We start from the raw sequence: 56900 nt of genomic DNA on the forward strand, positions 1-56900 counted from the left end.
CGGGGATTGACAAGGGGAGCGCGGCCGCTTCCCTTGTCCCGTTCACCGCACATGAGATTAATGGAACTCCAGAACCCGTAGTGAACGGAATAATTCCACCAATCCAACATGCCATGCACATTGCCGGATGGCGCTGGCGCTTATCCGGCCTACGCCGTTCCAGCGGGCTTCGTTTTGGTAGGCCGGATAAGGCATCGCCGCCATCCGGCAATCGGTGATAATGCCGGATGACGCCTACCGCTTATCCGGACTGGGTGATTGGCGCGTTTTTGTAATTTACCGCGCGAAGGTCTCCACCTTCTCAAACGCCGCATAGAGTTTGTCGGCGGTGACTGCCACCGGCAGCGCATGGATCGACTCCACCGGGCGCAGGGTATGGGCGATCACCTTATCCAGCTCGGCGCGGTTATGAATATCCACCTCCAGCTCCGCAAGCGTAGTCGGCAGGTTGAAACGCTGATAGGCAGCCACAAGCTGCGCCAGCACGTCGTCCTGGCCGAGCAGGGCGCTCTGCACCAGAATGCCGTAGGCGACTTTCGTGCCGTGCAGGAACTTCTCCGTTTGCGGCAGCACCGTCAGTCCGTTATGCACCGCATGCGCTGCCGCCACGCGGGTATAGCGCTCGCCAAGCCCGCCGACCATGCCGCCACCAGCGATAATCGCATCCACCACATCGCGAAACGCCTGCGTTACTTCCCCGCGCTGTTGATCGGCCAGCGCCGCTTCACTGCTCTCCAGCAACACATCGCGGATCGCCAGTGCGTTGTTAATGCCAAGACGCACCGTCAGGGGTAAGTTTTCCGGCTGCGGTGCCAGCACGACCGCTTCATACCACTTCGCCAGCGTATCGCCGATGCCTGCCAGCAGGTACTCCACCGGGGCATCAAGGATAATTTGCGGCTCGACCAGCACCAGAAAGTTAGCGTCATCAAAGATCTCAAAATGGAGCGCCTGACCGGCGTCGTTATACCAGACCGACAGCGGCGTCCACGCCGCGCAGGTAGCGGCAATGGTCGGGATCGCCACCACCGGCAAGCCGAGACGGCGCGCGACCGCTTTTGCCGTATCCAGCAGTGCGCCGCCGCCAACGCCGATTACCACGCTGCGATCCGTGCCCGCCTGCTGAACCAGCTCTGTCACATCATGCTCGCTACAGTGGCCTTTAAACAGCAGATTTGTGGCGCCAGGCGCGTTAAATACTTGTGGCAGAAACGGTTTTGCGGCGGCAAAGGCGCGCTCACCGTAGATCCACACCGCGCGGGAAAGCTGTTCGGCAGAGTAAAAATCCTCCAGCCGCGCAAGGCTGCCTGCGTGGGAGTAGTAGTTGGCGGGGCCGGGTACAACGCGGATATCGGTGCTGCTCATATGAGGTGTCCTTAAAGGTGATCGCTAACCCGATGTTATGTCTGGACATCCGGATGGCTAATATTATTTCGCTTTAACTTATGCCTTTTCTGTCGTTGCCAGTCAAGCGAGGCTGTGAAAAATTCGCTAAATCAATCTATTAATCGCAGGTATTCACGCGCTATGGGAAGCAACCTCCTCGAAATGCGTGGCATGCGCCTCGCCTTTGGCGGCTTCAACGCACTGTCGAATGTCGACTTCACCTTGCGGGGCGGTTCAGTCCATGCCTTAACCGGCGCAAATGGCGCAGGCAAATCGACCCTGATGGCGGTGCTGTGCGGCACTTATGACCATTACGAAGGGGAGATCGCCATTAACCATCAGGTGGTGCCGATCCGCTCCCCGCGCGATGCGAAACAGCTTGGCATTCACCTGGTGCAGCAGGAGGTAGACGTTGCGCTGGTGCCGGGGCTAAGCATCGCCGAGAACATCATGCTGGATAAGCTGGCAGAGGGCGGGCACCGCTTTCGCTGGAGTGAGATCCGCCGCCAGGCGCGCGACGCGCTGGCACAGCTCGATGTAGCGTTTGACGTCACCCGCGCCATCGACAGCTGCACGCTGGCGGAAAAACAGCACATCTTACTGGCTCGGGCGCTGTCCCATCACTGCCGCTTTTTGATCCTCGACGAGCCAACCGCGCCGCTCGATCAGCACGAGAGCGAGCGCCTGTTTACGGTGGTCAGACGCCTGCAACAGCAGGGGATCGGCGTGGTGTTTATCTCCCATCGCATTCATGAGGTGAAGGCGATTTGCGACACCCTGACGGTGCTGCGCGACGGCAGGCTGGTGGAGTCCGGGCCGATGACGGCGCTCAGCGGCGACGAGATTGTTGAGAAGATGCTTGGTCATGAACTGAGCGATATCTACCCGCCCGCGCGGCCGCCGCACAGCGACGAACTGCTGCTCAGCATTGATGGCCTGCACGACGAAGGGCTGCTGAAAGATATCTCGCTGCGGCTGCGTAAAGGCGAAATCCTTGGCATCGCTGGCCTGGCAGGCGCGGGCAAAACCGAGCTGTGTAAAGCCCTGTTTGGCGCGAGCAAAAGCCGCGTTACGCGCGGTGAACTGAACCATCAGCCGTGGCGCCCGCGCGATCCGGCCGATTCGGTGACGCGCGGTATGGCGCTGGTGCCGGAAGAGCGGCGCAAAGAGGGGATCTTTATCGATGAACCGATCAGCATGAACCTCGCCGTCAGCGCCGATCGCACCTTTTCGCGCTGGGGGATCTTTGCCCATCACCAGGCGTGGCGCTGGGCGCAAGAGGTGATTGCCCGCGTCGGCGTGCGCGCCACTGGCCCAGGCCAGATGCTGCGCCGTCTCTCCGGCGGCAATCAGCAGAAGGTGGCGATTGGCAAGTGGCTGCGCGGCCAGGCGAACGTGGTGATTTTTGACGAGCCGACCAAAGGCGTCGATGTGAAGGCGAAAACCGACCTCTTCCAGCTGATCGACGGGCTGGCGCGCGAGGGCAAAGGCGTGATTTACGCGTCGGGTGAATTCGCCGAGCTGGTGGGTTTGTGCGACCGGATTTGTGTGCTGTGGGATGGGCGCATTGTGGCAGAAGTGCAGGGCGAGGATGCCCGCGAAGAGACACTCCTTTACTATTCCACCGGAGGAACGGCCCGTGAGTAAGGCCCTTTCAGTCAGTGCGGCGGCATCCCCGCGGCAGCAATTTTTCGATTTTCTTTATAAGTGGGGCATGTTGCTCACCGTGGTGGCGCTGGTAGCCATTTTTGGCATCGCCTCGGACAACTTCCTCGATCCCAATAACATCATCAATATCCTGCGCTCGATCGCTATCGTCACGGTGATTGCCGTTGGCGTCTCGATCTCGCTGACCATTGGCGGGTTTGATCTCTCCGTCGGTTCCACCGCCTCATTGGCCAACGCGCTGGTGATCTCACTCTTTGTCTGGCACGGCTTCGATACGACGGAGGCGATCCTCGTGACGCTGGCGCTCTGTACGCTGGTCGGCCTGTTTAACGCTTTTCTCATCGTCGTGCTGCGCATTCCCGACATGCTGGCGACGCTCGGCAGCCTGTTTGTTATTCAGGGTGTGGCGATGACCTACAGCTATGGCGGATCGATTACCGAAAACATGGTGCTGCCGAGCGGCGATATGGCGGAAGGGACCATTCCGGCAGCGTTTTCGATGCTCGGCCAGGTGCCGACCATTGTCATCATTATGCTGGTGGTCACCGTGGTGGCGCAGCTTGGCCTCTCACTGACCACCCACGGCCGCCGGATGTACGCCATTGGCGGCAACCCGGAAGCGGCGCGCCTCTCCGGCATTCGCACCACGCGCTACAAAGTGGCGGCGTATGTGATTGCCTCGCTGCTGGCCGGGCTTGGCGGGATTCTGCTCGCCTCGCGCATCGGCTCCTCGCAGGTGAATGCGGGCGGCGGGTATTTGATGGATGCGGTTGCCGCGGCGTGGATCGGCTTCTCGCTGGCGGGCTCGGGAAAACCGAACGCGCTCGGCACGCTGGTCGGGGCGGTTATTCTCGGCGTGCTCTCTAACGGGCTGGTGATGCTGTCGGTGCCCTATTACGCGATGGACATTATTAAGGGGCTGGTGCTGGCCGGTGCTCTTGCGTTGACTTACTTCCAGCGTCGTTAACTTTCAGGGGAAACAGAGATGAAAAAAATTGCACTTTCACTGCTGGCGCTGGGATTACTGAATGCGCTGCCGGGCCACGCCGCCACGCCTGCGCCGGTCCCGGAGGCCATCGCCAACCATAACGGCCCGGTGCGCATTGCGCTGATCCGCAACCTCGGCTCTGATGACAACACCACCCAGTTTGTCGCCGGTGCTTTGCAGCAGGGTAAAAAACTTGGCTTTAAAATCAGCACCTTTTTAAGCAACGGCGATGACGCCAAATTCCAGGACTTCGTTAACCAGGCGATCAGCCAGAAGTATGACGGCATTATTCTCTCGCAGGGGCGCGATCCCTACTCGACGGATCTGATCAAAAAAGCGGTCGCTGCCGGGATCAAAGTGGCGGTGTTTGATACCGCCGTTAAGGGCGAAATTCCCGGCGTTACCGTGACGCAGCAGGATGACGCCTCGCTGACCAAACTCTCCTTCGGCGAGCTGGTGAAAGATTTCAACGGCAAAGCCAACATTATCAAACTGTGGGTCGCCGGTTTCCCGCCGATGGAGCGCCGCCAGGCGGCCTATGCCGAGCTGCTGAAAGCGAACCCGGGGATTAAAGAGCTGGAGTCGATTGGTGCTGTTTCTTCCGATGTGCAGGGCGACACGGCTAATAAAGTGGGCGCGGTGCTGGCGAAATACCCGAAAGGGCAGATTGATGCCATCTGGGGCACCTGGGATGCCTTTAGCCAGGGGGCCTATAAAGCGCTGAAAGAGAATGGCCGCACCGAGATCAAGCTCTATAGCATTGATGTCTCGAACCAGGATCTGCAACTGATGCGCGAAGCGGGCAGCCCGTGGAAGGTGAGCGTAGCGGTGGATCCGAAGCTGATTGGTGCCACCAACGTGCGCCTGATCGCCAATAAGATTGCCGGTGAACCGACGCCTGCGACCTACGATTTTAAAGCTGCCGCCATTCCGCAGGCACTGCTCGCCAGCCAGCCTGGCGCGGTGAATGTGGCGTCGCTCGGCAAAATCATTCCGGGCTGGGGCCAGACGCAGGACTTTATTGCGCCGTGGTTTGCGACGCTGGAAGCGAAGAATAAATAGTTTGCAACACGAGCCGATTTTGTAGGCCGGTGCTGCATTGATTGCCGGATGGCGCTGACGCTTATCCGGCCTACAAGGGCGTATTGCAATAAGCAATCGCTGCGAACCCGTAGGCCGGATAAGGCAACGCCGCCATCCGGCGGTGCGCTGGTGCGGCATTGATTGCCGGATGGCGCTTCGCTTATCCGGCCTACAAGGGCGTATCGCAACAAGCAATCGCACCGGCCTTTAACAAGGATATATCATGGCAACTGAACTTCCACGCCCGGACTACAGCCGCAATATGCGCTTGATTGGCCACAGCGACCAGGGCGGTCGCCCGGACGGTGTCCAGCTGATGGTGCACCGCGGCTTTGCCTATATCGGCCATATGGTGTCGCAGGGCTTCTCAATTGTGGATGTCCGCGACCCGAATAACCCGAAACCCGCAGGCTATATCGCCGCACCGCCCGGCACCTGGAATGTGCATCTGCAAGCTCACGACGATCTGCTGCTGGTGATCAACGCCCGCGATCTCTTTGCCGATGCCCGCTTTGCCGATGAAAAGGTTTACTACACCCGCTCGGTTGGCGAGACCGTAAGCGATGTGCAGGATAAAGGCTGGAGCGCCGGGCTGCGCATTTTCGATATCTCCACCCCGGACAAGCCGCGCGAAATCAGCTTTCTCTCGCTTGAGGGTATCGGCATTCACCGCATCTGGTACGTCGGCGGGCGCTGGGCTTATGTCTCGGCGCTGATCGACGGCTTTACCGACTACATCTTCCTGACCATCGATCTCAAAGACCCGCGCAAACCTGAGGTGGCCGGGCGTTGGTGGCTGCCGGGCATGAACCAGGCCGCAGGCGAAACGCCGGGCTGGGAAGAGGGCAAACGCTACGCGCTGCACCACGCGATTATTGCCGGTGATACCGCTTACGGCAGCTGGCGCGACGGCGGCCTGACGCTGCTGGATGTGAAAGATCGCACCCAACCGAAGCTTATCAGCCACCGCAACTGGAGCCCGCCGTTTGGCGGCGGCACCCATACCGCGCTGCCGCTGCCGGATCGCGATCTGCTGGTGGTGCTGGATGAAGCGGTACTCGACAATCAGGAGGATGGCGAGAAGCTGATCTGGCTGTTCGATATTCGCGAGCCCGCTAACCCGGTCAGCATCGCCACCTTCCCGCAGCCGGATGAGATCGATTATGTGGCGAAAGGGGCGCACTTCGGGCCGCACAACCTGCATGAGAATCGCCCCGGCAGCTTTATCAGCTCAACGCTGATTTTCGCCACCTACCAGAATGCCGGCGTGCGCGCCTACGATATCTCCAACCCCTATCGCCCGGTGGAGACCGGCGCGCTGGTGCCAGCGGCACCGGAAAAAATGATGGATACCCGCCCCGGTCGCCCGCGCGTGATCCAGTCCTGCGATGTGTTTGTTGATGCGCAGGGGATCATCTACAGCACCGACTACAACGGCGGCTTGTCGATTATTGAGTATCTGGGGTGAGCGAAGCGCCGGAGGGGCGCTTCGTTATCGGGATTACGAATATTGCCGCACGCGGGCAATTAACTCATCGACGCTATCAATGCGATCGGCAATCACAATCAGCGCTTTGCCAAGGGAGAGGGCATGGCGCAGGCAGGCGTGGCGCATCTCCTCATCTTTGATGGTGTCGATATCCGCCACGTGCGACAGCCCAACGCTGCGGCGGATAAGCTCAGTGCCGCAAAAACCAATCGCATCGGTCCACACTTTTTTCAGAAATGCCGAGGCGTAGCCCGGCTGCGCCAGCGCCGCGTCCTGCGTTTTCTCGGTTGCTAACGCCTGGAAGCGCTCGGCAAAGGTTGCCCACAGGGTCTGAATATCGATCAGCCGCTGCTCGCGCGCCGCCGCCGCATCGCGAATACCGAGATGGCCCGGCAGACCACAGTAGTTGAGCAGCAGGTTGCCGATGGCGGTACCGATATCAAAGCCAACCGGGCCGAAATAGCCGAACTCGGCGTCAATCGCCTTCAGGCTACCGTCGGCAACAAAAATAGAGCCGCTGTGAATATCGCCGTGCAGCAAGGCTTCAGCGTGAGAGAAGAAGCGGTGCTTGAGCGAGGCGACGGCTAATTTCAGCTGCGCGTCATCGCGCAGGGCGGCGACGTCCGCTTCCAGCTCGGCCGGGTAGTTATTGCGCTCGTGGATCTGGTAGGGATCGTTGAAGAAGAGATCTTCGGTGATCTCGCACATCGCCGGGTTAATAAATTTCGCCACCTGCGCTTTTTTCACGTGCGGGTGGAGGTAAAAATCGCTGGTGTGAAACAGCGTCTGCGCCAGGTATTCACCTAACTGCGTCGCTGCCTGCGGATAATAGACATTACGAATCAGTTCGCCGCGCCAGATGTGGTGATCGGAGAGATCTTCCATCACCATCACCGCCAGCTCCGGGTCGAAATGAAGAATATTGACCGTGTGCTGCGGGCAGTGCTTGTAGTGTTCGACCAGCGTTTGCGCTTCGAGACGCGCGCGATCGAGCGTTAGCGGCCAGGATTCACCGACGCAGCGCACATAGGGCAGCGCCTGTTTGACGATGACACGGCTTGTGCCATTGCGGTCGAAAATTTTGAATACCAGATTGAGGTTACCGTCGCCCACTTCCTGCGCGTCAACCAGTTCGGAGGGATCGCGAAGGCCGCCAAATTGTTGTGCATATGCCACGGCATCACGGGCGGAAAAGGTATGGTATTGCGACATTGCCTCGATCCTCTTTTTGCGATTTAAGCCATTTAGACGTCTATACATCCGCTTTGCATCCTGACACAATACGCCACATTAACGCAACAGGGATTTAACGATATGCCGTCATTACAGACCACCAGCCTGCGCATCGCCGAAAATCGTTTATTTATTCTCGACCAACAGGCGTTACCGCAGGAGAAACGCTGGCTCGCCGCCGATTCGGTAGATGACCTTGTCGGCCATATTCACGCGCTGCGCGTGCGCGGTGCGCCGCTGATTGGCCTCTCTGCCAGCCTGCTGCTGGCGCTGCTGGCCGCGCGCGGTGAGAGCCGTGAACAGCTGGCGCAGGCGCTGGAAACCCTGCGCGCAGCGCGCCCGACGGCGGTGAATCTGATGAACAATCTCGACCGCGTGAAGCAGGCGCTGGCGCAGGAGAACTGTGCCGATGCGCTGATGACGGAAGCGCTGCGGCTGGTGGAAGAGGATAAACAGCTCTGCGACAACATCGCCCAGGCGGGTGCTGCGCTGATTACACCCGGCAGCCGCATTTTGACCCACTGCAACACCGGCGGGCTGGCGACGGCGGGCGTTGGCACGGCGCTCGGCGTGATTGCGCTGGCGCATCAGCAGGGCAATATCAGCAATGTGTGGGTGGACGAGACGCGCCCGCTGTTGCAGGGCGGGCGGCTTACCGCCTGGGAGCTGGGCGAGCTGGGCGTGCCGTATCAATTGATTACCGATTCGATGGCCGCCAGCCTGATGGCGAAAGGTGAGGTGGATGCGGTGTGGGTCGGCGCGGACAGGATTGCCGCCAATGGCGATGTGGCGAACAAGATTGGCACCTATTCGCTGGCGGTGCTGGCGACGTTCCACAACGTGCCGTTTTATGTCGCCGCGCCGCAAACCACTCTCGATCCCCATTGCCCGAACGGCGAGGCGATCCCGATTGAGCAGCGCGCCGCCACGGAAGTGACCGGTGTGGCGGGGAGTTTTGGCGCGGTGCAGTGGGCGCCGGAAGATGCGCAGGTGTACAACCCGGCGTTTGATGTCACCCCCGCCGCGCTTATCAGCGGTTGGGTGCTCGACAGCGGCGTGGTAACGAAGGCCACGGATCTTTTTGTGTAGTGCATAAAACGTTGCCGGATGGCGCGTAAACGCTTATCCGGCCTACGCCGTTTCAGTGCATCCTCACCCGTAGGCCGGATAAGGCGCAGCCGCCATCCGGCAATGGGGTTTCAGCGGCTCCGCACCCGTAGGCCGGATAAGCGCCAGCGCCATCCGGCAATATCAAACCGCTGCATCACGCAAACGGATGCTGCAAAACCACTTCACTCTCTCTTCTGTTGGCCTGCGCCTGCGTGGCGGTGTCATCCTGCCCTTTTTCATACCGCGGTGGGGTGATCGCCGGGTAAACAAAGCTGCCCACTTCGCTGCACTGCTCCGGATCTTCATCCCCCGCATAAAAGAGATAATACTGATTCGAATCCGGGAAGAACGCCAGGCTGTCGCCGTTGCGAAAGGTGGTGCTCCAGAAGGGCACGCCCGCTTTGGTATGCGCCTTCTCTTTGCCCGCCGCGATTTGAAAATGGTCGCCCCACTTCATGGTCGTCAGGCTGTAATCAAAAAAGGAGATGGTCAGCGCGCCGCGCGTCGGGCAGTTCAGCCTCACCGCATCGTCGGCGCGGGCGGTGGCAATAAACATCAACAGCAGGAAGAGGGTGTATTTCATGGCAGCGGGTCCGGCAAAAGCAAAGCATGAGGGTAAAGCATTGCCGCGTATAAACCCGTAAGAAAATATGTCAGAAAAAGAGAAAGAGAATCAGGATGTTAAGAAAGGGGTGTATTTGTTGAAACCGTATAGGTTTTGTTGAGCTAAACATGATAATAATTATCAAAAGTATAAAATTCTCATTACCATCAGGACACCTTTTTCTATGCATGGAAAAATCCGCACTACGCTGCTTCTCGGCGCGCTGCTCACGCTGCCCGTTCTCGCGCAGGCCACGCAATATCCCCTTACGGTGACCGATTTTAGCGGTCGAAAAGTGACGCTGGATCACGAGCCGCAGCGCGTGATTTTGCAGGATGGCCGCGACATCATGACCCTCGCGCTGCTCGATCGCGATAACCCGTTTAAGCGGCTGGTGGCGTGGAACAACCTGGCGAAAAAGCAGGATATCGAAAGCTGGAAGATGCTGAAAACCCGCTGGCCGGAAGCGGCCAACATTCTCGATATGGGCTTTAGCGATAAAGGGAATGTTGAACTCGAAAGCGTGCTGGCAAAGCAGCCGGACCTGATGATTGCCCAGCTGCGCGCGAAACCATCGCTGACGGACAGCGGCGTGCTCGACAAGCTGACGGCACTGAAAATCCCGGTGGTGTTTGTCGATTACAATGTGAACCCGGCGAAAGATACCGCGCCAAGCGTCGATCTGCTGGGCAAAGTGCTTAACCGCGAAAGCAATGCTGAAGCTTACACCACCTACTACCGCCAGCATCAGCAGGCGATCACGCAGAAAACCGCCGCCATTACGCCGAAGCCGAAGGTGTTTGTCGAAGCGCTGGCGGGCAGAGCCGACAGCTGCTGCTTTACCCACGGGCACAGCGGCTGGGGTGGGCTGGTTGAAGCGGTAGGCGCAACCAACCTCGGCTCCGAGCTGCTGCCGGGCGCCACCGGTTTTATCTCCCTTGAGAAGCTCATCAGCGTCAACCCGGATGTCTACATCATGACCGGCTCCAAACGCGGCAACGGCCAGGTGCTGCCGCTCGGCCTGAATGCCTCGCCGGACGAGGTGAACAAGCAGGCGCAGGTGCTGCTGAGCCGCACCGGCATCAACCAGATCCCGGCGGTGGCGCAGAAGCACGTGTATGGTGTCTATCACCACTTCTACAACCACCCGTATAACATCGTGGGCATGGAGTATCTGGCGAAGGATATCTACCCGCAGGCGTTTGCCGATCTCAACCCGGATGCGACTTATCATCACATCATCAAAAACTTCACCAAATTGCCGGATGACGGCTTTGTTTACAGCTGGCAGCAGGGCAAATAACCAGAATGAGTACCACTCTTGACGCGGGCGCGTTGATGGATAACTACCGCGCGATAATTCGTCGTCGCGTCGGCCTGCTGGCACTGCTGGTGGGGTTGATTATCGCCTCGATGCTGCTCGATTTTACCCTCGGCCCCTCTGGCCTGTCGCTGGATGTGCTGGGGCAAACGCTGCTGCATCCGCAGAGCGTCGATGCCGGAACACGGGTGATTGTCTGGGATATCCGCATGCCCTATGCGCTGATGGCGATTGTCGTCGGCTTAACGCTGGGGCTGGCGGGGGCTGAGATGCAGACCATCCTCAATAACCCGCTCGCCAGCCCGTTTACCCTCGGCGTTTCGTCGGCGGCGGCTTTTGGCGCGGCGCTGGCGATTGTGCTTGGCATCGGCATTCCCGGCATCCCCGCCCAGTGGTTTATCTCGGCTAACGCCTTTATCTTCGCGCTGCTGGCGGCGCTGCTGCTCGATGGCATTACCCGCTGGACACAGGTGGCGACCTCCGGCGTGGTGCTGTTTGGTATTGCGCTGGTCTTTACCTTTAACGCGCTGGTGTCGATGCTGCAATTTATCGCCAATGAGGACACCTTGCAGGGGCTGGTCTTCTGGACGATGGGCAGCATTGCCCGCGCCTCGTGGGAGAAGCTCGGCATTCTGCTGCTGGCGCTGGCGGTGATTATGCCGCTGTCGATGCTCAGCTCCTGGAAGCTCACTTCCCTGCGGTTAGGCGAAGATCGCGCCATCAGCTTTGGTATCAACGTGCGCCGCCTGCGGCTGACAACGCTGCTGCGCATCAGTATTTTGTCGGCGCTGTCGGTGGCATTCGTCGGGCCGATTGGCTTTATCGGCCTCGTAGCACCGCACATTGCCCGCATACTGTTTGGCGAGGATCACCGCTTCTATCTTCCGGGCAGTGCGCTGATCGGCGCTCTGGTGCTGTCACTGGCGTCGATTGTCTCTAAAAACCTGATTGATGGCGTCATCATCCCGGTCGGCATCGTCACCTCGCTGGTCGGCGTGCCGTTCTTTATCACCATTATTGTGCGCCACCGGGGGAGTGTATGAGCCCGCAGTCCGGTTTATCCCTGCGCGGCTTCAGCGCGGGCTACCACAAACAGCCGATTATTCAGGATCTGGCGATTGACCATCTGCCGCGCGGCAAAGTGACGATCCTGCTCGGGCCGAACGGCAGCGGTAAATCGACGCTGCTGCGCGCCATGGCCGGGCTGAACAGAGCCCAGGGTGAACTGCGCCTTGATGGCGAGGATCTGCTGACGCAGCCCTTTGCCAGACGTGCCGAGCAGGTGGTTTACCTGCCGCAGTCGCTGCCAGCGGGCGTGCATCTGCATGTGCTGGAGTCGATTATCGTCGCGCAGCGCGCGTCCGGCGGCCTGCACAGCGCCGAACAGCAGGCGCAGGTGATGACACTTTTGCGCCAACTGGGCATTGAGCACCTGGCGCTGCACTATCTCGATCAGCTCTCCGGCGGGCAGAAACAGCTGGTCGGTCTGGCGCAGTCGCTGATCCGCCAGCCCGCTTTGCTGCTGCTCGATGAGCCGCTCAGCGCGCTGGATCTTAATTATCAGTTCCACGTAATGGATCTGGTGAAGCGCGAAACCCAGCGCCGCAATATCGTTACCGTAGTGGTGGTTCACGATATCAATATCGCGTTGCGCCACGGCGACCATGTGCTGATCCTGAAGAAGGGTCAACTGGTGGCCGACGGCGATCCGGGTGAGGTGATCACCCCACACACGCTGGCGGAGGTGTACGGCGTGCGCGGGCGGGTCGAGCCCTGCTCGCAGGGGATGAAACAGGTGATTATCGACGGTTTAAGCTGAGCGTAAGCCGCCGCTGCGCGATCACCAGCGCTGATGCGGGTTCTGTGCGTAGTTGCGCAGCACCTCTGCGTAGGGTGCCGTGCGGGTATCGGCATTTCGCACAATAGACTCCAGCAGCACGGCAAGCGCGGCGTCGTGCTCGCCCAGGTTATGCAGGCAGAGGGCATAGAAGGGCGGCACTTCGCTTGCCTGCGGCCAGCGGGCGATAATCTCCTCAAATTGCGCTTTCGCCTGCGAGTATTTCCCCAGACAGCGCCAGGTTGAGGCAAGGCCAAAGCGCGCTTCAAACTCATCCTCATCGCTAAGGCCAGCCTCAATCGCCGCCAGGTAATACCCTTCGGCATCGCGCTCATGGCCCTGGTTATCAAACGACCAGGCGATATTGAGCAACGCCTGCGCGCGCAGCGCCGGTTCATCGGCAAGGGCCTTTAACGCCTCGCGGCTCTGCTCATGCTCACCCGCTTTTCGCAGCGCAATCGCTGCCTGCAACCTGCTCTCCATTCGCCTCTCCTTAAAAATGTTGAGGCTATGTTATAAGCGAGGCGGCAGGCAGCCACAAGGTTAGCGCGCGCTGACCCGCCAGATGGTGTTGCCCGCATCGTCGGCAATCAGGACGCCGCCCTGCTTATCCATCGCCAGGCCGACCGGCAGACCGCGTACCTGCTTCTCGTCATCGGTAAGAAAACCGCTCACCACCGGCTGCGGTTGCCCGACCGGTTTGCCGTTTTCAAACTTCACCCACACCACCTGGTAACCGTTGAGCGGCTTGCGGTTCCAGCTGCCGTGCTCGCTGACAAACGCGCCGCCGCGGTATTGCGGCATATTCTCGCCGGTGTAGAAGAGCAGGCCGAGCGGGGCGACGTGGGAGCTGAGCGCATAGTCAGGCTTAATCGCCTGCTTCACCAGATCCGGGCGCGGCGGCTGGACGCGCTCATCCACATGCTGACCGAAGTAGCTATAGGGCCAGCCGTAGAAGCCTTTATCCTGCACCGAAGTCATGTAATCCGGCACCAGATCGGAGCCAATCTCATCACGTTCGTTGACGATCGCCCACAGCACGCCGCTTTCCGGTTCCCACTGCAACCCAGTCGGGTTACGCAGGCCGCTGGCGAAAATGCGGCTCGCTCCGGTTGCGGCATCCACCTCCAGCACCGCCGCACGGCGGTATTCCGCGCCGATACCGTTCTCAGTAATGTTGCTGTTGGAGCCAACGCCGACATAGAGCTTGCTGCCATCAGGGCTGGCGAGCAGGGATTTGGTCCAGTGGTGGTTAATCGGCCCGCCCGGCAGTTCCGTTACCACTTCGCCCGGCGCGGTGATGGTGGTTTGCCCCTCCTGATAGGGGAATTTCACCAGGCTATCAGCATTCGCCACCCACAGGGTGTTGCCAATCAGCTGGATACCGAACGGCGAGTGCAGGTTTTCAATAAAGGTGTGCTTCTGCCATTTGCCGTCGACATTGCGCAGCAGGGTAATGCGATTGCCGCCGGGGCCACCTTTGCCGGAGGCTTTTTGCACGATGCCCATAATCAGCTGTTTCGGACGCGTGGTTGGCTTGGCCGGGCCGTTAGCTTCCGCCACCAGCACGTCGTTATTTGGCAGCACATAGACCTGGCGCGGGTGTTGCAGCCCATCGGCAACTTTCTCAATCTTCAGCCCCTGCGCCACTTTTGGCATCTCACCCTCTTTCCACGCCACCCCTTCCGGCACCTGCATCGGCGGCATCAGGAAGTTTTGCGCTTTCGGCAGTTCAGGGTTTGGCCCCACTTGTTTAGCCGGATCGAGGCTGGCGCCCTGATCGCAGCCGGCCAGCAGGGCGGTGAGCGTAAAGGCGAGGAGTGTTTTGCGGTGGATTCTCATGCGATCACTCCTTTGCGGGTACGAAGGGCAAGCTGGACGTTAGCAATCAGCAGCAGCGCCACCACGGCGGTGGAGAGGATCACTCCCAGCGGCACCACGGCGTAGGCGTCGCGGCTGTGGACAAAGGCGTTAAAAATCGCCAGCACAATGGCCAGCAGCCAGAGCCAGAAGTGGATTTTTACCGCCGCCGTCGCCAGCGGGCGTTGGGTGAACCACACCTGCACCAGGTTGATTAGCCGCGGCACAATCGCCAGCACCAGCCCGATGGCGATAAGCCAGCTTGCTGCGTCGGTCCACATAATTTGAAAAGATTTGAGATAGAGAATATCGAAGATCCACGCGGCGGTGAAAAAGCCGAGCGGCAGGGGGTTTAACAGTTCATAGAGCGCAATGGCGACCCGCGATGGTCCGGAGGTAGTTTGCATTGGTCTTCCTTAGTGAACGGGGGATCGGGAAGTGACCACGACTCAAGCCACAGAACGTGCCTGATAAAGGGTAGACAAAATAATGTGAAACGGCGGTTTGTTAGCAGCGTTGTGCGCCATAACGCATTCTGCATAGTTATAAGTTTCGAGACGGGAATATTCACTTTACATTGAGTTATTGATAATGATAATCGGTCTCAAATTGTTTCTTATTGTTCTTATTTGATGTTGTTACGGATGATCTTCGCCGGTGCGGCGAGATATTACATTGAGGGTTGTTTGCATGCGATTTTCCCCTTTATACGGCGCGCTTACTCTGGTCATCGCGTCGCCGCTTTATGCGCAGGATGCGACAAGCAGTGAAGAAGACGTGGTTGTAACGGCTACGCGTACCGACGGCTCGCGCAATGACTCCCCGCAGGTGATCAAAGTGATCACTGAAAAGGAGATTGCCCAACAGCGCCAGCTCACCTCCGATACCTCGCAGATCTTAAGCAACCTGCTGCCGTCGTTTTCGCCGTCGCGGCAGAAGATGTCCGGCAGCGGTGAGACGCTGCGCGGGCGTACGCCGCTGGTGATGATTGACGGTATTCCGCAATCCAACCCGCTGCGCCCGACCGGGCGTGAAATGCACACCGTCGATGCCTCGATGATTGAGCGCATTGAGGTGATCAAAGGGGCCAACACCAGTAACGGCGTGGGCGCGACCGGCGGGGTGATTAACATCATCACCAAACGGGCGAAACCGGGCACCGCCAACCAGCACTTCAGCATCGAAACCACCACGCCGACCTCTGAACTTAATCACGATACGCTGGCCTACAAAACCAACTACAGCATCAATGGCAGCGAGGAGTATCTCGACTACCTCTTTGCCCTCAGCTATGAGGATCAGGGGTTGTTCAAAGATGCGAATAATCACGCCATTGGCGTCGATAACACCCAGGGTGATTTGATGGACTCCCGCGCGTGGGATCTGCTGGCGAAAGTGGGTTACTGGCTCGATAACGACCAGCGCGTGCAGTTGAGCCTTAACCGCTACCGGCTAAAAAATAAAGATAACTATGTCAGCGTCACCGGCGATCGCGACGCGGGCAGGTTGACCACCTCACGCAAAGGCACGCCGGAAGGCACCGCGCCGCATAACGATGTCTGGACCGTGGGCACCACCTACGACAACTACAATCTCGCCGGGATGAAGCTGACCGCGCTGGCCTACTATCAGCGCTACGAAGCGCTGTTCGGTGCCACCAACTCCTCCTCCTTCCAGGATCCGCAGATTGCGCCAATTGGCACGCTCTATGATCAGAGCCGCGCTTACACCGATAAGTACGGCAGCAAAATCGCCCTGACGAAAGATGATATCTGGGACGATCGCATTAAGGCGACGGTGGGCTTCGACACGCTGTTTGATAACTCGAAACAGGATCTGTGGAGCACCGGGCGCACATACGTGCCGGAGATCAACTACACCGATCTCTCGCCTTTCCTGCAACTGGAGTACGCGCCGGTGGAGTCGGTCAAACTGAGCGGCGGCATCCGCTACGAATATGCACGCCTGAAGATCGACAGCTACCAGACGGTGTGGGCCAACGATCGCGTCACGGTCGAAGGGGGCACACCATCGTTTGATGAAACCCTCTACAACGCCGGGGTTGTCTGGACGCCAGTCACCCCGCTGAGCCTGTTTGCCAGCTACAGCGAAGGCTTTACCGTGCCGGATGTCGGTCGCGTGCTGCGCGGCATCGACACACCGGGGGTGAAGCTGAGTGATTACAACAGCCTGCAACCAATCATTACCAAAAACAGCGAAGTGGGCTTCCGCGTCCAGCAGGCACCGTTCGATTTTGAGGCCAGCTACTACAAATCCACCTCCAAGCTGGGCAGCCGCGTCGAGTTGCAAAACGACGCCTTTGTCGCGCGACGTGAAAAGACCGAGATCGATGGCGTTGAAGTGAGCGCGGGCTACGCGCCGAACGCTGACCACAAGCTGAACCTTGCGTGGTCGCATATGCGCGGCCGCTACGACAGCGATGATAACGGCAGCCTTGATGCCAAACTCGACGGGCTTAATATCGCCCCGGATCGCATCATCGCCAGCTGGTCGGCGAACTGGAACACCGAACTGAGCACCTTCTTGCAGGCTAACTGGGCGCTGAGTAAGAAGTTCGACGACGAAGAGAAGGATTTCTCCGGCTATGCGATTGTCGATGCGGCGGTGGGCTACAAGCTGCCTTACGGCCAGCTGAGCCTTGGCATCTCTAACCTGCTTAACAAGCAGTATGTCACCTACTATTCGCAAAGCGCCTCGGTCGATCCGGATCGCTACTTCGCCGGGCGAGGCCGCACGGCCACACTCGGTTACAGCCTTAACTTCTGATGGTCACCGCTCCCCTCGCGGGAGCGGCAACGTAACGGATGAATAGCCTGAATATCTCACTTTCCCGACGGCGCGGCCTGCAAGCGATGCTGCTTTATGGCATCGCCCGCGGCCTGTTTGCTGCGCCGCCCGCCTTGCCGCGCGCCATCTCACTCTTTCAGGGGGCGACGGACAGCCTGGCCGCGCTCGGCGTGACGCCCTGCGGCATGGTGGAGTCCTGGGCGGAAAAGCCGGTCTACCGCTACCTGCGCCCGCGCTTCTTAAACGTGCCGCAGCTCGGGCTGGAGACGCAGCCGCAACTGGAAAAGATGGTGCTGCTGAAGCCCGATATCATCTTCGCCTCGCGTTTTCGCCACCAGGATGTCGCGCCGCTGATGGCAAAAATCGCCCCGGTGGCGCTGCTCGATGATGTGTTTGAGTTTAAAAAAACGCTCAGCGTGGTTGGTAACAGGCTTGGCCTTGAACAGCGCGCCAGCGCGCTGCTGCACCAGTGGCGGCGCCGGGTGGCAACCCTGCGCGGGCGCATTGCGCAGCATTTTGCCGCACCGCCGACGGTGTCGGTTATCGAAGTGCGCCCCGATCATATTCGCAGCTATGTCGCCGCCAGTTTCCCCGGCTCGGTGATGAGCGAACTGGGTTTTGGCTGGAACAGCGCCGCGCAACAGGCGCGCAGCACCTCGCTGCGCTTCTCCGGCTTCGAGAATATCCCGCTGCTCGATGCCGATCTCTTCTTCATTTTGCTGCGCACAGAGAGCGCGGCGATTATGCGCCACTATCAGGCGCTGACCGCGCATCCGCTCTGGCAACAGCTGCGGGCGGTGAAGGCGCAGCGGTTGTGGACGGTAGACAGCGTGCCGTGGAGTTTGTCCGGCGGCATTCTTGGCGCCAATCACATGCTTGATGATGTCGACGCCGCGCTGCGAGGGGAGGGGGCATGAAGGGGCGCTTTCTGCTCTGCTTTCTGTTGCTGCTGGTGATGGCGGCACTCAGCGTAATGGTTGGTACGCAAATTTATACGCCGGGCGAGATTGCGCGCGCGCTGTGGCAGCCGGATGCCACCCTCGCGCGGGATGTGATTATTCACACCTCGCGTTTACCGCGCACGCTGCTGGCGGCGGGCGTCGGTGCCTTCCTCGCGGTGGCGGGGGCGTTAATGCAGGCACTAACACGTAATCCACTCGCCTCGCCGGGGCTGTTTGGCGTCAATGCGGGCGCGGCGCTGTTGATTGTGCTGGCGGGCGCGCTGTTCAGCATTGGCGAGGCGTGGATCACGCTGCTGCTCGCTTTTACAGGCGCGTGCCTCACCGGGTCGCTGGTGTGGTTTGCCAGCCAGAGAAGCAGCGGTCAGCTTAACCCGCTGCGGCTGGTGCTGGCGGGCGTGGCGATCACCGCCCTGTGCAACGCGTTTACCCAGGCGATTCTGGTGATGGATCAGGAGAGCCTCGACACCATGCTCTTCTGGCTGGCAGGGAGCCTTGCGGGCAACGATCTCGCGCATCTCTACCCGATGCTGCTGCCGGGTGGGCTGCTGCTGATTGTCGCTATGCTCTGCGGCGGGCAGATGGGGGTACTCAATGCGGGTGAAGAGATTGCCCGCGGGCTGGGGCAGAACATCGCCCGCGTGAGGTTGCTGGCGAGCGTGCTGGTGGTCGGGCTGGCGGGCTGCGCGGTGGCGCTGGCGGGCAATATCGGCTTTGTCGGGCTGATTGTGCCGCACATCGCCCGGCAACTTTTCGGCAGCGATGTGCGCACCCTGCTTCCCGCCTGTGCGCTGCTGGGGGCGTTACTGCTGCTGGCGGCGGATATCGCCGCGCGGGTGGTGATCCTGCCGCAGGAAGTGCCGGTCGGCGTGATGACCGCACTGCTCGGCGCACCCTTCTTTATTCTGCTGGCGCAGCGCCGGGGGCAGCATGCCGGATAGCCAACTCTTTCGCTGCGGCGCGTTTGCCCGGCTCTACTCGCGCCGCCAGTTGCTGATGCTTATGAGCTGCACGCTGATCGCCGCGCTGATTGTACTTATTGCACTGAGCGTCGGCGATGTGCCGATCCCGCTGCTGAATACCCTTCGCTTACTGGTGCTGACAGATAACAGCGCAGAGCATTTTATTCTGCATGAGCTGCGTCTGCCGCGCGTGGCGCTGGCGCTGCTGGCGGGCGGCGGGCTGGGGCTTGCCGGGTTGATTTTGCAAACCCTCGTGCGCAACCCGCTCGCCTCGCCGGACACCCTTGGCGTCACCGCCGGTGCCAGTGCTGGTGCGCTGCTGTGGCTCACCTTTTTTAGCCTGCGCTACGGCAGCGCGGGCATGCCGTATGCGGCGATGGGCGGCGCGGCCTGCGCCGTCGGGCTGATCTTTCTGTTGAGCGCGCGGCGCGGGTTAACGCCGCTGCGCATGATTTTGACCGGGGTTGGCGTCTCGGCGCTGGCGGGGGCGGTGGTGACGCTGATCCTCGTCTTCAGCCCGCTGACCACCACCTTTTCTGCGTGGGTGTGGCTGAGCGGCAGCGTCTATGCCGCCAGCTGGCCGAAGGTGCTGCACTTGCTTCTCTTCTACCTGTGGGCGATCCCGCTGTTGATTGTTCTGCTGCGCTACCTGAAGGCGCTACAACTTGAGGATGCGCTGGCAACCGGGCTGGGCGTGCGGGTGAATGCCATTCGCCTCCTGCTGTTGCTGGCCTGCGTGGCGCTCTCCGGCAGCGCGGTGGCGCAGGTCGGGGCGATGGCCTTTGTCGGGCTGGTGGCACCGCATCTTGCCCGCCTGGTGGTGGCGCAGGGGATCTTCAGCCAGGCGTATGTCGCGGTGTGCAGCGGCGGCAGTATGGTGGTGGCCGCCGATCTTCTGGCGCGCACGCTGTTTCGCCCCGCCGATCTGCCCGCCGGGATCTTTGTCGCGCTGGCCGGTGCGCCGCTCTTTCTTTGGCTGCTGATAAGGCAGCGTTCGTAAGCAATGGGGAAATTGTGTCTCTGATAACGGAAAAACTGCGCGTCAGCTACGCGCAGCGGCAGGTGATCGACGGGCTCGATTTAACCCTGCCGACGGGCAAGGTTTCGGTGCTGATTGGCAGCAACGGCTGCGGGAAAAGCACGCTGTTAAAAGCGATGGCGCGCCTGCTCACGCCGCAATCCGGTGCGGTCACTCTCGACGGAATGGATATTCACGCCAGCGCCAGCGCAAAAGTGGCGCGCAAGCTGTCGATTTTGCCGCAAACGCCGGTGGCACCGGAAGGCATCACCGTGCGCCAGCTGGTGAGCCTTGGACGCTTCCCCTATCAAAACTGGCTGCGGCAGTGGTCAACGGAGGACGATCGTCATGTCGATGAGGCGCTGCGCTTAACCGCGACCACGGCGTTGCAGCACCGCCCGGTGGAAGCCCTTTCCGGCGGCCAACGCCAGCGGGTGTGGATTGCAATGACTTTAGCGCAGGCCACCGACACGCTGCTGCTCGATGAGCCGACCACCTGGCTCGATCTGGCGCACCAGGTAGAGATCCTCGAACTGCTGCGCGATCTCAACCGGCGGCAGGGCAAAACCATCATTATGGTGCTGCACGATCTCAATCTCGCCTGCCGCTACGCCGATCACCTGGTCGCCATCCGCGAAGGGCAGGTCGTTGCCGAGGGGGCGCCGCAGCAGATCATGACTGAAGCCCTGGTGAGCCACGTCTTTAACCTGCGCTGTCGCATCATTGACGATCCCTTTTTCCATACGCCGATGTGCATTCCGTTTCCGGGCGATCACCATGCTCAACCCTGACGAACTGGCCTACCTGCGTAAGGCGTTTCGCCTGCGCGCGCTGGACGAAGCCGATACGCGCAGCGTGATAAGCGGCGAGATGCTTAACGCCGACATTTGTGCTGACGTGCTCGATAAGATCATGCCGCTGATTGGCGCACCGGATCGCGCTATCGCCGCGTCGCTGCTGACCAAGCGGCTCTCCTTTCTGCTAACCGGAAATGTGCTCTATGGGATGAGCGTGTTTGATAAAGGGCTGCATCTCTCCCTTAACGCCAGCCGCCTGGAGTATGCCCATGACAACGGTTTGTGGACCTCGTCACTCCCCGCGACGCTTACCGTTACCGGCTATGCGCCCGGCGCGCGGGACGCGTGGCGCGAAAAGGTGGTCGGCGGGCTGTTTCGTGATTTTATCGCCCCGATCTGGCACGCGCTTTCAGCGGTGAGCGGCCTGCCTGCGCAAATCCTCTGGGAGAACTGCGCGGTGCGCGTCTACTCGCTCTATGAAGGGCGCATGGAGGGGCTGAACGAAGCGCAGGCCGCGCGTCAGCAGGCGGATTTCGCCTGGCTGATTGCTGAGGCCGACCCGGCGCTGTTTGGCCTGAACTGGAACCCGCTTAAGCGTTTTCGCCGCCCGGCGCAGCGCAATGGCGCAGGCGAGGCGGTGCGTTTTCGCCGCACCTGCTGTTTTTACTACAAAGCCTCAACGCCGGTGGAGTATTGCCTCAACTGCCCGCTCTGCCGGGTTAAGTAGGTGACAGCGTGGGCGGCGGTGATTATGGTAAAGCCTCCTGATCAATCGCCAACGGTCACGCCGTGAAACAGACATTTGTACTCGATTTCTCCCACCGCGCGTTGATTCCTTACGCCCATGACTACCGGCACGGGGAGCATGAGCCGTGGCATTCGCACCCCTGCGACCAGCTGATCCACACCCTGAGCGGTGTGATCCGCGTGGAGACGGAGCAGGGGATCTGGATCGTGCCGCCAGGGCGCGGGGTGTGGATCCCGGCGCAGGTGGTGCACACGCTCTTTATTGAGGGCGATGTGCAGGCGCGCGGGGTGTTTGTCGAGCCGCTGGCGAGGGCCGATTTACCGATGGTATGCCAGGTAGTGCGCGTCAACGATCTGCTGCGCGCCCTGATGGTCGAGGCGCTGCGGCTGGATGAGCGTTACCAGCCCGGCAGCCGTACCGAGCGCATCTATGAGCTGATTCTGGATGAGATCCGGCTGATGAATACGCTGCCGTTTTGCCTGCCGGAGCCGACGTCGGCGCGCTTAAAACCGCTGTGTGACGCGATACGGCAAACGCCGACGCAGGCGTGGACGCTGGAGCACGCCGCGCGGCAGGTAAACATGAGCGGGCGTACGCTCGCGCGCCACTTCTACCAGCAGACCGGGTTGCAGTTTAGCGAGTGGGTGCGCCGCGCGCGGTTGCTGATCGCCCTGACGCGGCTGGCGAACGGCGAGCCGGTGACACAGGTGGCGCTGGAGTGCGGCTATGCCACCCCCAGCGCCTTTAGCGCCATGTTTCGCCGGGTGATGGGCGTGCCGCCCGGTGACTACTTTACCCAGTGATAAAGGGCTGCGCGGCGTTAAGCACCGCCTGCAGTGAGGCGCGGGTGATATCGCTGTCGATACTGACGCCCCATGCGCGCTCGCCCCGCGCGTTGGCGCAGCAGACATAGGCCACCGAGCGGCTGTCGCTGTGCTTGCCAAGCGTGTGTTCGTGGTAGCTCTCAATATTGATCTCAACGCGCAGGCTGCGGCAGAGTGCGGTTAACGCTGCCGAGAGAAAACCGTTGCCCGTTGCATCTAGCTTCAGCGTCTCGTTATGCCAGCGGATCTCCGCGTGCAGAGTGGTGCGCTGCCCCGGCTGGTTGGTGCAGACATACTCAATCAACGCCAGCGGTGGTTGCTCCACCAGGCCGTAGGTCTGGCGAAACAGATTCCAGATCGCCATTTGCGACATCTCTTTGCCTGCGCTGTCCGCCGCCTGCTGCACATGCCCGCTGAACGCCTGCTGAAGCTTACGCGGCAAGGTCAGGCCATGGTTCTGCTCCAGCAGCCAGGCCGCGCCGCTCTTGCCCGACTGGCTGTTGACGCGAATAACTGCTTCGTAGCTACAGCCGATATCCGCCGGGTCGAGCGGCAGATAGGGCACCTGCCAGACGTCCGCCGGGCTGTTTTGCCGCGCGGCAAATCCTTTCTTAATCGCGTCCTGATGCGAGCCGGAAAAGGCGGTAAAGACCAGCTCACCAGCGTACGGGTGGCGTGGCGCAACCGGCAACTGATTACACTCCTCGACTACCTCCACCACCTTTTTCATCTGGCTAAACGCAAGGCCCGGCGCGATGCCCTGGGTGTAGAGATTGAGCGCCAGCGTCACCAGATCGGCATTGCCGGTGCGCTCGCCGTTGCCAAACAGGCAGCCTTCAACCCGCTCTGCGCCTGCCAGCAGCGCCAGCTCGGCGCTGGCAATGCCGGTGCCGCGATCGTTATGGGTATGCACGCTGATGCACACCTGCTCACGGCGCGAGAAGTGGCGACAGAAGTGCTCAATCTGGTCGGCATAGACATTGGGCATGCTCACTTCAACGGTGGCTGGCAGGTTGATGATCATCGGCCGCGTGGCGTCCGGTTGCCAGACATCGGCCACCGCTTCGCAAATCGCCAGCGCGAACTCCGCTTCGGTAAAGCAGAAGGTCTCCGGTGAATACTGGAACACCCACTGCGTTTCGGGTGCGGCTTCGCACTGCGTGCGGATTTGCCGCGCCGCGTTGACCGCCAGCGCGACAATCTCCTCTTTGCTCTGGCGGAAAACCTGCTCGCGGAACACCGGCGCGGTGGCGTTATAGAGGTGCACCGTCGCGCGGCGCGCGCCCTGCAAGGATTCAAAGGTGCGGCGAATCAGATCCTCACGCGCCTGGGTTAACACCTGAATGGTGACATCTTCAGGGATGCGCTGCTCCTCGATCAGCTGGCGCACAAAGTTAAAGTCCGTTTGCGACGCGGAAGGGAAGGCGACCTCAATCTCCTTAAAGCCGCACTCCAGCAGTAACTCCCAGAATTTCAGTTTGCGTGCCGCGTCCATCGGCTCGGCGAGGGCCTGGTTGCCGTCGCGTAAATCCGTCGACAGCCAGCGCGGCGCGTGAGTCAGGACGTTATCCGGCCAGCGGCGATCGCTAAGCGGCAGCGGGGCATGGGGATGATATTTTTCAGCAGGTGTCGTTAACATTTTCGGCTCTCCACAGGGTGTGGTTTTAGTTTCCACACCGCAGCGGCTGCGTGCGCCCGCGCAACTGACAACCTGTTGCGTAAAAGTGACAACCCGCAGGGAAGTGATGACCGGATAAGGCCCTGTGCATTGCCCGATGGCGCTGCGCTTACCGGGCCTACGGGAGCGTTGGTCGGATAAGATCCGGCGCATTGCCCGATGGCGCTGCGCTTATCGGGCCTACGGAAGGCGTATGTCGGATAAGTGCGTAGGCCGGATAAGGCGTTAGCCGCCATCCGGCAATCACGCGCACTTACGCCTGCACCCGGTCGCCCACTACCGGCGGCGTCTGCGGTGCATTGGCATTGCCGACGTGGCGATACTTATCCAGCAGATGGATTTGAATGCGGCGCAGCATATCGCCATTGAGTTTGTAGAAACGGAAGTAGACCAGCAGCGAGATGACGAAGAAGCAGGCGGGGAGCGCCAGCATAATCAGCTGCATGCCCATTAAGGTGCTGGCGGACTGCGCCACGTTCGGCACATACCCAATCACCCCGAGCACTACGGCGATAAAGTAGGCCGCAAAGGCCGCGCCCGCTTTCACCACCAGCGTCTGCACCGAGTAGGCGATGCTCTCGCAGCGCACATTGAGTTTGTATTCGCCGTAATCGACGGTGTCGGCAACCATAATCACCTGTAACACCCAGAAGAAGGCTTTGCCGATGCTGAACAGCACGCCCGCCATCAAAATCACCCACGCATGGGTCTGGCCGAGCAGCGCCATCCACAGCAGCACGCCGCCGCTGATAATCGGCAGCACCGACGCCCCCGCCCACAGTACGCGGCGCGAGAAGAGTTTCACCAGCTTCGGGAAGAGCATCAGGATCAGCAGGTTCGCGACGCCCGCATAGGACATGTAGTAGGGGAAGAGGTCGACATCGCCAATCACATAGGTGAAGTAGTAGATCGCAAAGCCTTCGATGACGTTAGCGGCGGTGTTGTAGGCCAGCGCCATCACCAGCAGGCAGGCGAGCTGATCGTTCTTAATAATCAGTTGCAGCATCGCTTTCAGGTTCATTGGCGCGCTCTGTTCGCCGCCCTGTTTATCAGAGGAGTAGACCTCATGCACGTTGCGAAGAGTGACGATGGTCGAGAGGATAAAAAAGGCGATCAGCACCAGCGTCAGCATCTGGAAGCCAAACCCGCGCTCCGCTCCGCCAACGGCGTTCACAAATGGCAGCGCGATCCCTGCGGTAACAAACCCGGCGAGGCTGGCGAAAAAACGCGGGTAGGGCACCAGCTGTTCGCGCTCGCGCTTGTCCAGGGTGATGGTCGGCACCAGCGACCAGAACGGCACGTCCATAATCGTGTAGGTGAAACCCCACAGCAGATAGGTCGCCCACACCCACACCAGCTGGGTGGTGCCGGTAAAGTGGTGGGCGCTGAAGAGCATATAGAGCACCAGCGAGTTGGTCAGCGTGCCGACTAAAATCCACGGCTTGAACTTGCCCCAGCGCGTGCGGGTGCAGTCGACTATCCAGCCCATGATCGGGTCGGCCAGCGCGTCGAGAATGCGCGCCACCAGAAAGAGCGTGCCGACCATGCCGACCGACAGGCCGACAATATCGGTGTAGTAATACATCAAGTACATGTAGACGATGCCGATCGCAAAATCCTTACCAAATGCACCAAATCCGTAGCTGAGCTTTGTTGTGATTGAAATACTCATAGGGTACCGATTGCCTCTTTCAGTGTCGGAAGGGTTGCAAAACCGCCGGGCGCGCGGCCCGGCGAATGCGTTAGCGATGCAGCCACGCGGGCAGCCACTCGCCGTGGCTTGCGATCAGGTCATCCACCAGCGCATAGATTTCATCGATACCAAGCACCGCCGCGGTGTGCGGATCCATCAGCGCGGCGTAATAGACATAATCCCGATTCTCGGTCAGCACCGCTTCGGTAAGCAGCGTCTGCACATTGATGTTGGTCTGCATCATCGCCGCAAGATGCGCGGGCAACTTACCCGCTTTGGTCGGCTGAATGCCGTTGGCATCGACCAGGCACGGCACTTCGACGCAGCACCCTTCCGGCAGGTTGTCGATCAGACCATCGTTGCGCACGTTGCCATAGATTACGCTCGGCTCGCCGGTCCAGATGGCGTTCATAATGGTGCTGGCATACTCCCGCGAGGCTTTCACCTCAATGCGATCGGCGGTTTTATACTCCGCCAGCTCCTTCTGCCAGGTTGCCAGTTGCTCCACGCAGCGTTTCGGGTACTCATCCAGCGGCACCTGGTAGCGTTCAAGTAAATCCTCGCGCCCCGGCTTGATAAACCACGGCGTATATTCAGCGAAGTGTTCTGAGGATTCGGTAACGAAGTAGCCGAGCTTTTTGAACATCTCATAACGCACAATGTTCTGGCAGCGCGGGTTGCCGTGCATGTTCGGCTTCGGCGCGCGTTTCTCGGCATAAGCCTGTAACAGTTCGGGATAGAGGCTGACATAGCTGCCATCCGGCTGCTTTTTCTCCAGCGACAGGTAAAAGGCCATATGGTTGATCCCGGCGCAGCGGTAGCGTAACAACGCCGGGTCGAGATCGAGATCGCGCGCCAGCTCCTCCGCGGTGCCCTGCACCGAGTGGCAGAGACCAACCTGCTTGATATGCGGGTAGCGGGCATAGATCGCCCAGGTGTTCATCGCCATCGGGTTGACGTAGTTCAACAGCGTGGCGTTCGGGCAGACGTCGGTCATATCCTCACAAATTTGCCACAGGTGAGGGATGGTGCGCAGGGCGCGCATGATGCCGCCGGGGCCGAGGGTGTCGGCGATGGTCTGCTCAAGACCGTGGCGTTTACACACCTCAAAATCGGTGACGGTGCAGGGTTCGTAGCCGCCAATCTGGAACGCGACGACCACAAAGTCGGCCCCTTTTAGCGCCGTTTTTTGATCCGTATGGCAAGTGATGTTCCCGTAAGCGCCGACCGAATCCATCAGTTTGCGCACCACGATGTGCGACTCCTCAAGGCGCGTGGCATCAATATCCATCAGCGCTACATGTGCGTTTTTCAGTGCCGGACGCTGGAACACGTCGCCGAGGATGTTTTTAACAAACACCGTAGAACCGGCGCCGATAAAGGTGATTTTTGGTGCAGACATGAACCTTTCTCCCTGATGTGATTGTACGTTCTGAGCGTGGCACGCCAGGCCTGCGCCATCTGCCTTCTTCCCGGCGGGAGATTCCCGAAAACTCAGATCGCGTAATGCGCCGCGCGCGATCTGAGTTTCCGGGAGAAAATGGGCGCTTAAGCAGAGTTAATGGCAACGGCTTTCACTAAACTAGAGCAGGTGAGGGCGCGGTGAAGCGCGAAAGTGATGATGCGGGAAGGATCGATGGCAAAAGAACTTATCAGAGCAGACATGTGCAGCGGGGATGAGAAAACCACGCGCGGCCCGCTGTCGCTCTACTCGGAATACCAGCGCATGGAGATTGAGCTGCGCGCGCCGCTGGCGATGCCCGCCAGCCACTGGCATGGCCAGGTGGAAGTGAATGTGCCGTTTGATGGCGACGTCGAGTACCTGATCAATAACGAAGTGGTGCGCATCAAACAGGGGTATATCACCCTGTTCTGGGCCTGTACCCCGCACCAGCTAACGCGCCCCGGCGACTGTACGCAGATGGCGATTTTTAACCTGCCGATGCACCTGTTTCTCTCCTGGCCGCTGGATCGTGAACTGATCAACCACGTCACCCACGGCATGGTGATCAAATCCCTCGCCGCCCAGCAGCTAAGCGCGTTTGAAGTGCAGCGCTGGCAGCATGAACTCAACAGCGACAACGAGCAGCTGCGCCAGCTGGCGATTGAGGAGATCGCCCTGATGCTCAAACGCTTTAGCCTCTCCGGCTGGCAGCCGATCCTCGTCAACAAAACCTCGCGCACCCATAAAAACAGCGTCTCGCGCCATGCGCAGTTTTACGTCAGCCAGATGCTGGAATTTATTGCGGTCAATTACGATCAGGTGCTGACGATTAACGCTATCGCCGAGCATGTGAAGCTCAATCCCAACTACGCGATGGGCATTTTTCAGCGCGTGATGCAGCTGACCATGAAGCAGTACATCACCGCCATGCGCATCAACCACGTTCGTGCGCTGCTGAGCGATACCGATAAAACGATCCTTGATATCGCGCTCACCGCCGGGTTCGGCTCCAGCAGCCGCTTTTACAGCACCTTTCAGAAGTATGTCGGCATGCCGCCGCAGAAATACCGCAAGCTCAGCCAGCTGCGACGCCAGCAGCATGCGGGTTGAAGTGGCAGGACTGCCAGATATGCGCATTGCCCGATGGCGCTGCGCTTATCGGGCCTACGGAATGCGCTGGCTATGTAGGCCGGGTAAGGCGTTAGCCGCCATCCGGCGCATTGCCCGATGAAACCAGAGCCAAGGTGTGAAAGGTGATCACTTCAGCCAGGTCATTTTTATAAACTGCTGCCGATCTCTGTTTTGATCGAGAATGCACTGCGTTTTTATATCATCCCGGCTTGCCGCCCACTCTCCGACTAACGCTGCGTTCGCCGTACATAATTTATCTCTTGAGATGACCCAGGCTTGTTGAGACTCCTGAAAGTTCTCCCAGAAGATATCTTTGATTTTTATGCCATCGTTGTCATTGAGGCGGTAAGGGGCGTCATAGTTGCTGGCTATATTCTCGTGCAGCAAATGAACGGCGTGATTTAACGAGTCGCTTGAGCTTTTCAACAATGCGATTTTGCATTTCTCTTGCGTATCAATATTGTGCCCATACGCGGGTAGGCTAAGGCAGTGTTGTAATTCACTCCCTATGTGGAGTGGTATCGCACCAGAGATTGATGGCAGAAGAGAGAGTAAAAAGAGAAGGGGAGAAAGACGTTTCATCCTGGGAGCTTCATCCTTACGTCGATAGGTTCAGTAGCCCTGTAATCGCTGTTTTATATATGCCATTAATTAAGGCTTCTCAGCGCGGCAGACCATTTATTGCGGCTAGTTATCTTTGCTACTGGCATGAAGGATTGTCAAATGCAGATGCCCGATGGCGCTACGCTTATCGGGCCTACGGATATGCCGGAGTGATGCTGGGCACCATCCGGCGGGGAATAGCGTAGGCCGGATAAGGCGCGAGCCGCCATCCGGCGCATTGCCCGATGGCGCTACGCTTATCGGGCCTACGGATATGCCGGAATTATGTTGGGCATCATCCGGCGGGTGTTGTGTAGGCCGGATAAGGCGTGAGCCGCCATCCGGCATTGGCTTTCAGGTTACAGCCTGAAGGCGTTCACATCATTCAACAGCTTGCCGGCCTGGTGGCTGAGGGAGTTGGCGGCGGTGGCCATCTCTTCCACCATCGCGGCGTTCTGTTGCAGGTTGCCTTCCATCTGGCTGACGGCGACGTTGACTTGTTCAATGCCGTAGCTCTGCTCGGTGGATGAGTTATTCACCTGGTTTATCAGCACTGTAGTTTCATCCACTGCGCCAAGGGCATCGTTCATGCGCGTGGTGACATTGGCGGCGTAATTCACCCCCTGGCCGACATTCTTAATCGCTTCATCAATCAGACCACGAATATCGCGCGCCGCAACGGATGAGCGTTGTGACAGGGAGCGCACTTCGCCTGCGACCACCGCAAAGCCTTTGCCTTGCTCACCCGCGCGTGCGGCTTCAACGGCGGCGTTCAGTGCCAGGATATTGGTCTGGAAAGCAATCCCATCAATGATGTCTGTAATTTCTGAAATCTTCGCGGAAGAAGCCGAAATATCATCAATCGATTTTTGCAGCGAACTGAGTTCGCGGTGGCTCTCGTTGACCATCGTCTGCACGCGGCCGATATAGGTATTCGCCTCTTTGGCGTTGTCCATATTGTGTTTCACCGTTACCGACAGCTCATTCATGCTGGCTGCGGTCTGCTCCAGTGACGATGCCTGAGACTCGGTGCGCGAAGAGAGGTCATCATTGCTTTTGGCGATCTCGCTGGCGGCGGTATCCACTTCGTTACTGGCATCTTTTACGCTGGCTAATACGTGGCGGATTTTATCCATCAGCGCGTTAAAACTTGCTGCCGTCGCGCCAAGTTCATCGTTATTATTCAGCGCCACTTTATGGGTTAAATCGAGAGAGCGGCTGATTAATCCCATGCTCTCCTGCAAACTTTTTAAGCCCTTACTTAAGTAGCGCAGAATAACCGAGGCGAAGACCGCGACCAGCGCAACCAGAAAGACAATCGTGCCCACTAACAGCCAGAAAGTATTTATATATTGCGTATGGTTATTTTCGGCATACTCTTTCGCAATACTGTAATTGTGCGCCAGCATCTCTTTTAAACCGGCACTTAATGCCACCGATGCATTGGCAGTAACACCGCCGTCAGAGACCATCAGACGCGCCGCTTCTATTCCCTGGTTATGGTAGGTATCAGACATAGCCTCGGTTTTTTGCACATAATCATCAAAAATATCACGCGTCTTTTTCAGTAATTGACCGTCAATTTTATCGCTGACCAGATTGGCCTGGTACTCATCAAAGATCTGGCGAGTTTTATTTAACTCATCTTTCGCCTGCGCCATATGTTTGGTAAACACCGCTTCATCGGTCACCAGCAGCGACATCAGGATTTGGCGTCTTGCTTCTTCGCGGTGCTGCACCGCTTCGCTCAGCTTGCTGATGCTCGGCAGACTATTTGACACAACATAGTCAAAACGCGTTTGCGCATTATCTAATGCCCTGATGCTTAATCCGCCCAGCACAAGCATCGCAATAAAGGTGATGGCAAAAACAATAATTAATTTTCTTAAAATAGTCATAACGGCCTCAGGTGCAATCCATATCCAACGCGGATGCTATTTTTATCGGCGACTAAAGTGAAACCTTCAGCCAGAACATTATAAAAAGAGAGGTCTTTTAAGCCTTTTTTGATCTGGACACGGATTGCGGAGGAATAGTGATTAAATACAATGGGTAGTGATAACTAACAAAAGGTAAAAACCACTTTATATAATATATTTTGGATTCTTTAGATGGTGATTTAAATATATTCCACATCCATTGATGAAAAAGTGGCGTGTTAGTGTAGTGCTGGTGAAATATTAATGAGTAACACTTAATAATAAACTGCGAAACTCTCATCGCGGTGCTCGTTTTGCGGGCCTATTGTGTTCATATTCTACGTGTTTACTCTATGCAGAATTATCCTGTTTCAGGATAGATAAGTAGGACATGGATTTTCAAACTAATGAGATTTTCAGAGAGTAAATATATGGCTTCTGTCTACTCAGACGAGTACCAACGCGTTATCGCGGCACTTAAGCAAGCGCGTAAAGCGCAGGGCATCACGCAGATGCAGCTTGCCGAGGCGCTCGGACGACCACAATCCTTTATCGCCAAGAGTGAGAGCGGCGAGAGGAGGCTGGATGTGGTTGAGTTTGTACATCTGGCGAGGTTGGTGGGGCTGGCGGTAGAAGACGTGCTAAAAATCATTAAGTGAATGGCATGACACAAGATTCATTGCCCCTCCATATGGAGTTTTTGCATGAAAAAAGGAATATCGATTTGCTGCTTTATGGCGGGTGCTTTACTCATTTTTTACTATGTATTCATCACCGTTCCCGTAAAAATCATTGCCATCCATAAAGATAACTACGCCCCGGTTGTTGTCGTTGACCGGCTGCCACTATCAGATGCTAAGAAAATCGCGTGGTGGCGGGATGAAAGTAAAAATATCCTCACCAACGAAGATGACGCGCAAATCCATAATCGCGCGTTGAATTACTACATCTACCGTTTTGGCGAAGGCTATCAGGAGTCAGGCAAAGAGGATCGCCTCTGTTTCGACGATATGAAGGCACCTAAGAATTGCCTTGATAAAGATATTTTAATGATTGTCCGTTACCGAAAAAATGGCGATATTCAGTTCGATATTGATGACGATGCGTACATTCTCAGGCAGAGCGGTGAACTGAAGAAAGTCGATTAAAAGATTAAAGGCTCCCTGCGGAGCCTTTTTTGTTTATGCCAACCTTGGATACCCATCCGCAATCGCATCACCGGTAAATTGCGCGATCCACCCCTCGGGATTATCAAAAATCCTGATCGCCGTGAAGTTCGGTTCCGAACCCATATCAAACCAGTGCGGTGTGCCGGCGGGAACGGAGATAAGGTCGTTTTTCTCGCACAGTACCTGGTAGACCTCGTTGCCGATATGCAGGCAGAAGAGCCCGGCGCCTTCAACGAAGAAACGCACTTCATCCTCGCCATGAGTGTGTTCGCTGAGGAATTTGCTGCGCAGCGCCTCTTTTTGCGGGTTGTCGGCGCGCAGGCTGATCACGTCCCAGCTCTGGTAGCCTTTCTCCTCCACCAGCTTATCGATGGCGTGCTGATAGGCGTTGATCACCGTTTCCGGTGTTGGGTTAGCGCCCAAATCGCGGTCGGCCTGCCAGCGCTCAAAGCGCACCTCCTTCGCATTCAGCTTCTGCTGAATCTCTGCGGCGTCGGTGCTGTGCCATACCGGCGTGCTGGCATCGGTGTCGGTGTAAATCGTCAGTGCGCTCATGAGGGGATCTGCTCCGGCTTGATGGTGCTGAATGAGTTAACCTGGAGATGATGGCTGGCTGCGTCATCATCATCGCGAATCAGTTGCGTGGTGCGAAAACCGGCCTCTTCGGCAGCATCCAGCTCCTGATGAATGTCGGAGAGGAAGAGAATAGAAGAGGGCGGGAGCGCAAGCTGTGCGGCGATATTGCGATAGGACCGCACTTCGCGCTTCGCACCGACCAGCGTGTCGAAATAGCCGCTGAAGAGATGAGTAATATCACCTTCGTCGCTGTAGCCAAATAACAGTTTTTGCGCAGCAACGGAGCCAGAGGAATATACATAGAGATCAATGCCCTGCGCTTTCCAGTTCTCCAGCGCGGGCAGCACGTCGGGGTAGAGGTGGCCGGTAAAATCGCCGTTCACGTAGCCATCGCGCCAGATAATGCCCTGCAATGCTTTCAACGCCGTCGATTTACGGTCTTCATCCATAAATGAAAACAGCACTTCGATAAGCTCTGCGCTGGTGGCGTTCGGCTGTGCAATCTCTTCTCGCAGATTATCGAGAATGGTGCTGACCGGCTCCTGGTACTGCTGCGCGGTGACAAAACCCGCCAGCCGCTCGCGGGCGTAGGGGAAGAGAACGTTGTGCACAAAGCGGATATCGCTGGTGGTGCCTTCTATATCGGTGACAATCGCGCGGATCATAATCTCTCCAGCAGTCGGCGCTGCAATTCGCATTCAAATAAAAACTCCAGCCCTTCGAGGTGACGGCGCGCTTCGGCGACGTCGCGCCCCCAGCAGGTTAACCCGTGGCCGCGCAGCAGAAAACCATAACGTAACGGGTTTGATTCGGCATAAGCGGCGATGCGCCCGGCGAGCGCGTCGATATCCTGATCGTTATCGAAAATGGCAATCGGCACGCTATCGAGGTGCGTCTGCTGCCCGCTGAGGGATTTTTGCATCTCATATCCGCTTAGTTGCAGCGCGGCGCTTTTCTCCACCCGCGACAGCACGGTAGCGTTGACGGTGTGGACATGCAGCACTGCGTTAGCGTCAGGGTAGAGGCGGTAAATCAGAGTGTGGAGACCGGTTTCGGCGGAGGGTTTGCGCCCGGATGGCGCATGGTTATCGGCGATGGAGACCTGCAAAAAATCCTCCGGCGTAAGGCTGCCTTTATCTTTCCCGGACTCGCTCAGCCAGCACCATTCGGCACTTTGGCGCAGGGACATATTACCGCCCGTCGCGGGTGCCCACCCTTTGGCGCCGATCCAGTGGCAGGCAGAAACAAGTTGCTGGAGTTGCAGGTTGTCGGTCATCGCGTTTTCCTTATCAGGAATATCGTTGTGATATAGACGTCTAAGCGTCTTGATTGCCAAATACTAGCATCGTGTTATAGTGGCGGCAACTTGAGTCTCGACAGCAGGCACGAAAAGATGCGCAATAACCCTTTGATTCCTGAGAGTAAACTCCCCGCTTTAGGCACTACCATCTTCACGCAAATGAGCGCGCTCGCCCAGCAGCATCAGGCGATTAATCTGTCACAAGGCTTCCCGGATTTTGACGGCCCGCGCTATTTGCAGGAGCGGCTGGCGTATCACGTTGCGCAGGGCGCAAATCAATATGCGCCCATGACTGGCGTGCAGGCGCTGCGCGAAGCGATTGCCGAGAAAACGGCGGCGCTTTATGGCCATCAGCCGGACGTGAACAGCGACATTACCGTCACCGCCGGGGCGACGGAAGCGCTCTATGCGGCGATCACCGCGCTGGTGCGCGAGGGCGATGAGGTGATCTGTTTCGATCCGAGTTACGACAGCTACGCGCCTGCGGTTGAACTCTCTGGCGGGGTGCTGAAGCGCATCGCTCTGCAACCGCCGCACTTTCGCGTTGACTGGCAGGCTTTCGCCGCGCTGCTCAGCGATCGCACCCGGCTGGTGATTGTTAATACGCCGCACAACCCGTCGGCGACGGTGTGGCAGGAGGCGGATTTTGCCGCGCTGTGGCAGGCGATTGCCGATCGGGAGATCTATGTGCTGAGCGATGAAGTCTACGAGCATATCTGCTTTGCCGAGGGCGGGCATGCCAGCGTGCTGAAGCATCCGCAGCTGCGCGAGCGCGCCGTTGCCGTGTCGTCGTTTGGCAAAACCTATCATATGACCGGCTGGAAAGTGGGGTACTGCATTGCGCCCGCCGCCATCAGCGCCGAGCTGCGCAAAGTGCACCAGTACTTAACCTTTTCGGTGAACACCCCGGCGCAGCTGGCGCTGGCTGATATGCTGCGTGCCGAGCCACAGCACTATCGCGAGTTGCCGGAGTTTTACCGCGCGCGTCGTGACGTGCTGGTGAATGCCCTGCGTGATAGCAAGCTGGAGATTTTGCCCTGCGAAGGAACCTACTTTTTGCTGGCGGATTACAGCGCCATCTCCGATCTCGATGATGTCGCGTTTTGCCAGTGGCTGACCAAAGAGGTGGGGGTAGCGGCCATTCCGCTGTCGGTGTTCTGCGCCGATCCCTTCCCGCATAAGCTGATTCGCCTCTGCTTTGCGAAACAGGAATCGACGCTGCTGGCGGCGGCAGAGCGTCTCTGCACGCTGTAACGGCTTACTTCTCGCCCATAATCGTTTTGAGCTTTTCCGCATCCGGCAGGCCGACCGCCTGCTGGAGCACATTCTCTTCATTCATATAGTAGATAGCGGGTGTGGCGTTGGCCCCGAGATCGTCCATGATTTTCTGATTCAGATTGAGCGAGCGCATAATCGCCGGCGGAATGGTTTTCGGCAGCGCCAGCGTCATTTTCCCGTTCGACTGCTCATACTCATGCCAGCTTTTGGCCGGATCTTTCGCGCTGAGGATCGCCGCTGCCGCCGCCGGGCTTTCCGGTTTGATCACGCCGACCATTAAGGTGCGGATCTGCACCTTGCCGGACTCCACCCACGGGCGCGCCTGCTGCCAGAACTGTTTGCAGTAGGGGCAGTAGGGGTCGGCAAAGACATACACCACGCGCGGCGCGGTTTTTTGCCCGTCGAGGATCCACTCCGCTTTCTCCATCCGCTGCCAGAGTTCGCGCCCGGCCGGGCCATAGAGCTCCTGATTGAACAGCTTTTCGCTGAGATTGGTGCCCGCGTCGTCATACATATAGCCCGAGATGGCGTGTTTACCGTCCGGCGTGACGTAGATAGTGACGCCCATCTCCTGATATTTACCCAGATAGCCCTTCATCCCGCCCGGCGCGTCAAAGGATTTAATGATGGTAATACCTTGCTTTTCAATGGCTTTAACCGGCGCGGGCAGATCTTCGGCGTGCAGGGTCAGCGGCAGCAGGGTGAGCATTAACAGGCGCTTAAGCATAAAAATCCTTATCAATTCAGTGGGTAAAGGTAAGAAAGGCTAAACCTATCACAGCCATAGGCAAGAGACAGGGAATAATGATTGTCGAACTCCCAGGGGAGTGGTGTAATCAACCCTGTTTGCCGTCGACAGATGGCAGGCGTATCGCACAGCCAGCGTGCTGGCACTGAAGTCACCCGCGGGTATTTCAGATATTGAGGCCACCCGTACCGGTGGCCTTTTTACTTTTGGCTAATGTCTGTTCACAGAGTTGTTCGTTGGCGGTTGTTAGCTAACGCTTATTGATTTGATAATGCAAACGCATTAGCCGTCGTAAGCAAAGTTCGTTAACTTATGCCCCAACGAAAACACGGAGGAAGTATAGATGTCCTTAATTAACACCAAGATCAAACCTTTCAAAAACCAGGCGTTCAAAAACGGTGAATTCATCGAAGTAACCGAGAAAGATACCGAAGGCCGCTGGAGCGTCTTCTTCTTCTACCCGGCTGACTTCACCTTCGTATGCCCGACCGAACTGGGCGACGTGGCTGACCACTACGAAGAACTGCAGAAACTGGGCGTTGACGTTTACTCTGTTTCCACCGACACCCACTTCACGCACAAAGCATGGCACAGCAGCTCTGACACCATCGCGAAAATCAAATACGCGATGATCGGCGACCCGACTGGTGCCCTGACCCGTAACTTCGAAATCATGCGTGAAGACGAAGGTCTGGCAGATCGCGGTACCTTCATCGTTGACCCGCAGGGCATCATTCAGGCTATCGAAGTGACCGCTGAAGGCATCGGCCGTGACGCATCTGACCTGCTGCGTAAAATCAAAGCGGCTCAGTATGTTGCTTCTCACCCAGGCGAAGTGTGCCCGGCTAAGTGGAAAGAAGGCGAAGCGACCCTGGCTCCGTCCCTGGACCTGGTTGGCAAAATCTAAATTTCCGGCGGCGCAAAGTCTCTCCCGGTCTGCAAAACGTAGGCCGGGTAAGCGTAGCGCCACCCGGCGTAAAACGGGTGCATTGCACCCGTTTTTCTTCCACACACCATGATTCAAGTTGCATCCAGGCGGCTCCAATGAGGCAGCTTGCATGATGATGTTTTAAGAGAAGGATACCGACATGCTCGACACCACAATGAAAACCCAGCTCAAGGCTTATCTTGAGAAACTGACCAAGCCTGTTGAGTTGATCGCGACGCTGGATGACAGCGCGAAATCTACCGAAATTAAAGAGCTGCTGGGCGAAATCGCCGAGCTCTCTGACAAAGTGACCTTTAAAGAGGACAACACCCTGGCGGTGCGTAAGCCCTCTTTCCTGATCACCAACCCAGGCTCGCACACTGGCCCGCGCTTTGCTGGCTCTCCGCTGGGGCATGAATTTACTTCGCTGGTGCTGGCGCTGCTGTGGACCGGCGGTCATCCGTCGAAAGAGGCGCAGGCGCTGCTGGAGCAGATCCGCGATATCGACGGCGACTTCGAGTTCGAGACTTACTACTCGCTCTCCTGCCACAACTGCCCGGACGTGGTGCAGGCGCTGAACCTGATGTCGGTGCTGAACCCACGCATCAAGCACACGGCGATTGACGGCGGCACCTTCCAGAACGAAATCACCGATCGTAACGTAATGGGCGTTCCGGCGGTCTACGTTAACGGTCAGGAGTTTGGTCAGGGTCGTATGACGCTGACAGAGATCGTGGCGAAAATTGATACCGGCGCGGAAAAACGTGCGGCGGAAGAGCTGAACAAACGTGACGCTTACGATGTGCTGATTGTCGGCTCCGGCCCGGCGGGCGCAGCGGCCTCCGTCTACTCTGCCCGTAAAGGCATTCGTACCGGTCTGATGGGCGAACGCTTCGGCGGCCAGGTGCTGGATACCGTTGATATCGAAAACTACATCTCCGTGCCGAAAACCGAAGGCCAGCAGTTTGCGGGTGCCCTGAAAGCGCACGTTGCGGATTATGACGTTGATGTGATCGACAGCCAGAGCGCCAGCAAGCTGGTTCCGGCGTCGGTTGAAGGCGGCCTGCATCAGATTGAAACCGCGTCTGGCGCGGTGCTGAAAGCGCGTACCGTCATCATTGCGACCGGCGCGAAATGGCGCAACATGAACGTGCCGGGCGAAGATCAGTATCGCACCAAGGGCGTGACCTACTGCCCGCACTGCGACGGCCCGCTGTTTAAAGGCAAGCGCGTGGCGGTGATCGGCGGCGGTAACTCCGGCGTGGAAGCGGCTATCGATCTGGCCGGTATTGTTGAACACGTGACGCTGCTGGAGTTTGCTCCGGAGATGAAAGCGGATCAGGTGTTGCAGGATAAAGTTCGCAGCCTGAAGAACGTTGATATCGTTCTGAATGCGCAGACCACCGAAGTGAAAGGCGACGGCACCAAAGTGACCGGCCTTGAGTACCGCGACCGCGTGAGCGGCGATGTACATCAGGTTGCGCTGGCGGGGATCTTCGTGCAGATCGGTCTGCTGCCGAACACCACCTGGCTGGAAGGCGCGATTGAGCGCAACCGCATGGGCGAAATCATCATCGACGCCAAATGCGAAACCAGCGTGAAAGGCGTGTTCGCGGCGGGCGACTGCACCACGGTGCCGTACAAACAGATCATTATCGCTACCGGCGAAGGTGCCAAAGCGTCGCTTAGCGCGTTTGATTACCTGATCCGTACCAAAGCGTAAGCAGAATTAGAAAGTAAGAGTCACCTGCATATAAAAAGCTGCCGCAAGGCAGCTTTTTTTTACCCGGATGAAGCCGGATTACGGGTTGGGTGCCCCTTTTTTGCCGGATGGCGGCTGCGCCTTATCCGGCCTACAAAAGACCGCGATCCCTTTAACAACAACGCGCACAATCCCGTAGGCCGGATAAGCGTTAGCGCCATCCGGCAATAAGACAATCTACCGCACGACCAACACCGGAATATGCGCGTGGCGCACCACGCTGGAGGCATTGGAGCCGAGCAGATGGGTGCTAATGGAGGGGTTACGCGAGGCGATCACCACCATATCCGCATGCAGCTCTTCGCCGAGCTCATTGACCATATCGCGCACGCTGCCGAAGCGAACGTGGGTATGAATGCGCGAAGGATCGATGGAGAAATGGCTCCGCATACTCTCGAGGCGGGTTTGCGCCTCCTGGTGCAGATGCTCCTCAAAGCGGCGTAAATCGGCGGCGAAGCGGTGCAGGCTCAGGCTGGCGGAAGCGGGTAACACATGCAGCAGGTGAATAACACCTTCGCTCTGGGCGAGGAATTCGGCGTGACGAACGGCTTTATCACTTAACTCCATTTCGAAAATATCGACCGGCATAATGATTGTCTGATACATAAACGCGTCTCCCTGTGGGTTATGTCCCGGGAATTGAAGCACAAAGAGAGGGGGGATTTTGCTGCATGGGTGGCAAATCTGAACAATGGCGGGCGCCGGAAAGAGGATGCGGGCGCATCCTCTGCAAAACAAAGCAGGGCGGGGATCAGAGCATGAAATCGCCAGCGGCTTCGGGCTGGTAAAGCAGCTCCAGCACTTCAAGGTCGGTGGTGGTTCCCCCCGGCAACGTCCAGTGAATGGAATCACCAACACGTAAACCTAACAGCGCCGCGCCCACCGGGGCCAGTACCGACAGCTGCGTGGCGCTGTCTGTCATCTGCGCCGGGTAGACCAGCGTACGCACGCGGATTTCACCGCTTTTCAGCTCGCGGAATTTTACCGTGCTGTTCATCGTCACCACATCATGCGGCATCGCTTCTGGCGCGCACATATTCGCGCGATCCAACTCCTCATTCAGCGCATCCGCGACCGCAAGGCTGGCATGTGCAGGCTGCTCCAGCAAGCGGTCGAGGCGCTCAGCGTCTCGCTCATTAATGATAATGGCAGGTCTGGACATCTCTTACTCCGTGTCAGGTGATTGATCCAAAGAAAAACCCTCGCCGACGGGCAGCGAGGGTTTGTCTAAAGCTGATGATACTAACCCGGCCCCATGCTGTGAAGTGACCAGGCGCACATTTGCCTCAATTATGATTATTCCGCAGCGATCAGTAACCCGCGCTGTCGAGGATAAAGTGATCCCCACAGTTGCCGGGGTGCGGCTGTGGCAGTAGCGAGCGGCCAGAGAGCGGCGCGTTAATCGCTTCGGCTTTGATAGCTACCTGCATTTCTGTCAAATAGGCCGGGTTGCCGTTGCAGGTGAGTTTCACCGCTTTCACGCTCTGCTTACCGTAAGCCTCGGCGACGGCAGCATCAAAGGCGGTGCGGGTGATCGCTTTGCCGTAGTTATTGGCAAGAAATACCCCGAGCGGGCTGGTTTTGATCTCATGATTCAGACGTACCATCGCGCCAAAATAGTCATCGGGATCGAAGCCGAAACAGACGCCGTGCTTGGCATATTCATAACGCTCAAGGCAGGAGTTACCGCCGGAGCCGGGCATGGCGGCGTTGAGTTTATCTGCCATCTCCAGCGATAAACCGGTCTCTGCCGCCGCGCATTTCTGGCTGGTCTTCGCTTCCGGCATATTGGGGATCGGGCGCGTGGCGCAGCCAAAGCGCATCCAGCGGCGGTTATCGACGCCGCGCGCGGCGATCGATTTCGGCAGGCCCGGCCATAAACCGTGCACCGTCAAATTATCGGCTTTGTCGTCGGGGGATTTTTGCAGGCGGCACTCGTCAGGCTCGTCGCGCCCGTTGTCGTGCATGCTCTGGCAAAAACCGGTCTGCCAGGAGAGCGCCAGCACGTAGCGATCAAAATCGCCATACTGCTTCGGTTGCAGCGGTGCGGCATAGGCAGAAGTAAAGAGTAGCGCGGCAATGCCTGTGCTGATGAAGAGTCCCTTTTTAAACATTTCAGTTCCTGATTAATGGGTCCAGATAATTGCCATAGGTTATTAAACCATAAAAAAAGCGCCGGGCAGGCGCTTTTTCAACTTCTGAAACCCGGCAGGGTTAGTGAACCGCTGCGCCAGGCACAAGGATTTCGGTAGCGACAATCACCACCACCAGGCCAACCAGAATCGGCACGGAGGTGCGTTTTACCACTTCAAACGGCGAAATGTTTGCCATCCCGGCAACGGCAACCACCACGCCAGAAACCGGTGAAATGGTGCGACCGAGGTTGGAGGCCTGCAACATCGGAATCGACAGATAGGCCGGGTTGATGCCCGCTTCGCGCGCCAGTTTTGGGATCATCTCCACAAACGCGTAAAACGGTGCGTTGCCGGAACCCGTCGTCATTGCCGCCAGCATGGTGAGGATCACCAGCACCAGCATCAAAATAATGCTCGCGGAACCGAACGAGGTAGCAATGGAGATCAGGCTCTGGATAAAGCCGATGGTGCTCAGCCCCTGGGCGAAGACGCCCGCAGCAACCAGCAGCATCACGACACCGGCAAAGGCATCGGCCATGCCGCGCCAGGCCACTTCCAGCCCGCTGAAGACATTCTGCGTATTAAAGCCGCGCAAAAATTCCAGTACCGCGGCAATCAGCATACAGATCACGAGGATGGTAATAATGTGCAGTTCCGGGCCCCATTTGCCGTCAAAAATCAGCACGCCGATGATTGGCGTAAAGGGCAGGATGGCGTAAAAAGCGGGCGCGCGGGTGGTGATCTCTTTCACATCCAGCATTTCGCTAACAATGTTCTCTTTCTTATCAAGGTAGCGCTGCCAGAAGAAGTGAGCGATAGCCATGGCGATAATCGCGGCGATAGAGATCGGCAGGGTAGTTTTAAAGGCGAAATCAACCAGCGGCATCTCTGCGGCTTTCGCGGCGAGCACCACATCGCCGGAGGTGGGCGAGAGAATAATCGCTGCCGGGGAGGCGCAAATCGCCGCCGCCGCGCCGCGGCTGATGCCGACGTTAACCATCACCGGGAAGAGCGTTGCCATCAGCAGCACGCCGAGGCCGGTTGCCGAGGAGACCGCCAGCGACATCAGGCAGGCGACAAAGTAGGCGGCAATCATCAGGATATAGGGCGAGTTGATAAAGCGCAGCGGGCGCGAGGCCAGCTTTACCACCATATCGTTAGCGCCGATGTGCGTCATGTAGGCAGCAAAACCGCACAGCATCATGATCATCATGCCGAGATCGCCGCCGCGGCTCATCAGCAGGATTTTTATATATTCGACAATGTCGGTGGCGCGATACCCGGTGCTGGTGGTGCTGGAGGGTAATATTGAGTGGCCCATCAGCGCGCTGACGATCAATAACGCCAGACCGCCGACAAACAGCACGCCGGTGGCGGAGTAGCCTTTAATGATGTAGCGGGCAACGCCGACAATTACCACGACGCCGATCAACAGCTCAATCAGGGTTGAAATCATATTGGGTCCCGGAGGTTGGACAAAAAAAGTAAAGTAATCAAAACTGCACCGCAATGTGCCGAATAACGGCAGCGTGATAGCTGATTAAAATCAACAAAGCGCTGCATTGCGCGCAATATTACGTGAATTGTTATAAATCAGAAAAATAAATACGGGTGAAACGATAATTCAGGCTAATGAATTTCGGCAGTTATGTTTTATTCGTGATAACGGTTGGTTAATTGTTTTGGCGTTTTTCGTTTCAGTTTGATTTGACAGCAAAATTCACTAAAAAAGCCTTTAAAAATAGAAAGCGGGCTGCTTATACTCGCCGTTACCTTCACTCACCCATGGCGATGTTATGCACGCAGCCTGGCTCTACCGATTGCGCTTTATTAAGCGGCATTTATTAATGCTGCTTATCGCACTGGGTTGGCTGCTGATCCAGAGCCAGATGGCGATTGCCTCCCACGGCTGCGCGCTTCCGGTACCGGGTGAAGCGATGGCGCAGCAGCATCTGCATCATCTGGCAATGGGTGATGGCGCGCCCATTGCCCACGCGATGAAAGCGCCGCTCTGCGAGAAGCACTGCGTGCCCGATCAGGTGCAAAAAGAGAGCCATTACCCTTCACTGGCGGCGCTGCCCGCCACGATAACGCTGGCGATTGCCGAACCCGTTTGTTCTGCTATCACTTCGCGCAGCTGGGTATTAACCCCGCCTGCCGCTGGCCCTCCGGCAACCATCCGCTTCTGCCGTTTTCGCGAATAGAGACCTGTTAACACATTGATTTGAATTTCATTGATGTTTAACAGGAGATTTTCTATGCGTAGCTATTTACTCTGCCTGCTCTCAGGCATCCTGCTTTTCCCGCATCTCAGCGCTTACGCGCAAACGCACGACATGGCGCACCATCACGCGATGCCGGCTCAGGTTTATCAAAGCCAGGGCACTATCAAAAAAATCACCCCGCAGGCGATCTCTATCGCCCATCAGGCTATTCCCGCGCTGCACTGGCCGCCGATGACCATGCAGTTTACGGTTGCGCCGGAGCATCCGCTGGCGCAGGTGAAGGTGGGCGATAACGTTCGCTTCAGTTTCAGCCAGAGCGATCGGGGTTACACCCTTATTGCCTTAACGCCGTTACCGTAAGCGGGAGTAACCATGAAAGGATACTCGCTGAGCCTGCGGCTCGGCGGCGTTTGCCTTGCGCTTATCTGCTCCGCCGCGCAGGCGGAGTCGCTAACGCTGACGCAAACCCTCGCCGCCGCAGAGCGCTACTCTGCTGAACTTTCTGCTAACCGTAACGAAGCCCGGGCGCTGGATGCGATGGCCGATTCCGCCCACCAGTTGCCTGACCCCAAACTCAAATTCGGCATTGAGAATGTGCCGGTACAGGGCAATAACGACCGCCGTTTGACCCGCGAAGGCATGACCATGCAGCGCATTGGCGTGATGCAGCAGTATGTCAGCGCGGAAAAACGCGATCGCAAGGCCGACACCTTGCTGGCCGAAGCGCGCAGCGTCGAGGCCAAATCCCACGTGGTGCGCGCGGCGCTCCAGCGCGATACCGCCCAGGCGTGGCTTGAGCTGGCGCTCTCGCAGCGGGCGCTGCACACCGCCCGGCAATTAGTGGCAGAAACCGCGCGTCAGCAGGGCGCGCAACGCGCCAGCGTTGGCACGGGTAATGCCCTGCCGGACAGCATGCTCGCCTTTCAAATCGGCCTGAGCGCGATGCGCGATAAAGTCACTCTTGCCGAGCGGGATGTGCAACTGGCGCAGACCCGGCTGATACAGTTGACCGGGCAGCCGATCACCGCTGTCAGCGGCGAGCTTCCCCGCTATCAGCGTCTGCCCGCCGATGAGAAAACGCTGGAGGAGGCGATTCGCCAGCATCCCGACATGCTGGCTGCCGCAAGTGTTGCCAACAGCGCCAAAGCCCGCTCGGCGGAGTCGGCGATTGCCGCACTCCCCGATGTCGAGGTGGAGGTGTGGTATGGGCGGCGTGCCGAGGGGTATGAAGATATGGCCGGGGTGATGTTTACCGTCGACCTGCCGCTGTTTCAGTCCCGCCGACAGGATAAAGATCACGCCGCCGACATCTCGCGCACCTTGCAGGCCAATGACCAACTGGCGCTCGCCGAGCGTGAGCATCTCGCCGAACTTCACACCCTGATTGCCCAGTACAACGCCGCGCAAGCCCTCTGGCAGCGCCAGCGGGATGACGTGCTGCCGCTTTTGCGCAGCCGTGCCGCGCTGTTAGCGGCCCAGTATCGCGCCGGGCAGTCCGATCTCCCGGCGCTGCTTGAGGCGCGCCGCAGCGTGCTCGACGGTGAACTGGCGCTCAATCAGGCCGAAAAAACGATGGCGCAGCAGTGGACAGCGATCCGCTGGCTTATCCCGCAGGAGGTGATGTGATGAAACGAACTCTGTTAGCCGTGGCGGTTGCCGCCTGCGTAGCTGCCAGTGCCGGTTACCTTGCGGGTCGCCACCAGAGCGTACCCGCTGAAAGCAGCCAGCCGTCGCAGGCGCGTAAAGTGCTCTACTGGTACGACCCGATGGTGCCGGATCAGCGCTTCGATAAGCCGGGCAAATCGCCCTTTATGGATATGCCGCTGGTGGCGAAATATGCCGATGATGCACCCGTTGACGGTGGCGTGCGCATCAGCGCCCAACAGCAGCAAAACCTTGGCATGACCACCGCCAGGGTGGAGAAACGGCCGCTCGCCAGCGCTTTCAGCGCGTTTGCCAGCGTGACTACTGATGAGCGTGCGATGCAGATCGTGCCGTCACCGGCGGCGGGCGTAGTGGAGAAACTCTTTGTCCGTGCGCCGCAGCAGTGGGTGAAAAAGGGCGAGGCGCTGGCGCAGCTCTGGATCCCGCAGTGGACCAGTGCGCAGCAGGAGTATCTGGCGGTGCGCCAACTCGGCGACAGCGAACTGACGCGCGCCGCCCGCGAACGGCTGGCGTTGCAGTTTATGCCGCAAGAGGTGATTCGCGCGGTGGAGCGCAGTGCCAAAGCGCAGACCCGGCTGATTATTCGCGCCGCGCGCGACGGCTATGTCACTAAACTCGATACCCGCGAAGGGGCGCAGGTCGCCGCCACGCAAACGCTGTTTGAACTGGCGAGCCTCGATCCGGTCTGGCTGCTGGTCGATTATCCGCAAAGCCAGGCGCAGGCGCTGACGGCTGGCAGCGAGGTGGAAGCGACCAGCGAAAGCTGGCCGGGCGAGCGATTCCACGGTCGTGTCAGTGAACTGTTGCCGCAACTCGCCAGCGCCACACGCACGCTCCAAGCGCGCATTGTGCTGAATAATCCGCAGCAAAAGCTGAAACCCGGCATGTTTCTTACCGTCACCCAGTCGGAAGGAGCACAGCAGCCGGCGGTGCTGGCCATCCCGGAAGAGGCGTTAATCGAAAGCGGGCGCGCCAGCCGCGTGCTGCTGGCAACCGGCGAGGGCCATTTCCGTGCGGTGAATGTGACGCCCGGACGGCGCGCGCAGGGCTGGCGGGAGATCCTCTCCGGGTTACAGGAGGGCGATGAGGTGGTCACTTCCGGCCAGTTCCTGATCGACTCCGAAGCGAGCCTGCGCAGTGCTTTGCCAGAGTCATCACCTGTCGTCAAAAAAACAGCGGAATATCGCGCCAGCGGCGTGGTGCAGGCGGTAGATAACGGCATAATCACCCTCAGCCATCAACCGATCCCTGAGCTGAACTGGGGAGCGATGACGATGGACTTTACGCTTACAGATCCCGCTCCGCAGGTGAAGGTGGGCGATAAAGTGATGTTCAGCTTCACGCTGGATGATGAGGCGGGCGCGGTAATCACCCATCTGATGCCGCAGCAGGAGGCGAAGAAATGATTGCTGCCGTCATTCGTGCGTCATTACGCAACCGCCTGCTGGTTCTGCTGGCGGCGCTTGTCCTCACCGGCTGGGGCATCTGGTCGCTGCAACGGGCACCGCTTGATGCGTTGCCCGATCTCTCGGATGTGCAGGTGATTATTCGCGCCAGCTATGCGGGCAAAGCGCCGCAGCTGATTGAGGATCAGGTGACCTATCCGCTGACCACCGCCATGCTCTCGGTGCCGGGGGCGAAAACCGTGCGCGGCTACTCAATGTTTGGCGATGCTTATGTCTATGTGCTGTTTGACGATGACACCGATCTCTACTGGGCGCGCTCGCGGGTGCTGGAGAGCCTGAGCCAGATTCAGGCATCGCTGCCCGCCGGGGTGGAGGTGGGCCTTGGGCCGGATGCCACCGGCGTCGGCTGGATCTATGAGTATGCGCTGGTGGATCGCAGCGGTAAGCACAACCTCGCCGAGCTGCGCGCCTTGCAGGACTGGACGCTGAAATTTGAGTTGAAAACTGTGCCTAATGTTGCGGAAGTCGCCAGCGTCGGTGGCATGGTGCGCCAGTACCAGATTGTGCCGGACCCGCAAAAGATGCGCGCGCTCAATATCACCCATCAGCAGTTAGTAAGCGCGGTGCAGGCGGCAAATCAGGAGAGCGGCGGCGCGCTGCTGGAGATGGGCGAAGCGGAGTTTATGCTGCGCACCAGCGGCTACTTACGCCAGCCGGAGGATTTTCGCCAGACGGTGATCGCCAGCCGCGACGGCGTGCCGGTGATGCTTTCCGATATCGCGACCGTGCGCCTCGGGCCTGAGCTGCGCCGGGGCGTGGCGGAGTATAACGGCGAGGGTGAAGTGGCGGGCGGCGTGATTGTGATGCGCTACGGCAAGAATGCGCTGCAAACCATTCAGGCGGTCAAAGCGAAGCTTGCTGAGATACAAAAAACGCTGCCTGCCGGAGTGGAGATTGTGCCGGTTTACGACCGCTCGACGCTGATTGAGAGCGCCGTCGGCACGCTGACCCATAAGCTGACTGAAGAGTTTATCGTTGTTGCGCTGGTCTGCACGCTGTTCCTGTTTCACTTTCGCTCAGCGCTGGTGGCGATTGTCTCACTGCCACTGGGCATTCTCGGCGCGTTTATCGTCATGCACTACCAGGGGATCAACGCCAATATTATGTCGCTTGGCGGCATCGCGATTGCCATCGGTGCAATGGTCGATGCGGCGATTGTGATGATTGAGAATATGCACAAAGTGATGGAGCAGTGGCGGCACGATAACCCTGGTCGCCTGCCGGCGCGGGGCGATTACTGGCGCTTCTCCGAACAGGCGGCGGTGGAGGTCGGCCCGGCGCTCTTTTGCAGCCTGCTTATCATCACCCTGTCGTTTATTCCCGTCTTCTCGCTGGAGGCGCAGGAGGGGCGCATGTTCTCGCCGCTGGCATTCACTAAAAGCTGGGCGATGGCTGTCGCTGCCGGGCTCGGCATTACGCTGGTGCCGGTGCTGATGGCGCTGTTTATTCGCGGCAAGATCCCTGATGAGAAGGCCAACCCGATTAACCGCGTACTGATCCGCCTGTATGAACCGCTGCTGGATAAGGTGCTGGCGTGGCCGAAAGCGACGCTCGCCATCGCCCTGCTGCTGTTGCTGGCGACCGCCTGGCCGCTCAGCCGCCTTGGCAGTGAATTTATGCCGCCGCTTGATGAGGGCGATCTGCTCTATATGCCGTCGACGTTGCCGGGTATTTCCGCCCGCGAAGCGGGGCGCTTGCTGCAACAAACGGACCGCTTAATCAAAAGCGTACCGGAGGTGGAGAGCGTGTTTGGTAAAGCGGGCAGGGCGGAGAGTGCGACCGACCCCGCACCGTTGACCATGCTGGAAACCACCATCCGCTTCAAGCCGCGCGCGCAGTGGCGGCCCGGTATGACGCCGGAAACGCTGATCGACGAACTGGATAGAACCGTCAGCGTGCCGGGCATTGCCAATGTCTGGGTGCCGCCAATCCGTAACCGTCTCGACATGCTGGCGACCGGCATTAAGAGCCCGGTGGGGATTAAGGTGAACGGCAATAACATTGCCGATATTGAGCGCGTGGCGCAGCAGATAGAGCAGGTGGTGAAAAGCGTGCCGGGCGTCACCTCCGCGCTGGCGGAGCGGCTGGCGGGCGGGCGCTATGTTGATATCAACATTAATCGCCAGCAGGCCGCGCGTTATGGCGTCTCGGTGCAGGAGTTACAGTCGCTGGTTTCAACCCTGGTGGGCGGCGAGAAGATTGGCGAGGTGTTACAGGGGCGCGAGCGGTTCCCCATCAATGTGCGTTACCCGCGGGATCTTCGGGCGAACGTCGACGATCTGCGCGCGCTACCGGTGATCACCGCCAGCGGCAGCCAGATTGCGCTCGGCGATCTGGCAGAAGTGGTTATTACCGAAGGGCCGCCGATGCTGAAGAGCGAAAATGCGCGCTTGTCGAACTGGATCTACGTCGATCTGCGTGGGCGTGATTTGAAGTCGGCGGTGGAGGAGATGCAGCAGCGGGTGGCGCAGCAGGTGAAGCTGCCGCAGGGCGTTACGCTCAGCTGGTCCGGGCAGTTTGAGTATCTAGAACGCGCGACGGCGAAGTTGAAAATTGTCCTGCCGGTGACGCTGATGATTATCTTTGTTCTGCTGTTTATTACCTTCAAACGGGTATCTGATGTCCTGTTAATTATGGGGACATTGCCCTTCGCATTAATAGGCGGCGTCTGGTTGCTCTGGCTACTGGGATATAACTTATCGGTGGCTGGAGCTGTCGGTTTTATTGCGCTGGCCGGTGTAGCCGCAGAGTTCGGGGTTATTATGGTGCTCTATCTCAATCATGCGCTTGAGAAATATCGCATCTCTGAATCCGATGAACCTAATAAACGACTGCTTCTCGCAATACATGAGGGGGCGGTTTTACGCGTGCGCCCGAAAGTGATGACGGTGGCGACCATTATGGCCGGGCTGCTGCCTATCATGTGGGGCGGCGGCAGCGGCGCAGAGGTGATGAGCCGTATCGCGGCACCGATGATCGGCGGGATGGTCACCGCTCCGCTGCTATCAATGCTGATGATTCCGGCGCTCTATTATCTGCTGCATCAAAAGCGCTGACCTTAATAAGTGCCCCGGCAACGGGGCACTTGATACTTTATTAAGTTTTGTAACCAGTCAGGAAATGGGACTCTTCCTGGCAGCTTTAAGAATAACGCTAATTTCGTTAAGGAACTATTAAGGTAAGGTGTCGGAAAATAGAAGTTGATTTGTTATATGGAAAATTTGTTGTGGCTGTTTATAAAAAATTTAAATATTTCGCTGTCTTTTTGTGTTTACAGATTTTACTGATTCCAACACTTCACGCAGCAGACAAACCCTGGTACACCGTTTTCGCTGACAACGTTAAGCAAACGTGGCAGCAGCCGGATAACTACGATCTCTATGTGCCTGCCATCACCTGGCATGCGCGTTTTGCCTATGACAAGGACAAAACCGATCGCTATAACGAGCGTCCGTGGGGCGCAGGCTTTGGTCAGGATCGCTGGGATGAGAAAGGGAACTGGCACGGGCTCTACCTGATGGCGTTCAAAGACTCCTTTAACAAGTGGGAGCCAATTGGCGGCTACGGCTGGGAAAAGACCTGGCGCCCGCTGGCGGATGAGAATTTCCATCTGGGTCTTGGTTACACTGCGGGTGTCACCGCGCGCGATAACTGGAAATACATCCCGATTCCGGTGCTGCTGCCACTGGCCTCCATTGGCTATGGACCGGCGACGTTCCAGATGACCTACATTCCCGGCACTTACAACAACGGTAACGTTTACTTCGCGTGGATGCGCTTTCAGTTTTGATCGCCGCATCAGTGGTTATAGTGAACAAAGAGTAAACAGCGCGAAAAACGCGGAATAATGCGGCGCTGGAAAAAAGTTCGCGACATTTATCACTTTTTCGCGAATAACGACTGGACAAAACTCGCGACAATTGTTGTACTGATACCCGACACAGCATTTGTGTCGTTTTTTCATGTAAAGGTAATTTTGATGTCTAAGATTAAAGGTAACGTTAAGTGGTTTAATGAATCCAAAGGATTCGGTTTCATTACTCCGGAAGATGGCAGCAAAGATGTGTTCGTACACTTCTCTGCAATCCAGAGCAATGGTTTCAAAACCCTGGCCGAAGGTCAGCGCGTTGAGTTTGAAATCACTAACGGTGCCAAAGGCCCATCTGCTGCTAACGTAATGCCTGTTTAATCAGCGCGTACAGCAAGAATTCCAAAACCCGCCGAAAGGCGGGTTTTTTATTGCCTTCAGTTTGCGTTAGCGGTTGAGAGGAGCCAGAACGCCAGTGCGGTCATGGCAAACGATCCCAACAGGTTAACGGCGACATTCAGCAGCGCCCAGCCTGCGCGCCCTTCCTGCAGTAAAAACACCACTTCCGCCGAAAAGGTGGAGAAGGTCGTCAACCCGCCGCAAAACCCGGTGGTTATCAGCACTTTCCACACCGGATCGATATGCGTCATACGGTTAAACCACGCCAGCCCGGCGCCAATAATAAATGCGCCAATTAAGTTCGCCGTCAGCGTACCAAGCGGAATGATTTGATGAACCGGGTTAAGCTTCATACTTAACATCCAGCGCGCCACGCTGCCCGTGCCGCCGCCAATAAATACCGCTAAAAGGAGTTGTAACACTGAGCTATCCTGCTATCTGATAAGTGAATGTGCCGAGTTTACCGTCGTGGCCGGAAACTGGCTATGGCAATACTGTAAGGAGAAACGTGATGATTGTTGCTGCCGGACAATTTGCTGTCACACCCGTGTGGCAAACTAACGCCCGTACGTGTGTATCCTTAATGGCACAGGCCGCGCGTCAACAGGCCTCGCTGCTGGTGCTGCCAGAGGCATTACTGGCGCGGGATGATAATGACCCGCATATGTCGGTGAAATCCTCACAGCGGCTTGATGGGGGCTTTCTGAGCCTGCTTTGCGAAGAGAGCCGACGTAATACCATGACCACTGTACTGACCATCCACGTTCCGTCAACAGCGGGCAGGGCGGTTAATACGCTGGTGGTATTGCGCGGCGGGGAGATCATCGCGCAGTATGCCAAGCTGCATCTTTATGATGCGTTCAGCATGCAGGAGTCCGCACGGGTCGACGCCGGAAACACATTGCCACCGCTGATTGAGGTGGAGGGCATGCTGGTGGGTTTGATGACCTGTTACGATCTGCGTTTCCCGGAGCTGGCATTATCGCTGGCGTTACAGGGTGCTGAACTGCTGGTGGTGCCCGCTGCGTGGGTGCGCGGGCCGCTAAAAGAGATGCACTGGGCGACGCTGCTTGCCGCGCGGGCGCTGGATACCACCTGTTATGTGGTGGCTGCCGGCGAGTGCGGCAACAAGAATATTGGCCAAAGCCGGATCGTCGAGCCGCAAGGTGTTACGCTTGCCGCGGCAGCCGAGGAGGCGCAGTTAATTTTTGCCGATGTGACGGCTGAGCGCGTGGCGCAAACGCGGGAAAAGCTTCCTGTTTTGCGTAACCGCCGTTTTGCGCATCCTCAATTGTTGTGATGTTTTTTTAATCAGTGCTTGATTCATCTCGTTACAGATTGCTATTGTGTGCGCGCACTGAATGACCGTTAATGGTGTCAGGTTATCAACGGTGCTTTTTACAGCCTGTTTTATGAAAGAAGGTATCTATGGGTGAGATTAGTATTACTAAACTGCTGGTCGTGGCCGCGTTAGTGGTTCTGCTGTTTGGGACCAAGAAACTGCGTACACTGGGTGGCGATCTTGGTGCAGCGATCAAGGGCTTCAAAAAAGCCATGAACGATGATGACGCCGCGAAGAAAGACGCAGACGTTGTCACAGCAGAGAAACTCTCTCACAAAGAGTAATCGCGCCACGACAGGCGAAAAAAAACCGGCTATCAGCCGGTTTTTCTGTTTTGAGTGTAAGTAAGTGTTACTTCACTTCCATCCCTTTGGCCTGCAAATCTGCATGGTAGGATGAGCGGACGAACGGACCGCAAGCGGCATGGGTAAAGCCCATCGCCAGCGCTTCCTCTTTCATCTCTTCAAACTCATCCGGGCTGACGTAGCGCTGCACCGGCAGGTGGTGACGGCTCGGTTGCAGATACTGGCCCAGCGTCAGCATGGTCACGCCATGGCGACGCAGATCGCGCATTACTTCAATGATTTCCGCATTGGTTTCGCCTAAACCGACCATCAGGCCCGATTTTGTCGGGATCTCCGGGTGCGCTTCTTTAAAACGCTCCAGCAGTTTCAGCGACCAGTTGTAATCAGCACCAGGACGCACCTGGCGGTAGATACGCGGCACGTTTTCCAGGTTGTGGTTGAACACATCCGGCGGCGTGGCGGTGAGGATATCAAGCGCGCGATCCATACGGCCGCGGAAATCCGGCACCAGGGTTTCGATTTTGATCGTCGGGCTCTTCTCACGGATCGCGGTAATGCAGTCCGCAAAGTGCTGGGCACCGCCGTCGCGCAGATCGTCGCGGTCAACGGAGGTGATCACCACATAACGCAGCGCCATATCGGCGATAGTCTGCGCGAGTTTCAGCGGTTCGTTGGCATCCGGCGCAACAGGACGGCCATGCGCCACATCGCAGAACGGGCAGCGACGCGTACAGATGGCGCCAAGGATCATAAACGTTGCGGTACCGTGGTTGAAACACTCAGCGAGGTTCGGGCAGGAAGCCTCTTCGCAAACAGAGTGCAGCCCGTTTTTGCGCATGGCAGCTTTGATACCCTGGATACGGGAGGAGTCGGCCGGGAGTTTGATTTTCATCCATTCCGGTTTTCTTAACAGGGCTTCACGCTCTGTTGCCACGTTTTTTACCGGGATAAGCGCCATTTTATCGGCGTCGCGATACTTTACACCGCGTTCCATCACAATGGGTTTACTCATAGCGTGCGTGTTCCAGTTGCGGGTGACGAAGAAGGCATTTCAATTCAAGGAGAAGTTGTATTTATCAACTATTTTTGAATTAACGTAGGCGCAGTATACCATCTCTGGCGGGGATAAAGCAGCCTGACGGACTGCCAAATTGTGAAATAGTTGTTGTTTTGTGCTAAAGGCCCGCAGGCCATTTATCACTTTTCCTGGTGCCAGCGGGCGTTAAAACGCCCGTCTGATCACATCTACCACGCTCTCCAGCACCGGGTCGCGCAGGCTTAACTTGTTGTAGTAAAGCGAAATATCCAGGCGCTCATTGTTGACCGGCGGGAAGGGGATCTCGACCAGCGGCCAGCAGTGGCGGAAAAGTTCATATAAACGGTACGGCATCAGACCGAGCAGATCGCTGTTACCAATCAGTGCAGCGATTGTGAACATATTGTAACTGCTAAACGAGACCTGGCGTTCAGGGAAGAGATCCTGCATCCGCTGGCGCAGCGCGCTCAGGTTTTGCCCCTCAAGCATCAACAGCGTGTGCTCATACTTCTGCAACGCCAGCTCATTAATCGGTTCGTTCAGGCAAGGGTGATCTTTGCGGCACACCAGCATCAGGCGGTCAGAAAAGAGTACGTGGTGATTGATGGTGCGCGAACTGGCGATATGGGTATCGATAATCAGATCGGTCTGGAACTGGCTGAGCTGACTTTCAGCATCGCTTATCGGGATGTTGCGCATCATCAGATGCGGGGCGCTCTCTTTGATCGCCTGAAAGACCACCGGGATCACCAGCGCGCCAATAGAGGGCGTGGTACCCACCGTTATCGTGCGCTGCTTATCGTAGCTGCCGGTTAAATCGAGCGCGCCGAGAATCGACTCCAGCCCCTGGCTGATATATTCATGCAGATGGGCTGCATAAGCGGTCGGCGTCACGCCCTGACCTTTGCGAATGAAAAGCGGATCGGGAAATATTGAACGCAATTTTTGGATTGACTGGCTAATAGCGGATGGCGTCAGGTTCAGCACTTTCGCGGCGTTAACGATCCCTTTATGCACATATACCGCCTCAAAAATGGTCAATAAATTGAGATCAATATTGCGCAGGGTTCGGAAGACTTGCGGCTTATCATCCTGGGGACGCACTGTTATTCGCTTTTCCGGCAGGCTCTTATTATCCACGCTTGTGCTCCGTTTTCATTCGCAATATGAATGATAGTTGAATTTGTTTTTTTTGTTCATCAGCAAACTGAGTTAACGTCCTGTCTCGTCTCATCATTACGTAGATTTTTTCATCACGATGCCGGGCAATGCAGTCGGAAAACAATTGGCCTGAAGCATATGTAAGAAGTCTGGCGAAGCATGGTAACGCATATTAGCCAGAGAGGGCAGGCAGGTTGAAAATAGAGAATATGGCTTCTATTGTAAAGCGTTAACAGGGCAAATAAATAACGACCCGCACAAATTGCGGGCCATCATACATCATACATTAAGCGCTCATATATTGATGAGGCGGATTGTTTAGTAACGCTAAAAAGTGCTGGATAAGAATCGTCCTTATTTTATCCATGTTCGCGTTTTCAACAAGTTTGCTGACCTGGGTCATTTCCATCCCGGCATAACCGCACGGGTTGATGCGCATAAACGGTGCGAGGTCCATATCAATATTCAGCGCCAGACCATGGAATGAGCAGCCTTTGCGGATGCGTAAACCGAGCGAGCAGATCTTCTTGCCATCGACATAGACGCCCGGCGCATCCGGCCGTGCATTCGCCACAATATCGAGCTGCGCCAGGGTATTGATCACCGTGTTTTCCAGCAGCGTGACCAGCTCACGCACGCCAATTTTCCGGCGCTTGAGGTTAATCAACACATAAATAACCTGCTGACCCGGCCCGTGGTAGGTCACCTGGCCACCGCGATCGCTCTGAATGACCGGAATATCGCCCGCGGCGAGCACGTGTTCGGCTTTACCGGCCTGGCCCTGGGTAAAAACAGGCGGGTGTTCCACCAGCCAGATCTCATCGGGGGTGTCGTCATCGCGGCGATCGGTGAAGTCGTGCATCTCCTGAGAAACAGGCGCGTAGGGCTGTAAACCAAGATTGCGGATAAGAATGGTGTCCTGAGACAAAACGGCATCTCCGGCGGAGAAAAGAGTGCGGGGAGTATATCACAGCGAAAACGTTACCCGAATGGCTCCGGGTAACGTCACTAACTTTTACAGCACCATACGAACAATTTCGATATTGCCAAGCTCTTCGTACAGCGTTTCAACTTGTTCAATATGCGTCGCGTTGATGGTAATTGAGACCGAGTGGTAGTTGCCTTTGCTGCTCGGTTTTACCTGCGGAGAGTAATCACCTGGCGCATGGCGCTGTACCACTTCAACCACCAGATCAACCAGCTCAGGCTTCGCCAGACCCATCACTTTGTAAGTAAAAGGTGTCGGGAATTCAAGCAGTTCTTTAAGATTGGTTTTCATGTCAGCTCCGGCGTAAAAAATAACAACTCCTGCCGAAGGGGCAGGAGTTTTTTGAGATGTTCAGTATATGGGGGCAGAGATCACACTTTCAAGTGCGCAATCTTTAGCCAAACCAGTGGTGGAACATCAATTTAATGTAATCAATGATTTTGCCGAAGAAGTTACCTTCCGGGATCTCCTGCAGCACCACCAGCGGACGCTGTTCGATGGTTTTGCCATCAAGCTGGAAGTTGATGCTGCCGACCACCTGGTTTTTCTGCAACGGCGCGTGCAGCTCGCTGCTGTTCAGCACATAGCTCGCTTTCAGGTCTTTCATACGACCGCGCGGAATGGTCAGGTAGACATCTTTATCCACGCCCAGCGAGGCGCGATCGCTGTCACCAAACCAGGCTGGCTCAGAGGCGAACTCTTTCCCGGCTTTCAGCGGGCTGACGGTTTCGAAGAAGCGGAAGCCCCAGGTGAGCAGTTTCTTGCTCTCGGTTTCACGCCCTTTAAAGGTACGTCCACCCATCACGGCGGAGATCAAACGCATCTGGCCTTCGGTTGCCGAGGCCACCAGGTTGTACCCGGCGCGATCGGTGTGACCGGTTTTGATGCCGTCAACGTTCAGGCTGTTATCCCACAGCAGACCGTTACGGTTGGTCTGGCGGATGCCGTTGAAGGTGAACTCTTTCTCTTTGTAGATGGAGTATTCGTTCGGCACATCGCGGATCAGCGCCTGGCCAATCAGCGCCATATCACGGGCGGAGCTGTACTGACCTTCAGCGTCCAGGCCGTGCACGGTCTGGAAGTGGCTGTTTTTCAGGCCCAGCGCGTTAACGTAGCTGTTCATCAGGCCAACGAATGCGTCCTGGCTGCCGGCGACGTAGTCGGCCATTGCCACGCAGGCGTCATTACCCGATTGCAGGTTGATACCACGGATAAGCTGGGAAACCGGCACCTGCATGCCAGGTTTCAGGAACATCAGCGAGGAGCCGCGGAACACCGGGTTGCCGGTTGCCCAGGCGTCATTACCGATGGTCACCACATCGCTCTCTTTGAACTTACCCGCTTTCATTGCCTGACCGATAACGTAGCTGGTCATCATTTTGGTCAGGCTTGCCGGATCGCGACGCGCATCGGCGTTCTGTTCCGCCAGCACTTTGCCGGAGTTGT

55 protein-coding genes (1 of these 55 running past the window's edge) are annotated in these 56900 nt (G+C 57.7%); 30 read left to right on the forward strand and 25 right to left on the reverse strand.

The window, feature by feature from the left end:
- Positions 1-276: 276 nt before the first annotated feature.
- Positions 277-1365 (reverse strand): oxidoreductase, encoded by a 1089-nt coding sequence (locus IAE50_RS15410; RefSeq protein ID WP_200580651.1) that lies wholly within the window; start codon positions 1363-1365, stop codon positions 277-279.
- Between the two features lie 162 nt (positions 1366-1527).
- Here IAE50_RS15410 and IAE50_RS15415 point away from each other — a divergent pair, with 162 nt between their 5' ends.
- The 4 genes from IAE50_RS15415 to IAE50_RS15430 all read left to right on the forward strand — a co-directional run bounded on the left by IAE50_RS15415 (position 1528) and on the right by IAE50_RS15430 (position 6593).
- Positions 1528-3033, forward strand: a complete 1506-nt coding sequence (locus tag IAE50_RS15415; protein ID WP_200580652.1) for a sugar ABC transporter ATP-binding protein — start codon at positions 1528-1530, stop codon at positions 3031-3033.
- Positions 3026-4021 carry an ABC transporter permease gene (locus IAE50_RS15420; RefSeq protein WP_094420528.1) on the forward strand — a complete coding sequence of 332 codons (996 nt, stop codon included), beginning with the start codon at positions 3026-3028 and terminating at the stop codon, positions 4019-4021. Before IAE50_RS15415 ends, IAE50_RS15420 begins: the two co-directional genes overlap by 8 nt.
- Before the next feature lie 18 nt (positions 4022-4039).
- Positions 4040-5104, forward strand: coding sequence for a sugar ABC transporter substrate-binding protein (locus tag IAE50_RS15425; RefSeq protein WP_023479928.1), 1065 nt, complete (start codon positions 4040-4042; stop codon positions 5102-5104).
- A 244-nt stretch (positions 5105-5348) separates the two neighbouring features.
- The gene (locus tag IAE50_RS15430; RefSeq protein WP_200580653.1) at positions 5349-6593 is read left to right on the forward strand and encodes an LVIVD repeat-containing protein; all 1245 of its coding nucleotides are present in this window, start codon (positions 5349-5351) and stop codon (positions 6591-6593) included.
- A 33-nt stretch (positions 6594-6626) separates the two neighbouring features.
- On the opposite strand, the gene mtnK is transcribed toward IAE50_RS15430, so the two are convergent.
- Positions 6627-7826 carry an S-methyl-5-thioribose kinase gene (gene mtnK, locus IAE50_RS15435; RefSeq protein WP_094420525.1) on the reverse strand — a complete coding sequence of 400 codons (1200 nt, stop codon included), beginning with the start codon at positions 7824-7826 and terminating at the stop codon, positions 6627-6629.
- Between the two features lie 102 nt (positions 7827-7928).
- Here mtnK and mtnA point away from each other — a divergent pair, with 102 nt between their 5' ends.
- Complete coding sequence (gene mtnA, locus IAE50_RS15440) at positions 7929-8936, forward strand: S-methyl-5-thioribose-1-phosphate isomerase (RefSeq protein WP_094420524.1); 1008 nt, start codon at positions 7929-7931, stop codon at positions 8934-8936.
- A 175-nt stretch (positions 8937-9111) separates the two neighbouring features.
- Here the strand turns inward: mtnA and IAE50_RS15445 are convergent, their stop codons facing one another.
- Positions 9112-9540 carry a hypothetical protein gene (locus IAE50_RS15445; protein ID WP_200580654.1) on the reverse strand — a complete coding sequence of 143 codons (429 nt, stop codon included), beginning with the start codon at positions 9538-9540 and terminating at the stop codon, positions 9112-9114.
- A 205-nt stretch (positions 9541-9745) separates the two neighbouring features.
- Here IAE50_RS15445 and IAE50_RS15450 point away from each other — a divergent pair, with 205 nt between their 5' ends.
- The 3 genes from IAE50_RS15450 to IAE50_RS15460 are packed head-to-tail and all read left to right on the forward strand — an operon-like array spanning position 9746 to position 12701.
- Positions 9746-10864, forward strand: a complete 1119-nt coding sequence (locus IAE50_RS15450) for an ABC transporter substrate-binding protein (protein WP_200580655.1) — start codon at positions 9746-9748, stop codon at positions 10862-10864.
- A gap of 32 nt (positions 10865-10896) precedes the next feature.
- Positions 10897-11925, forward strand: a complete 1029-nt coding sequence (locus IAE50_RS15455; protein WP_200580689.1) for an iron ABC transporter permease — start codon at positions 10897-10899, stop codon at positions 11923-11925.
- The gene (locus IAE50_RS15460) at positions 11922-12701 is read left to right on the forward strand and encodes an ABC transporter ATP-binding protein (RefSeq protein WP_200580656.1); all 780 of its coding nucleotides are present in this window, start codon (positions 11922-11924) and stop codon (positions 12699-12701) included. The genes IAE50_RS15455 and IAE50_RS15460 overlap by 4 nt, the downstream gene beginning before the upstream one ends.
- Before the next feature lie 21 nt (positions 12702-12722).
- On the opposite strand, the gene IAE50_RS15465 is transcribed toward IAE50_RS15460, so the two are convergent.
- Genes IAE50_RS15465 through IAE50_RS15475 form a run of 3 tightly spaced genes read right to left on the reverse strand, consistent with a single transcriptional unit; the run spans position 12723 to position 14986 of the window.
- Positions 12723-13202 (reverse strand): tol-pal system YbgF family protein, encoded by a 480-nt coding sequence (locus IAE50_RS15465; RefSeq protein ID WP_200580657.1) that lies wholly within the window; start codon positions 13200-13202, stop codon positions 12723-12725.
- 60 nt (positions 13203-13262) lie between these two features.
- A complete protein-coding gene (locus tag IAE50_RS15470) occupies positions 13263-14561 on the reverse strand; it encodes a sorbosone dehydrogenase family protein (protein WP_200580658.1) in 1299 nt (432 codons plus the stop codon).
- Positions 14558-14986: a DUF2231 domain-containing protein gene (locus tag IAE50_RS15475; RefSeq protein WP_023479947.1), complete on the reverse strand. Its 429-nt coding sequence runs from the start codon at positions 14984-14986 to the stop codon at positions 14558-14560. The genes IAE50_RS15470 and IAE50_RS15475 overlap by 4 nt, the downstream gene beginning before the upstream one ends.
- Positions 14987-15269: 283 nt before the next feature.
- Here IAE50_RS15475 and IAE50_RS15480 point away from each other — a divergent pair, with 283 nt between their 5' ends.
- The 7 genes from IAE50_RS15480 to IAE50_RS15510 all read left to right on the forward strand — a co-directional run bounded on the left by IAE50_RS15480 (position 15270) and on the right by IAE50_RS15510 (position 22674).
- Entirely contained in the window at positions 15270-17366 is a 2097-nt protein-coding gene (locus IAE50_RS15480) for a TonB-dependent receptor (RefSeq protein WP_200580659.1), read from the forward strand.
- Positions 17367-17404: 38 nt separating this feature from the next.
- Positions 17405-18304: an iron-siderophore ABC transporter substrate-binding protein gene (locus tag IAE50_RS15485; protein WP_200580660.1), complete on the forward strand. Its 900-nt coding sequence runs from the start codon at positions 17405-17407 to the stop codon at positions 18302-18304.
- A complete protein-coding gene (locus IAE50_RS15490; protein WP_200135129.1) occupies positions 18301-19287 on the forward strand; it encodes an iron ABC transporter permease in 987 nt (328 codons plus the stop codon). Before IAE50_RS15485 ends, IAE50_RS15490 begins: the two co-directional genes overlap by 4 nt.
- Entirely contained in the window at positions 19277-20308 is a 1032-nt protein-coding gene (locus IAE50_RS15495) for an iron ABC transporter permease (protein ID WP_200580661.1), read from the forward strand. The genes IAE50_RS15490 and IAE50_RS15495 overlap by 11 nt, the downstream gene beginning before the upstream one ends.
- 11 nt (positions 20309-20319) lie before the next feature.
- Positions 20320-21117 carry an ABC transporter ATP-binding protein gene (locus tag IAE50_RS15500; RefSeq protein ID WP_200580690.1) on the forward strand — a complete coding sequence of 266 codons (798 nt, stop codon included), beginning with the start codon at positions 20320-20322 and terminating at the stop codon, positions 21115-21117.
- Entirely contained in the window at positions 21104-21850 is a 747-nt protein-coding gene (locus IAE50_RS15505) for an IucA/IucC family C-terminal-domain containing protein (protein ID WP_200580662.1), read from the forward strand. Before IAE50_RS15500 ends, IAE50_RS15505 begins: the two co-directional genes overlap by 14 nt.
- A gap of 62 nt (positions 21851-21912) precedes the next feature.
- Complete coding sequence (locus tag IAE50_RS15510; RefSeq protein WP_200580663.1) at positions 21913-22674, forward strand: helix-turn-helix domain-containing protein; 762 nt, start codon at positions 21913-21915, stop codon at positions 22672-22674.
- On the opposite strand, the gene leuA is transcribed toward IAE50_RS15510, so the two are convergent.
- From leuA to IAE50_RS15525, 3 genes are all read right to left on the reverse strand, one after another.
- Entirely contained in the window at positions 22664-24334 is a 1671-nt protein-coding gene (leuA, locus tag IAE50_RS15515) for a 2-isopropylmalate synthase (protein WP_200580664.1), read from the reverse strand. The two genes, IAE50_RS15510 and leuA, sit on opposite strands and share 11 nt — an antisense overlap.
- Before the next feature lie 292 nt (positions 24335-24626).
- A complete protein-coding gene (gene melB, locus IAE50_RS15520) occupies positions 24627-26045 on the reverse strand; it encodes a melibiose:sodium transporter MelB (protein WP_200580665.1) in 1419 nt (472 codons plus the stop codon).
- 70 nt (positions 26046-26115) lie between these two features.
- Positions 26116-27468: an alpha-glucosidase/alpha-galactosidase gene (locus IAE50_RS15525; RefSeq protein WP_200135134.1), complete on the reverse strand. Its 1353-nt coding sequence runs from the start codon at positions 27466-27468 to the stop codon at positions 26116-26118.
- Between the two features lie 234 nt (positions 27469-27702).
- Between IAE50_RS15525 and melR the strand changes: the two genes are divergently transcribed.
- Positions 27703-28620 carry a transcriptional regulator MelR gene (gene melR / locus IAE50_RS15530; RefSeq protein WP_042715696.1) on the forward strand — a complete coding sequence of 306 codons (918 nt, stop codon included), beginning with the start codon at positions 27703-27705 and terminating at the stop codon, positions 28618-28620.
- Between the two features lie 147 nt (positions 28621-28767).
- On the opposite strand, the gene IAE50_RS15535 is transcribed toward melR, so the two are convergent.
- A complete protein-coding gene (locus IAE50_RS15535) occupies positions 28768-29223 on the reverse strand; it encodes a lysozyme inhibitor LprI family protein (protein ID WP_200135135.1) in 456 nt (151 codons plus the stop codon).
- Between the two features lie 380 nt (positions 29224-29603).
- Complete coding sequence (locus IAE50_RS15540; RefSeq protein WP_200135136.1) at positions 29604-31142, reverse strand: methyl-accepting chemotaxis protein; 1539 nt, start codon at positions 31140-31142, stop codon at positions 29604-29606.
- A gap of 452 nt (positions 31143-31594) precedes the next feature.
- On the opposite strand from IAE50_RS15540, the gene IAE50_RS15545 reads away from it, so the two are divergent.
- Positions 31595-31822 (forward strand): helix-turn-helix domain-containing protein, encoded by a 228-nt coding sequence (locus tag IAE50_RS15545; RefSeq protein ID WP_200135137.1) that lies wholly within the window; start codon positions 31595-31597, stop codon positions 31820-31822.
- Positions 31823-31867: 45 nt separating this feature from the next.
- Positions 31868-32311, forward strand: coding sequence for a DUF943 family protein (locus IAE50_RS15550; RefSeq protein ID WP_200135138.1), 444 nt, complete (start codon positions 31868-31870; stop codon positions 32309-32311).
- A 33-nt stretch (positions 32312-32344) separates the two neighbouring features.
- On the opposite strand, the gene IAE50_RS15555 is transcribed toward IAE50_RS15550, so the two are convergent.
- Genes IAE50_RS15555 through IAE50_RS15565 form a run of 3 tightly spaced genes read right to left on the reverse strand, consistent with a single transcriptional unit; the run spans position 32345 to position 34184 of the window.
- Complete coding sequence (locus IAE50_RS15555; RefSeq protein WP_200580666.1) at positions 32345-32887, reverse strand: acireductone dioxygenase; 543 nt, start codon at positions 32885-32887, stop codon at positions 32345-32347.
- Positions 32884-33573 (reverse strand): acireductone synthase, encoded by a 690-nt coding sequence (gene mtnC / locus IAE50_RS15560; protein WP_200580667.1) that lies wholly within the window; start codon positions 33571-33573, stop codon positions 32884-32886. The genes IAE50_RS15555 and mtnC overlap by 4 nt, the downstream gene beginning before the upstream one ends.
- On the reverse strand, positions 33570-34184 hold the full coding sequence (locus tag IAE50_RS15565) for a methylthioribulose 1-phosphate dehydratase (protein WP_023479934.1): 615 nt from the start codon (positions 34182-34184) through the stop codon (positions 33570-33572). Before IAE50_RS15565 ends, mtnC begins: the two co-directional genes overlap by 4 nt.
- Before the next feature lie 117 nt (positions 34185-34301).
- Between IAE50_RS15565 and IAE50_RS15570 the strand changes: the two genes are divergently transcribed.
- Positions 34302-35462, forward strand: a complete 1161-nt coding sequence (locus IAE50_RS15570) for a pyridoxal phosphate-dependent aminotransferase (protein WP_200580668.1) — start codon at positions 34302-34304, stop codon at positions 35460-35462.
- A gap of 4 nt (positions 35463-35466) precedes the next feature.
- On the opposite strand, the gene dsbG is transcribed toward IAE50_RS15570, so the two are convergent.
- On the reverse strand, positions 35467-36213 hold the full coding sequence (gene dsbG / locus IAE50_RS15575) for a thiol:disulfide interchange protein DsbG (protein ID WP_200580669.1): 747 nt from the start codon (positions 36211-36213) through the stop codon (positions 35467-35469).
- Positions 36214-36577: 364 nt separating this feature from the next.
- On the opposite strand from dsbG, the gene ahpC reads away from it, so the two are divergent.
- The gene (gene ahpC, locus IAE50_RS15580; RefSeq protein WP_023479935.1) at positions 36578-37141 is read left to right on the forward strand and encodes an alkyl hydroperoxide reductase subunit C; all 564 of its coding nucleotides are present in this window, start codon (positions 36578-36580) and stop codon (positions 37139-37141) included.
- A gap of 181 nt (positions 37142-37322) precedes the next feature.
- Positions 37323-38885, forward strand: coding sequence for an alkyl hydroperoxide reductase subunit F (ahpF, locus tag IAE50_RS15585; protein ID WP_200580670.1), 1563 nt, complete (start codon positions 37323-37325; stop codon positions 38883-38885).
- A 216-nt stretch (positions 38886-39101) separates the two neighbouring features.
- On the opposite strand, the gene uspG is transcribed toward ahpF, so the two are convergent.
- From uspG to dcuC, 4 genes are all read right to left on the reverse strand, one after another.
- Positions 39102-39530, reverse strand: a complete 429-nt coding sequence (gene uspG / locus IAE50_RS15590) for a universal stress protein UspG (RefSeq protein WP_023479942.1) — start codon at positions 39528-39530, stop codon at positions 39102-39104.
- Positions 39531-39675: 145 nt separating this feature from the next.
- The gene (rnk, locus tag IAE50_RS15595; protein ID WP_042715712.1) at positions 39676-40086 is read right to left on the reverse strand and encodes a nucleoside diphosphate kinase regulator; all 411 of its coding nucleotides are present in this window, start codon (positions 40084-40086) and stop codon (positions 39676-39678) included.
- 148 nt (positions 40087-40234) lie between these two features.
- Positions 40235-41038 (reverse strand): ribonuclease I, encoded by an 804-nt coding sequence (gene rna / locus IAE50_RS15600; protein WP_200135144.1) that lies wholly within the window; start codon positions 41036-41038, stop codon positions 40235-40237.
- A 100-nt stretch (positions 41039-41138) separates the two neighbouring features.
- Positions 41139-42512 carry an anaerobic C4-dicarboxylate transporter DcuC gene (gene dcuC / locus IAE50_RS15605; RefSeq protein WP_200580691.1) on the reverse strand — a complete coding sequence of 458 codons (1374 nt, stop codon included), beginning with the start codon at positions 42510-42512 and terminating at the stop codon, positions 41139-41141.
- Positions 42513-42855: 343 nt separating this feature from the next.
- On the opposite strand from dcuC, the gene IAE50_RS15610 reads away from it, so the two are divergent.
- From IAE50_RS15610 to cspE, 7 genes are all read left to right on the forward strand, one after another.
- Positions 42856-43263, forward strand: coding sequence for a DUF2946 domain-containing protein (locus IAE50_RS15610; protein ID WP_200580671.1), 408 nt, complete (start codon positions 42856-42858; stop codon positions 43261-43263).
- Positions 43264-43317: 54 nt separating this feature from the next.
- Entirely contained in the window at positions 43318-43644 is a 327-nt protein-coding gene (locus IAE50_RS15615; RefSeq protein ID WP_232045052.1) for a copper-binding protein, read from the forward strand.
- A 12-nt stretch (positions 43645-43656) separates the two neighbouring features.
- Positions 43657-44910, forward strand: a complete 1254-nt coding sequence (locus IAE50_RS15620) for a TolC family protein (protein WP_200580672.1) — start codon at positions 43657-43659, stop codon at positions 44908-44910.
- Positions 44910-46355: an efflux RND transporter periplasmic adaptor subunit gene (locus IAE50_RS15625; RefSeq protein WP_200580693.1), complete on the forward strand. Its 1446-nt coding sequence runs from the start codon at positions 44910-44912 to the stop codon at positions 46353-46355. The genes IAE50_RS15620 and IAE50_RS15625 overlap by 1 nt, the downstream gene beginning before the upstream one ends.
- Positions 46352-49471 carry an efflux RND transporter permease subunit gene (locus IAE50_RS15630; protein ID WP_200580673.1) on the forward strand — a complete coding sequence of 1040 codons (3120 nt, stop codon included), beginning with the start codon at positions 46352-46354 and terminating at the stop codon, positions 49469-49471. The genes IAE50_RS15625 and IAE50_RS15630 overlap by 4 nt, the downstream gene beginning before the upstream one ends.
- A 170-nt stretch (positions 49472-49641) precedes the next feature.
- Positions 49642-50205, forward strand: a complete 564-nt coding sequence (gene pagP / locus IAE50_RS15635; RefSeq protein ID WP_076769543.1) for a lipid IV(A) palmitoyltransferase PagP — start codon at positions 49642-49644, stop codon at positions 50203-50205.
- A gap of 189 nt (positions 50206-50394) precedes the next feature.
- Positions 50395-50604, forward strand: a complete 210-nt coding sequence (gene cspE / locus IAE50_RS15640; protein WP_007373839.1) for a transcription antiterminator/RNA stability regulator CspE — start codon at positions 50395-50397, stop codon at positions 50602-50604.
- A gap of 56 nt (positions 50605-50660) precedes the next feature.
- On the opposite strand, the gene crcB is transcribed toward cspE, so the two are convergent.
- Positions 50661-51044 carry a fluoride efflux transporter CrcB gene (crcB, locus tag IAE50_RS15645; RefSeq protein WP_054804124.1) on the reverse strand — a complete coding sequence of 128 codons (384 nt, stop codon included), beginning with the start codon at positions 51042-51044 and terminating at the stop codon, positions 50661-50663.
- Between the two features lie 89 nt (positions 51045-51133).
- Between crcB and IAE50_RS15650 the strand changes: the two genes are divergently transcribed.
- On the forward strand, positions 51134-51922 hold the full coding sequence (locus tag IAE50_RS15650; protein ID WP_200580694.1) for a deaminated glutathione amidase: 789 nt from the start codon (positions 51134-51136) through the stop codon (positions 51920-51922).
- Positions 51923-52050: 128 nt separating this feature from the next.
- Positions 52051-52248 (forward strand): twin-arginine translocase subunit TatE, encoded by a 198-nt coding sequence (tatE, locus tag IAE50_RS15655; RefSeq protein ID WP_023479962.1) that lies wholly within the window; start codon positions 52051-52053, stop codon positions 52246-52248.
- 67 nt (positions 52249-52315) lie between these two features.
- On the opposite strand, the gene lipA is transcribed toward tatE, so the two are convergent.
- The 5 genes from lipA to dacA all read right to left on the reverse strand — a co-directional run.
- Positions 52316-53281, reverse strand: a complete 966-nt coding sequence (lipA, locus tag IAE50_RS15660) for a lipoyl synthase (protein ID WP_034813118.1) — start codon at positions 53279-53281, stop codon at positions 52316-52318.
- Positions 53282-53491: 210 nt separating this feature from the next.
- Entirely contained in the window at positions 53492-54445 is a 954-nt protein-coding gene (locus tag IAE50_RS15665; protein WP_128483401.1) for a YbeF family transcriptional regulator, read from the reverse strand.
- Positions 54446-54752: 307 nt separating this feature from the next.
- Complete coding sequence (gene lipB / locus IAE50_RS15670) at positions 54753-55394, reverse strand: lipoyl(octanoyl) transferase LipB (protein ID WP_200135148.1); 642 nt, start codon at positions 55392-55394, stop codon at positions 54753-54755.
- A gap of 87 nt (positions 55395-55481) precedes the next feature.
- Positions 55482-55745, reverse strand: a complete 264-nt coding sequence (gene ybeD / locus IAE50_RS15675; RefSeq protein ID WP_017455881.1) for a DUF493 family protein YbeD — start codon at positions 55743-55745, stop codon at positions 55482-55484.
- 103 nt (positions 55746-55848) lie between these two features.
- A protein-coding gene (dacA, locus tag IAE50_RS15680; protein WP_023479926.1) for a D-alanyl-D-alanine carboxypeptidase DacA crosses the window boundary here: on the reverse strand, positions 55849-56900 show its 3' portion. It continues 160 nt past the right edge of the window; 1052 of the gene's 1212 nt are visible here — the last part of the coding sequence; the start codon falls outside the window, past its right edge — the gene reads right to left on this strand; it ends in the stop codon at positions 55849-55851.

It is taken from the genome of Kosakonia sp. S42 (assembly GCF_016624785.1).
Classification (GTDB): Bacteria; Pseudomonadota; Gammaproteobacteria; order Enterobacterales; family Enterobacteriaceae; genus Kosakonia; species Kosakonia cowanii.

Coding starts and splice junctions, on each gene's coding strand:
- IAE50_RS15410 (WP_200580651.1), bottom strand. CDS start 1,365: ATGAGCAGCACCGATATCCGCGTTGTACCCGGCCCCGCCAACTACTAC.
- IAE50_RS15415 (WP_200580652.1), top strand. CDS start 1,528: ATGGGAAGCAACCTCCTCGAAATGCGTGGCATGCGCCTCGCCTTTGGC.
- IAE50_RS15425 (WP_023479928.1), top strand. CDS start 4,040: ATGAAAAAAATTGCACTTTCACTGCTGGCGCTGGGATTACTGAATGCG.
- IAE50_RS15430 (WP_200580653.1), top strand. CDS start 5,349: ATGGCAACTGAACTTCCACGCCCGGACTACAGCCGCAATATGCGCTTG.
- mtnK (WP_094420525.1), bottom strand. CDS start 7,826: ATGTCGCAATACCATACCTTTTCCGCCCGTGATGCCGTGGCATATGCA.
- mtnA (WP_094420524.1), top strand. CDS start 7,929: ATGCCGTCATTACAGACCACCAGCCTGCGCATCGCCGAAAATCGTTTA.
- IAE50_RS15445 (WP_200580654.1), bottom strand. CDS start 9,540: ATGAAATACACCCTCTTCCTGCTGTTGATGTTTATTGCCACCGCCCGC.
- IAE50_RS15450 (WP_200580655.1), top strand. CDS start 9,746: ATGCATGGAAAAATCCGCACTACGCTGCTTCTCGGCGCGCTGCTCACG.
- IAE50_RS15460 (WP_200580656.1), top strand. CDS start 11,922: ATGAGCCCGCAGTCCGGTTTATCCCTGCGCGGCTTCAGCGCGGGCTAC.
- IAE50_RS15465 (WP_200580657.1), bottom strand. CDS start 13,202: ATGGAGAGCAGGTTGCAGGCAGCGATTGCGCTGCGAAAAGCGGGTGAG.
- IAE50_RS15470 (WP_200580658.1), bottom strand. CDS start 14,561: ATGAGAATCCACCGCAAAACACTCCTCGCCTTTACGCTCACCGCCCTG.
- IAE50_RS15475 (WP_023479947.1), bottom strand. CDS start 14,986: ATGCAAACTACCTCCGGACCATCGCGGGTCGCCATTGCGCTCTATGAA.
- IAE50_RS15480 (WP_200580659.1), top strand. CDS start 15,270: ATGCGATTTTCCCCTTTATACGGCGCGCTTACTCTGGTCATCGCGTCG.
- IAE50_RS15485 (WP_200580660.1), top strand. CDS start 17,405: ATGAATAGCCTGAATATCTCACTTTCCCGACGGCGCGGCCTGCAAGCG.
- IAE50_RS15490 (WP_200135129.1), top strand. CDS start 18,301: ATGAAGGGGCGCTTTCTGCTCTGCTTTCTGTTGCTGCTGGTGATGGCG.
- IAE50_RS15495 (WP_200580661.1), top strand. CDS start 19,277: ATGCCGGATAGCCAACTCTTTCGCTGCGGCGCGTTTGCCCGGCTCTAC.
- IAE50_RS15505 (WP_200580662.1), top strand. CDS start 21,104: ATGCTCAACCCTGACGAACTGGCCTACCTGCGTAAGGCGTTTCGCCTG.
- leuA (WP_200580664.1), bottom strand. CDS start 24,334: ATGTTAACGACACCTGCTGAAAAATATCATCCCCATGCCCCGCTGCCG.
- melB (WP_200580665.1), bottom strand. CDS start 26,045: ATGAGTATTTCAATCACAACAAAGCTCAGCTACGGATTTGGTGCATTT.
- IAE50_RS15525 (WP_200135134.1), bottom strand. CDS start 27,468: ATGTCTGCACCAAAAATCACCTTTATCGGCGCCGGTTCTACGGTGTTT.
- melR (WP_042715696.1), top strand. CDS start 27,703: ATGGCAAAAGAACTTATCAGAGCAGACATGTGCAGCGGGGATGAGAAA.
- IAE50_RS15535 (WP_200135135.1), bottom strand. CDS start 29,223: ATGAAACGTCTTTCTCCCCTTCTCTTTTTACTCTCTCTTCTGCCATCA.
- IAE50_RS15540 (WP_200135136.1), bottom strand. CDS start 31,142: ATGACTATTTTAAGAAAATTAATTATTGTTTTTGCCATCACCTTTATT.
- IAE50_RS15545 (WP_200135137.1), top strand. CDS start 31,595: ATGGCTTCTGTCTACTCAGACGAGTACCAACGCGTTATCGCGGCACTT.
- IAE50_RS15550 (WP_200135138.1), top strand. CDS start 31,868: ATGAAAAAAGGAATATCGATTTGCTGCTTTATGGCGGGTGCTTTACTC.
- IAE50_RS15555 (WP_200580666.1), bottom strand. CDS start 32,887: ATGAGCGCACTGACGATTTACACCGACACCGATGCCAGCACGCCGGTA.
- mtnC (WP_200580667.1), bottom strand. CDS start 33,573: ATGATCCGCGCGATTGTCACCGATATAGAAGGCACCACCAGCGATATC.
- IAE50_RS15565 (WP_023479934.1), bottom strand. CDS start 34,184: ATGACCGACAACCTGCAACTCCAGCAACTTGTTTCTGCCTGCCACTGG.
- IAE50_RS15570 (WP_200580668.1), top strand. CDS start 34,302: ATGCGCAATAACCCTTTGATTCCTGAGAGTAAACTCCCCGCTTTAGGC.
- dsbG (WP_200580669.1), bottom strand. CDS start 36,213: ATGCTTAAGCGCCTGTTAATGCTCACCCTGCTGCCGCTGACCCTGCAC.
- ahpC (WP_023479935.1), top strand. CDS start 36,578: ATGTCCTTAATTAACACCAAGATCAAACCTTTCAAAAACCAGGCGTTC.
- ahpF (WP_200580670.1), top strand. CDS start 37,323: ATGCTCGACACCACAATGAAAACCCAGCTCAAGGCTTATCTTGAGAAA.
- uspG (WP_023479942.1), bottom strand. CDS start 39,530: ATGTATCAGACAATCATTATGCCGGTCGATATTTTCGAAATGGAGTTA.
- rnk (WP_042715712.1), bottom strand. CDS start 40,086: ATGTCCAGACCTGCCATTATCATTAATGAGCGAGACGCTGAGCGCCTC.
- rna (WP_200135144.1), bottom strand. CDS start 41,038: ATGTTTAAAAAGGGACTCTTCATCAGCACAGGCATTGCCGCGCTACTC.
- IAE50_RS15610 (WP_200580671.1), top strand. CDS start 42,856: ATGCACGCAGCCTGGCTCTACCGATTGCGCTTTATTAAGCGGCATTTA.
- IAE50_RS15615 (WP_232045052.1), top strand. CDS start 43,318: ATGCGTAGCTATTTACTCTGCCTGCTCTCAGGCATCCTGCTTTTCCCG.
- IAE50_RS15620 (WP_200580672.1), top strand. CDS start 43,657: ATGAAAGGATACTCGCTGAGCCTGCGGCTCGGCGGCGTTTGCCTTGCG.
- IAE50_RS15625 (WP_200580693.1), top strand. CDS start 44,910: ATGAAACGAACTCTGTTAGCCGTGGCGGTTGCCGCCTGCGTAGCTGCC.
- IAE50_RS15630 (WP_200580673.1), top strand. CDS start 46,352: ATGATTGCTGCCGTCATTCGTGCGTCATTACGCAACCGCCTGCTGGTT.
- cspE (WP_007373839.1), top strand. CDS start 50,395: ATGTCTAAGATTAAAGGTAACGTTAAGTGGTTTAATGAATCCAAAGGA.
- IAE50_RS15650 (WP_200580694.1), top strand. CDS start 51,134: ATGATTGTTGCTGCCGGACAATTTGCTGTCACACCCGTGTGGCAAACT.
- tatE (WP_023479962.1), top strand. CDS start 52,051: ATGGGTGAGATTAGTATTACTAAACTGCTGGTCGTGGCCGCGTTAGTG.
- lipA (WP_034813118.1), bottom strand. CDS start 53,281: ATGAGTAAACCCATTGTGATGGAACGCGGTGTAAAGTATCGCGACGCC.
- ybeD (WP_017455881.1), bottom strand. CDS start 55,745: ATGAAAACCAATCTTAAAGAACTGCTTGAATTCCCGACACCTTTTACT.